Below are 55,941 nucleotides of genomic sequence, written 5' to 3' on the forward strand. Positions count from 1 at the left end.
CCGCGCATTCTACAGCAGCCTTGTTTCTCGTCAAGCTGTTTTTGAAGAAGTTTTTCTTTCTTCTCAACCGCTTGCGCCTCCGATCAACCTAGCGTCTCTCGTCAGCGGGAGGCGAAGCATACAGCGTTCAAACCCGCTGTCAACCACCTCTTTCAACCGCTTCCGATCAACCTGACCGAAGCCACTAACAGAGCCAACCCACCACCCTGTCAGCCCGGCGCATTCTACTCGAATTCGCCATCCGTGCAAGCCTTATTTTTCTCTAACTTCTTGATTTACAAGAGGTTTCGCCAAAGGCCTGCGCCGGAGAAGGTGCGCATTATAGGCACTCAGATTCTCACGTCAACGATTGTTTTAGCTTTGATTGAATTAAGGAACTGAGGCCGTCTACGCTGCCTATATATGTACCAACATCGGACCTACCTTGGATTCCTTCAAACTGAGTTCTACAGGCCTTACACTCATATCCTCATCCTCATCCTCATCCTCATCATCCGAAGATCGATATGCCGCGCATACCTGTAGAGCCGCTCGACCTGCTGTTACTTCCGACCTGGCTAGTCCCAGTCGAACCAGCTGGTGTTGTGCTGAAGAACCATGCGCTGGGAATCCGTGACGGGCGCATTGTGCTGATAGCTCCCCGTGAAGAGGCCGATCAGTACCTCGCTAATGAAACGCGTGACCTTTCCGGAATGCTTCTTGCGCCAGGGCTTGTAAATGCTCATGGCCATGCAGCGATGACCCTTTTCCGGGGACTGGCCGATGATCTGCCGCTGATGACCTGGCTACGCGAGCATGTTTGGCCAGCAGAAAGCCGGTGGGTCGATGAGGCGTTCATCAAAGCAGGCACCGAGCTGGCTATCGCGGAGCAGCTGCAAAGTGGCATCACCTGTTTCTCTGACATGTACTTCTTTCCAGAGGTTGTCAGCCAACTCGCTCACAAGCACGGGATTCGCGCGCAAATATCGATTCCGGTGCTGAACTTCCCCATACCGGGTGCCCGCGACGCCGATGAGGCTCTTCGTAAAGGCGTCGCGCTGTTCGACGACCTCAAACACCACCCGCGCTTGAGTATTGCCTTTGGCCCCCATGCTCCCTATTCGGTTAGCGACGATAAGCTGGAAAGCATCCGCACGCTGGTCGCGGAGATGGACATCGGGATTCATATGCACGTCCACGAAACTGCAAATGAAGTAGAAGAAGCGATTCGCGAGTATGGCGAGCGCCCGCTCGCTCGCTTGGCCCGCCTGCAGCTACTAGGGCCGCGCTTTCAAGCAGTGCACATGACCCAGGTAAACGACGACGACATCGCTCTGCTGGTGGAGCACAACTGCAGCGTAATCCATTGCCCTGAGTCCAACCTCAAGTTGGCCAGCGGCTTTTGTCCTGTGGAGCGTTTGTGGGAAGCGGGCGTCAATGTGGCCATCGGTACCGATGGGGCGGCCAGCAACAACGACCTTGATCTACTAGGAGAAACCCGCACCGCGGCGCTGCTTGCAAAAGCCGTATCGGGCTCAGCGACCGCGCTCAATGCCCATCGTGCATTGCGTATGGCGACGCTCAACGGTGCACGGGCGCTCGGGCTGGACGACCATACCGGCTCCATCGAAGTCGGCAAATTTGCAGACCTGGTAGCCTTCGATCTGTCGCGCCTAGCGCAGCAGCCTGTCTATGATCCCGTGTCTCAACTGATCTATTCCTGTAGCCGGGATTGCGTGCGACATGTGTGGGTCGCTGGCAAGCACCTGCTCGACGACGGTCAACTGACCCGTATGGACGAGGAACAGCTCATCGCCACAGCCCAGGAGTGGGGAAACAAGATCGGCTCTAAACACTGAGGCGAGGCTACCCTCAACCGAAACTCCGCGACAAACTGACTTACACGAAGCCTTCTATTAGATGTCCTGCATCCGACCAAAGCTGGCAACATGGGCATTTGCAGCTCAAGCTTCCCCTTCAAGCTTCTAAATGGAACAGACCATGAGCAACGTCGACCACGCCGAAATCGCCAAATTCGAAGCCCTCGCCCATCGGTGGTGGGATCGCGAAAGCGAGTTCAAACCGCTCCACGAAATCAATCCGCTCAGGGTCAACTGGATTGATGAGCACGTTTCGCTGGCCGGCAAAAAGGTCTTGGACGTCGGCTGCGGTGGCGGAATTCTCAGCGAAGCAATGGCTCAGCGTGGCGCTACCGTGACAGGGATCGACATGGGCGAGGCGCCTCTGTCCGTTGCCCGCTTGCATTTGCTTGAGTCAGAACTGGAGATAGATTACCGGCAAATCACTGCCGAGGCGCTGGCCGAGGAAATGCCTGCGCAGTTCGATGTGGTGACCTGCCTCGAGATGCTCGAACATGTGCCGGATCCCGCTTCGGTCATTCGGGCTTGCTACAAGATGGTGAAGCCCGGCGGACAGGTATTCTTTTCGACGATCAACCGCAACCCGAAGGCCTATGCATTCGCCATTGTCGGCGCTGAATATGTGCTGCAGCTGTTGCCGCGCGGTACGCATGATTATCGGAAATTCATTCGCCCCTCGGAGCTTGGGGCCTGGAGCCGCGAAGTCGGGCTACTGGTAAAGGACATCATCGGCCTGACCTACAACCCCCTGACAAAACACTACAAGCTGTCACCTGACGTGGACGTGAACTACATGATCCAGACACTGCGGGAGGCGTGATGCGTCTGCGTGCGGTTTTATTTGATATGGACGGTACGCTGCTCGACACCGCGCCGGACTTTATTGCCGTGGCGCAGGCCATGCGTCTGGCGCGCGGCCTCGAGCGCGTACCTGACCAGCATGTGCGTGACGTCGTTTCCGGTGGTGCCCGGGCAATGGTACTCAGCGCTTTTGATGTCGACCCGCTTTCCGACGAGTTCGAGTTATTACGATTGGAGTTTCTGGAGCGCTACCAACAGCATTGTGCAGTCGAGAGCCAGCTATACGAAGGAATGGCAGCGTTGCTCACCGAGATCGAACAAGCCGATCTGATCTGGGGCGTGGTTACCAACAAGCCAGTGCGTTTCGCCGAGCCGATCATGCAGCAACTGGGGCTTTCTTCTCGCTCCGCCGTTCTGGTCTGCCCTGATCACGTTAGCAAGAGCAAACCCGATCCTGAGCCGATGCTGTTGGCCTGCAGCCAGTTGGACCTCGATCCTGCAACAGTCTTGTTCGTTGGAGACGATCTTCGGGATATCGAGTCCGGGCGTGCTGCAGGAAGCCGCACGGCTGCTGTGCGTTACGGCTATATCCATCCCGATGACAATCCAGATACCTGGGGCGCGGATGTGGTGGTAAATCACCCGCTTGAGCTGCGCAGGTTTCTCGGGTCGCCAAGGCTCGACTGACCGACAACGGCCATCACCACTTTCACGATAATTACCAATGGGCGATCGCCCTACTCTGTTTTCTACGAGGCTTCAGATGTTCGAGTACTCAGCCCGCCCCGACCTGCTCAAGGATCGGATCATCATGGTCACCGGAGCAGGCCGCGGAATTGGCGAAGCCGCCGCAAAAGCCTACGCAGCACATGGGGCGACCGTGCTCCTGCTAGGCAAAAACGAGGACAACCTCAACCGGGTCTACGATGAGATTGAAGCAGCCGGGTGGCCGCAACCAGTGGTAATACCGCTCAACCTCGAAACCGCACTGCCACATCAATACGATGAACTGGCCGCGACCGTCGAGCGCGAGTTTGGGCGGCTGGACGGGCTTCTGCTCAACGCCAGTATCGTGGGCCCCCGCTCTCCGATCGAACAGTTGTCAGGCGATAACTTCATGCGCGTAATGCAGGTGAACGTGAACGCTACCTTCATGCTCGCCAGCACCTTACTGCCACTGCTGAAACTGGCGGATGGCGCTTCGGTGATTTTCACGTCGAGCAGCGTCGGCCGGAAAGGTCGAGCCTACTGGGGTGGATATGCCGTCTCCAAGTTCGCCACCGAAGGCTTGATGCAGGTACTGGCTGACGAGCTGGATGGCACCAGCTCCGTGCGCAGCAATAGCATCAATCCTGGCGCTACGCGGACAGACATGCGCGCCAAGGCGTATCCAGGCGAGAATCCTGCAGTCAACCCTTTGCCTGCTGAAATCATGCCTGCCTACTTGTATCTGATGGGTCCGGACAGTCGAGACGTCAACGGACAGTCACTCAACGCTCAGTAAGCACTCAGCAGGGCGCCTGTTTTCCGGCGCAACGGCAGCGGCATACATGTCAATTTGGCATCAGGCTGCCGTTTCGCTGGCAACCTCTTGCCACAAGAACTGAAGCGACGAGCTAAGTGCTTGTTCTTGTTTGAATTATTAAGTTGGCATCATATTCGCTATAGAACCTCTATCAACGCAGGCAGCGTTCTGAGGTTCACTCCCATGCTGGCAGACAAGCAGACCCCTTCAACAGTCGACATCGGCAGCGCCCGAATTCGACGCATGGACATCAGTTGCAGCAAGACGCTGTCGACAGGCCAATATGGCCTTTCCGAACGACTGAGACATCTGACGTTGCGCTTGCAAACCAGCCTTGAGCTCGACCGGCTACTGGAGTTCTTCTTCGAGGAGGTCCGCCATCTGGTTCCCCTGCGAGCCCTTTCGTACCGCCATTCGGGCACTGACTTCCAGCTTCAAATTGGCGAGACCAATGGCTTCGATGTCAGTTATTCGCTCTCCCATAGCGGGGATTGCCTCGGCGAGCTGCGCCTGTTCAGCCCGAAGTATGTGGCCGATCCGCTTCTGGATCAGCTCGAAAATGCCCTCGACTGCCTGCTGTTCCCGTTGCGCAACGCGTTGCTTTACCGGCAAGCCGTTCAAGCCTCGCTCAGGGATCCGTTGACCGGTGCTGGCAATCGCGCAGCCATGGTCCAGTCTTTGACGCGCGAAACCGAATTGTCGCGCCGCCATTGCCAAGCCGTGTCAATCATCATGCTGGACATGGACCATTTCAAACACCTCAACGATACCTACGGACACCAGGCGGGAGACGCCGCCCTGAAAGCTACCGCGCTGCTGCTTAGAGAACAGCTACGCAACGTCGACATGGTGTTCCGCTTTGGCGGCGAGGAGTTCGTTCTGGTGTTGTCAAACACGGGGCCGGAGGCTGCGGCTGTTGTGGCCGAACGGATCAGAGCCGCCATCCAGAACCTCTGCTTGCTGGTCGGGGACAAACAGGTCCGGCTATCAGCCAGCCTCGGCTGCGCTACCTACCAGCCCTGCGAGTCTCAGGATGATTTGCTGCGTCGCGCTGACCAGGCCCTGTACCAAGCCAAAAGAGATGGACGCAATCTGATCCGCGTGGCCTCGGCTTAGCAACAAAGCCTTTGTAGGCCAGCCAACAAAAAGGGCGAGACCGTAATGGCCTCGCCCTTTCTATTTAGCTTCTCGCTACACCGTCAAGGCCGCTTGGAGCGATCACCACGCCCGAACCCCGGACGTTGCCCTTCGGTTGCTGCCGGGCCATTACGCTTGGCAGGCGCCGGCTTGCCACGCTCGCGGCCAACAGCACTTGGCCGCTCCGCCACGGGTGTGCCGCGGCTGGGTTTGCTGCGCTCATCAGTATCGCGCGGCTTGCGTGCTGGTTTATCACCGCGTGCGCCTCGGCCGCGCCCCGCATCTCCAGGCACATCAGCTTCATGTGAAGAGCGCAGCACCCGGGGGCGACGGTCACCGCGACCGATAGGCTTGGCCACTTTACGCTGCATGCGATCAAGCTTGTCCTTGGCTTTGGCTTTCATGCCTGGCAACGCCACTGACTTGAGGCCAACCTCTTCACTGAGGATATCGACTTCGCTTTGCGACATTTCACGCCAGCGACCCATTGGAAGGTCTGAGGTCATGAACACAGGACCAAAACGCACGCGCTTCAGACGACTGACCACCAAACCCTGCGACTCCCAGAGGCGCCGGACTTCGCGGTTACGCCCTTCCATCACCACGCAGTGATACCAATGGTTGAAGCCCTCACCGCCAGGCGCTTCCTGAATGTCGGTGAAACGGGCCGGACCGTCTTCGAGCATGACGCCCGTCTTCAGGCGCTCGATCATTTCCTCGTCGACTTCGCCACGCACACGCACCGCGTACTCACGGTCCATTTCATACGAGGGATGCATCAGACGGTTCGCCAGTTCGCCATCGGTGGTGAACAGCAGCAAGCCTGTCGTGTTGATGTCGAGGCGACCAATGTTGATCCAGCGTCCCTCTTTTGGACGTGGCAGCCGGTCGAATACCGTCGGACGACCTTCTGGATCGTCACGGGTGCAAATCTCGCCATCGGGCTTGTTGTAGATGAGCACGCGACGGACCGTTTCGGCGGCTTCTTCACGCTTGAGCAAGCGGCCATCGACGGCAATCGCATCGTGCAGATCGACACGCTGGCCGAGCGTCGCTACGGATCCGTTGACCTTGACTCGGCCAGCCGCGATCCAGTTTTCCACGTCTCGCCGCGAGGCAAGGCCAAGACGGGCCAGCACCTTCTGCAGTTTTTCGCCGTGGGCAATGTGAGGGGTTGTTTCTTCGTGTTCGGTCATCTGGGCACCTCCCGGTGTGGCAATTCCGATTGAAAGGCCGCGCACTATACGCGCAACGGTTTACCGAAGCACGAGAAGGTTAGCAGCCAGAAAGGAGGCGCGCCTGGCGCGCCTCGATCTGCCGTCAGCGTTTCGCCAAGGAGGCCAGAGCTTCAGCCGTGGCTTGCTGTATCGCAGCCCAATCCCCGTTCTTCAACGCGGCGCCATCAATCATCCAGGTTCCGCCGACGCACATGACATTAGGAAGCGACAAATACTGAGCGGCATTGCCTGCATTGACGCCACCGGTGGGACAGAAACGAACGTCAGCGAACGGTCCTCCAAGTGCCTTGATCGCAGCGACCCCACCACACACTTCGGCCGGGAAGAGCTTGAAGCGCCGATACCCGAGCGCGTAGCCACGCATGATGTCGGAGGCATTGCTGATGCCGGCCAGCAGGGGCACGGAGCAATTGACGCCTGCTTGCAACAGTTCATCGGTGCAACCCGGCGAGACGATGAACTGAGCACCCGCAGCCTCGACCTCGTCCATCATGCGCTTGTCCAGCACCGTACCGGCACCGACGCACAGGTTGGGCCGTTCCTGGCGCAGGCGGCGAATAGCAGTCAGCCCATGTGCCGAACGCAGGGTTATCTCAAGCGCCGTCAACCCACCAGCGGCGAGAGCGTCAGCCAACGGCAGGATTTGCTCTTCGCTGCCAATGGTGATCACCGGCAGGATGCGAGCTTCGGTACAGATCTTCTCGATCAGCGCGTTTTTCTGGTCCATGGTCATGGAAAAGTCCTCGGGCCTCACGGGCACCAGTAGATCTCTAGAGGTGAATGCAGAAATGCGCGAATCGGCATCTGCGAAGGTTCGAGCCGCATCGCTTGGCGCAGCGTTTCCAGCTTGGCGGAGCCTTGAATCGCCAGGCATTGAACGCGTGCCGACGCCAGCAGCGGGAAGGTCATGCTGATGCGCTGCTCGGGACTGACGGGCGCCAGCATTGGCAGGCAAAGGTCACTACCGCTTTCATCCAACCCGTTTGCCAGCAGCGGGCTGTTCGGGAACAGTGATGCGGTGTGTCCATCGTTACCCATCCCAAGCACCAGCACATCGATCGGCTGAGCGAAGCCCACCAGCTTCTCGCTGGCGAGCGCTGCCGCTTGCTCCAGGGTCTCAGCGGCTTGATACAAACCCACAAGCTGTGCGTCAGCCGCTGCGTTTCGTAGAAGATGTCGACGGAGCAAGCCTTCATTACTGTCCGGGTCTTCTGGTTCAACCCAGCGCTCGTCAGCCAAGCTGACCTGCACCTTGGCCCACGGCAACTCGCGCACGGACAGCGCTTCGAGAAACGCTATTGGGCTCCGGCCGCCCGATACCACCAGGCTTGCTCGGCCATGATTGGCGACGGCGTACTGCAACGCCCCCGCAACCCGATCGGCCAGCGCCTGCGCCAGCTGTTCCGGCCCAGGCAGACTGTGTGCCACTACGTCGGAGGGTAGATCGAGTTCAGAGATCGCCATACCAAGACCTCCCGTCACGCGTAATCAATGCAATAGAAGCAACAGGCCCCCATGAACCCGCCGGATAGGGCTTGGGGGCATCACCTATGCGCGACCAACCGTCGATCAGCTGATCGCACCATTTCCAGGCATATTCAATTTCATCCTTGCGGACGAACAGGTTCTGGTTGCCCTGCATCACCTCGAGCAGCAAGCGCTCATAAGCATCCGGAATGCGCGAGCTTTTGTAGGTTTCGGAGAAATTCAGCTGGAGTGGGCCGCTACGCAAATGCATGCCCTTGTCCAGCCCCTGCTCTTTGGTCATCACCTGCAAGGAAATGCCTTCGTCCGGCTGCAGGCGGATGATCAGGCGATTGCTGATCAGCGACCGTTGCTCGGGCGCGAAGATATAGAAAGGCGGCTCTTTGAAATGGATGACGATCTGCGAGACCTTTTCACCCATCCGCTTGCCTGTACGCAGATAGAACGGCACTCCGGACCAGCGCCAGTTGCAGATATCGGCCCGTAGCGCAACGAAGGTCTCGGTGCTGCTTTCGGCGTTCGAGTTCTCTTCCTCAAGATAGCCCGGCACCTGCTTGCCGCCGACCGAACCCCCAACGTACTGGCCCCGCACAACGTGCCGAGACAAACGCTCGGGTGTGATCGGCGCCAGCGCCTTGAGTACCTTTACCTTTTCGTCACGGATGCTGTCGGCAGTCAGGTCGCTCGGCGGGTCCATGGCAATCAGACACAGCAACTGCAAAAGGTGATTCTGAATCATGTCGCGCAGCTGGCCGGCCTGATCGAAATAGCCCCAGCGTCCTTCAATACCAACCGTTTCGGCGACCGTGATCTCGACATGGGAGATGTGGTGCTGATTCCACTGGGTCTCGAACAGGCTGTTGGCAAAGCGCAGCGCGATCAGGTTCTGGACCGTTTCCTTGCCGAGGTAGTGGTCGATCCGATAGATGCGCGTCTCGGGGAAGTACTGCGCAACGGCATCGTTGACCAGTCGCGACGAGTCGAGATCGTGCCCGATCGGCTTCTCCAGAACGACTCGCGTCTGCTCGGCCAATCCGGCCGCTGCCAGGTTTTCGCAAATCGAGCCATACACAGCTGCAGGTGTGGCGAAATAAGCAATCAGCGGCATCTCGGGCGCGACCATTTCGGCCAGGGCCGCGTAGTCTTTCGCATTGCGAAAGTCCATGGTCAGATAGCCCAGCCGGCCTTGGAATCGGCTGAGAACGCTTTCGTCCAGCTGAGCAGCCGGCACATAGCGACGCAGCGCCTGGTCGATACGCTCGAGATGAGCCGCCGGCTCGCCCGGATCACGTGACAGGGCCAGGATGCGCGTGTCGTTGTTCAGCAGCCCCGCTCTATCGAGCTGATAAAGTGCCGGGAACAGCTTACGCAGCGCCAAATCCCCGAGGGCGCCAAACAAGGCGAAGGTAGTTGCGTCAACAGTTATAGCAGGCATGATTTTTATATTAACCAAATTAGTCTGCGCGAGAGGTTCAGATGCGCAGTTTAAGCACAATATGTTGTTATTAAAACAACATACACCGATTTTTTCGAACGCCGATTTCGCTACTATCCGTAGCCTTGGGCATGAGTCCCTGAAGGAAGAGACATGGATCGCATGAAAAATCTCTTGGAACAGATAAAGAATCGGCTCGATGAGCTGAACAAGGCAGAGCGCAAGGTGGCCGAGGTCATTCTTCGCGACCCACAAGAAGCAACGCGCTATAGCATCGCCGCGCTGGCGCAAGCAGCGAAGGTCAGCGAGCCAACGGTGAATCGCTTCTGCCGCTCATTTGGTGCGGCCGGCTATCCAGCCTTGAAAATCCAGCTGGCACAGAGCCTGGCCAGCGGCGCGGCCTATGTCAGCCGGGCCGTGGAAGCGAACGATGGACCGGAGGCGTACACGAGGAAGATATTTGGCAGCGCCATAGCGTCCCTGGACAGCGCCTGCCAGGCGATAGACCCTCAGGCGATCAGCCAAGCCGTCGATTTGATGATTCAGGCGCGGCAGATTCACTTCTTCGGGCTTGGGGCGTCAGCATCGGTGGCGCTGGACGCTCAGCACAAATTCTTCCGGTTCAACCTGCCGGTAACCGCACACAGTGACGTGCTGATGCAACGGATGCTGGCTTCGGTCGCGCATACCGGCGATCTATTCGTGATCATCTCCTACACCGGACGCACCCGTGAGCTGGTGGAAGCCGCGACCATCGCACGGGACAACGGTGCCTCTGTTCTAGGTTTAACGGCAGCAGACTCCCCGTTGGCAAAGGTCTCCACGTTGAGCCTGGATATTCCGCTGCCAGAAGATACTGATATCTACATGCCGATGACGTCTCGAATCATTCAGCTGACGGTACTCGACGCACTGGCTGCCGGCGTGACATTGAAGCGAGGTGTGGATTTCCAGCCACACCTGCGCAAGATCAAAGAAAGCCTGATGGCGACCCGCTATCCAAGCGAGGAGCACTGATCATTTCTTTTTCTTCTTTGCCTTGCCCAGCTGTTTGAGCCGCTGGACGGCCACCTCATTGACCGCCTTGCGCTCCTTGTTCTTCATGCCCTTCCAGGCCTTCATCTCCTCCCGGCTGCGACCGCAGCCGATGCAGATGTCGTCCTTGAGCTTGCAGATACTGATGCAAGGGTTCTTCGCCTTGTCGCCCAAAACCACCTCCTGATCAGCCATGACGCCTACGATCAGTAGAGGCCACGGCGGGCAGGAGGTTCTAAGCGAATTCGGCTATGGCGTCGATCAATCCCACCAGTACTCGACCTGCACGCCAAAGTTGGAACCGTGCTGCGCGGTGCCAAAGGCACCGGTCTCCGACAAGGCGCTACCAGCGGCCATCAGATTGGCGGCCTCCTGCGCAGCGTCGTTCCACTGGGCATAGGTGTAATACAGACGGAATTCGGGACGCGCCCAGAACCCAGGGCCTGCGGGTGACCAGGTCGGAGCGATGGTGAATTTGGTCAGCTTGCGGGTCCCGGCTTCTGCATCGATCTGATCGTGCCCCACCTCGGCCACCAGCTTGAACTCCTCGGTCAAGGCATAAACCGGGCGCACCCCTACCGAGATCCAATCCTGATCGCCGCCACCCTGGCGCTTGTCCTTCTGATAGACCACCTGGAACTGCCCACCGAAGCGCGGCGTAACCTGCCAATCAAAGAACTCCACCACCCGCCAGCTCTTGGCGCTTTCTTCCAGCGTCACGTCTCCGGTGTAGCCAAGCCCGGTACCCGGGCCTTCACCATATTGAACAGCGAAAGTATTGCTGCCCCCCAGAAACCCAATCTGCTCATGCTGAGCCGTCACCGACCAGCCACTGTTGGAGTCGCCACGGTCCGGATCGGCGATGTAGCTGACGCCGAACTGCAGCTCACCGTCAGGGTTAGTGTCAAACCCGCCAACGTTGAAATCGTGGCGATTGGTGTAGTTTTCCTGGAAGACGCTGTCCTTGCGCGAAAAGGCGTAGCTGTATTGCAGGCCGCCAATTTCAACGTTTTCAATACCGGCACCCGTAGCACTCTGGTTCCAGTAATAGAAGTCGGAAATGTGGATGTCATTCCGCTTGTAGAAGCGCCTACCGGCCCACAACGAGCCGTTGTTAAGCGCCGCGATGTTGCTCCATTCGGCGTACGCCTGCACCAAGCGCGCAAAGCCATGGTCGCCGGTGAACTTGGGTGTGTGATCGTATTCGTTGTACAGCGCAGCCATGCCCTCAACGCTCAGGACCGACCCGTCGTCCATGGTGAACAGGTTCTGACGCAACCCCAGCTCGGCGTACTGCTCGCACTCGTTCCCCAGTCGGAACTTGGACGCTGCGCCCGGCAGCTGGAAGCAGGCCTGCGATTCGCTTGCCGTCGATTCGCCAACACCACTGCGCACATAGCCGTTGAAGTCCAATGCCTGCGCAGTAAACGGCATAGCGAGACTGGCCAGCGAGACTGCGAGGCCTATGCGTGTCGTTTTCTTCATATCCACTCCAATTAGCTCTTATTGTTGTTACTGCTTTTGGATTGAGCCGGTATGGCTCTCCTTTCGATCCGCATCAGCGTCGCTGCCTGTCGCGGCTCGAGTTTTCGCCAGCAGCGACCATGGCACTGCCTGCTAAAAAAGACTGAAATATCAATAACATCTCAAAGCGCCGGGTGCCGGTACGCAAATACACGACGACCCCGCCTTTTTCCCACTTCGCTTGGGATCAGCGACTTACCGCGCGACCAGCCGGGTGATGGTGCTATTGCGACCGGAAGATCCGTTGCCAGGCGTAACGCCCAGCCGCTCTCCCGTCTGCGCATCGAACAGCAGCACCTTGTCCGGCTCGAATTGCAACGTCAGGCTCTCGCCGGGATTCGGCGCGGCGTCCGGGCTCAGCCGACAGCAAACCTTGGTCTGGTTGAGGCTGACGAAGATCATGGTGTCGGGCCCTGTCGGCTCGATGACCTGCACTTCGGCGCGCAGCGAAGGCAGATCTACCTCGGCACCTACGCTGATCTGCTCTGGACGTATGCCGAGGATCACCTCCCGGCCTTCCAGCGATTGCCCATCCGCCAGGTTCAACGGCAACTCGCAACGGTCCTGGCCGCTTTCCAGCAAAGCGCGCCAGCCACCGGCGTGCCGGCTCAGGCGCAGCGGGATGAAGTTCATCGGCGGTGATCCGATAAAGCTTGCGACGAAGAGATTGGCGGGATCGTTGTAGATCTCCTTGGGTGTCCCGAACTGCTGGACGATGCCATCCTTCATCACGGCAACTTTATCGCCCAGAGTCATGGCTTCGATCTGGTCATGGGTGACATAGACCGTCGTGGTCTTCAGGCGCTGATGCATCAGCTTGATTTCGGTGCGCATCTCCACCCGCAATTTGGCATCGAGGTTGGAAAGCGGCTCATCGAACAGATAGATCTTCGGCCGGCGCGCCAATGCCCGGCCCATGGCGACGCGTTGCTGCTGACCACCGGAAAGCTGAGCCGGCTTGCGACCGAGCAGATGTTCGATCTGCAGCAGCTTGGCGACACGAGAAACCTCTTCGTCGATCTTCGATGCCGGCACTTTGCGCATCTTCAGGCCGAAGGCGATGTTCTCCTGCACCGTCATGGTCGGGTACAGGGCGTAGGACTGAAACACCATGGCGATGTCGCGATCCTTTGGGCTGGCGCCGCTGATGTCTCCTCCGTCCAGGCGGATCTCTCCACCCGTGATCTCTTCCAGCCCAGCAATGCAGTTCATCAAGGTCGATTTGCCGCAACCGGAGGGCCCGACAAGGATCAGGAATTCGCCATCGTCGATTTTCAGATCGATGTCTTTCAGAGTGTCGTGGTTGCTTCCGGGATAGCTCTTGCGGACATTGCAAAGTTCGAGTGCGGCCATGATTGTTCTCCTATCCCTTGACTGCGCCGGCAGTGAGTCCGCGCAGGAAATACTTGCCGGCAAGGATGTACACCAGCAGCGTTGGCAGCCCGGCGATCATCGCCGCAGCCATATCGACGTTGTATTCCTTGACGCCCGTGCTGGTGTTCACCAGGTTGTTCAGCGCCACGGTGATCGGCTGCGTATCGCCACTGGCGAACACCACACCGAAGAGGAAGTCATTCCAGATCTGGGTGAACTGCCAGATCAGGCAGACCATGATCGTGGGGATCGACATCGGCAGCAGGATCCGCGCAAAGATGGTGAAGAATCCCGCACCGTCCAGGCGTGCTGCGCGAATCAACGCGTCCGGCACACTCACATAGAAATTGCGGAAGAACAGCGTGGTGAAGGCCAGGCCATAGACCAGATGCACCAGCACCAGGCCCGGCGTGGTATTGGCCAGCCCGAGTTGCCCGAGGGTGAAGGACGCTGGCAACAGAATCACTTGAAACGGCAGAAAGCAGCCGAACAACAACAGACCGAAGAACAGCTGCGAGCCGCGAAAACGCCACATGGCCAGCACGTAGCCGTTCAAGGCGCCGAGCAGTGTCGAGATGATGACGGCCGGAACGGTGATCTTGACCGAGTTCCAGAAGTAACCGCCGACGGCATCCCACGCCTTGACCCAGCCGATCACAGTCGTGACCTCCGGCCACGACAGCAGATTGCCGGTGCGGATGTCTGCGGGCGTCTTCAGGCTGGTCAGCAGCATGACCACCAGCGGTATGAGATAAACCGCAACGGCGACCAGCAGCGTTGTGTAGATCGCTACACGACTCAACGTCAGGCGCTTTTGCCCTGGATGGCTAGTCATGGCGCTTGTTCCTCAATTCCGAATACAGATAAGGCACGACGATCGCCATCACCGCGCCCAGCATGAGGATCGCGCTCGCTGCGCCAAGCCCCATCTGCCCACGGGTGAAGGTGTGCGTGTACATGAACATGGCCGGCAAGTCGGAGGCGTAGCCCGGGCCGCCTGCGGTCATGGCCGCCACCAGGTCGAAAGCCTTGATGGCGATATGCGCAAGGATCATCAGCGCGCTGAAAAACACCGGACGCAGGCTGGGCAGGATGATGCGCAGGTAGATGCTCGGCAGGCTGGCGCCATCAATCTGCGCGGCGCGCACGATGGACTGGTCGACGCCGCGCAAGCCGGCGAGGAACAGCGCCATGACAAAACCCGAGGCCTGCCATACGGCTGCAATCACCAGGCAATAGACCACGCGGTCCGGGTCCACCAGCCAGTCGAAACGAAAGCCTTCCCAGCCCCAGTCGCGCAGCATCTTGTCGATCCCCAGGCCGGGGTTCAGCAGCCACTTCCAGGCCGTGCCGGTGACAATCATCGACAGCGCCATCGGGTAGAGGTAGACGGTACGAATGAAGCCCTCGCGGCGGATGCGCTGGTCCAGCAGCACCGCCAGCAACACGCCAATCGCGAGACTGATCGTGATGAACAGCCCGCCGAATACCAGCAGGTTCTTGCTTGCCACCCACCAGCGATCGTTGTTCCAGAGTCGCTCGTACTGCAGCAGCCCGACCCACTTGTAGCTCGGCATGAAGCTTGAATTGGTGAACGAAAGCAGGAAGGTCCACAGGATGTAGCCGTAGAAGCCGACCAGAACGATCAGCATGCTGGGCGCCAGTACCAACTTGGGTAGCCAGTTCTGCAGCGCATCCAGCGGCGAAGCCTTGGTGAAAACGGCTGTTGAGCTCATGGTTGGCTCCGATTGTTTACAGGTTCCGTTACGGTCGTGATCAGAGCGCGCTGATATCGAGGCCCGTTACGAATTTCGAACAAGCCGTTCCCGTCGCGGCCGGCTGACAGCTCGGCCGCGGGGGAGTCAATGCTTGATCGGTGTTGAAATGGGGCGCGAGGGTCCGCGCCCCGTTGCGCTACTGGACCGCCTGAATCGCAGCTGCCAATTGCTGGGCAGCCTTTTTCGGGTCGGCGGACGAGTCGTTGAAGAAGTTCGTCACGACATCGAATACAGCACCCTGAACGTAGCTCGACGCCGCCATGCCATGCGCCAGGCTGGGCACCAAACCCGGCCCCTGAGCCGCTTGCTTGAAGTCCGTCATTGATCGCTGGGCGCAGGCATCGAACTCACTCATGTCCTGATCCAGACGAACCGGGATCGAGCCCTTGTTCTGGTTGAAGAACTGCTGGAACTCAGGTTCCAGGACGATCCGGGCCAGATCCTGCTGGGCCTTGCGATTGTCATCGTTGTTCAGCTTGAACATCGCCAGTGAGTCGATGTTGTAGGCGAAGCTGCCCTGAGTGCCCGGGAACGGCACGCACTTGTAGTCGTCGCCAGCGATTTTCTTGGCTGCGCTCCACTCGCTCTTGGCCCAGTCGCCCATGATCTGCATGCCAGCCTTGCCGTTCATGACCATGGCCGTCGCGCTGTTCCAGTCGCGGCCTGCAGCATTGTTGTCGACGTAGCCGCGCAGCTTCTTCAGGGCCTCGAAGGTCTTGACCATCTTGTCGCCAGTCAGCACGTCACGATCGAGCTCGACGAATGCCTTTCGGAAGTCCTCCGGGCCAAGGATGGCCAGGGCCAGATCCTCGAAGACGGTTCCGTCCTGCCAGGGCTGGCCACCGTGAGCCAGTGGCATGAAGCCTGCTTCTTTCAGCTTCTCAGCCACTGCGAAAAATTCGTCGAGTGTTTTCGGCGGTTCAACGCCGGCTTTCTCGAACACGTCCGGGTTGATCCACAGCCAGTTCACACGGTGTACGTTGACCGGCACGGCGACGTAGTCACCGTCGTACTTCATCGCAGCCGATACCTGTTTGGGCAGCAGTTCATCCCAATTGGCTTTTTCCGCCACCTCGTTGAGGTCAGTCAGCAGGCCCAACTCACCCCACTCCTGAATGTCAGGGCCTTTGATTTGAGCGGCTGCGGGTGCGTTGCCAGAAACGGCGCGGGTCTTGAGAACGGTCATGGCCGCTTCGCCACCGCCACCGGCAACGGCGAAATCCTTCCAGGTGTGGCCCTCTTCCTCGACCAGTCGCTGCAGGGTGTCAGCAGCGCGCTTTTCGCCTCCGGAGGTCCACCAATGCAGCACTTCAACTTCCCCGGCGTGGGCGAAAGGAACGAGGGAAACAAGGGAAACAGCAGTAACCAGACGATGAATCGCGTTCATTGGGGTTCCTTTTCTTGTTGTTATCGATGCAAGTCTTTGCTTGCGCTGCACCGATTCTAGGCGCGCGAATCATCGCGCCGGGTAACGAAGGGATAGTGATTGGTCACCGTTTCGTTACAAAGCTCGGGACTTTGTAACGCGTTGAGGTGCCACGCCTGCGGAGGGGCTCAATCGGTCGTCCGCGGAAGGCTCAAGGTCACCCGCAGCCCCCCGGCAGGCAGATTGCGCAGGCTGACCTCACCGCCATGGGCATGCGCGATGTTGCGCGCGATGCCGAGACCAAGTCCGTAACCGGGTTGCTTGGCGGCGAGGCGGAAGTTGGGTTCGAATACCTGCTTGAGCCAGGCTTCAGGCACCCCAGGCCCTTCATCATCAACATGCAGAACGAAGGTTCCGTTACCGTCTTCGATAAGCAGATGGGCACGTTCGCCATACTTCAACGCGTTGTCCAGCAGGTTGCCGATGCAGCGCTTGAGCGCCAGCGGCTTGCCGGCATAGGGTGCGCACGCCCTGCCCTGAACCGTGACGCGACCGTTGCCTCCAGTCGCCAGATACGGCTCGGTGACGCAATCGAGCAGCAGATTGAGATCCAGCGGTTCGATGTTTTCGTGGATATCGGTGTCCTTGACGCACTGCAGTGCGCCTTTGACCAACAGCTCCAGCTCATCCAGGTCAAGGCTGAATTTGCGCTGCAAGGCTTCATCTTCCAGCAGCTCCACTCGCAACCGCAACCGCGTGATGGGTGTACGCAGATCATGCGAGATCGCACTGAACAACTGGCTACGTTCGGTGAGATAACGCCCGATGCGCCCACGCATGCTGTTGAATGCGCGACTGACTTCTACCACCTCGCTCCCCCCTGCCTCGGGCAACAATTCCACTTCGCTGCCCAGCGACATCTCGCGCGCCGCCTGGGCCAGCTGCTTGAGCGGTCGGCTCTGCCAGTGCACCAGAATACCGATGAACAGCAGCAGAAAACTGCTGGTCAGAAAGATGAACCAGAGTTGCTGAGTGGGGACGCCTTCGTTCTCGAGGCTGACATAGGGTGCCGGCATCAGCGAGGCGAGATACAGCCACTCGTTCGGCGCAATCTGAATCTGAGTGACCAGCACCGGTGGATTCAGCGGCTCCAGGCTCAGTGCGTAATGCGCCCACGACCGCGGCAACTCGTCCAGCTTCAGGCCACCGTTGAAAATCCGCAGATCGTCAGGGCTGACGAAGCTGACCGACATGTCGACATTCCTGCCGAGACGTTCACGCAGCACCTCATCCACCTGCGCCAGCACCGCCTGCTTGCGCTCGGTTGGCGGCAGGATTCGCATCTCAAGCGGCTTGTCATTCAGCGATACGAAAAAGCGCGTACCACCCATGCTGCGCAACTGGTCGAGCACCAGGGGCCGATACCCCAACGGCAACGAACGGAAATAGCTGACGCTGGCAGCCATCGAATGCGCCAGGCTGCGTGCACTGGTCAGCAGCCCCTCCATCTGGCTTGCGCGAAGCTGCGAGACCCAGATAAAGCTGGACAGCGCCTGCGCCATCAGCACCACCAGCAGCGTCAGGAACAGCATGCGGCCGAGCAGTGAGCGTGGAACAGGCAACCAGCGGCGCTTAACCGAGCGCGTCATGATGCGGTGCGACCTGCGCGGCGAGCATGTATCCACTGCCCCGTACGGTTCGGATCAATCTTGGGCACTTTCCGGTGTCGCGCAGCCGCTGACGCAGGCGACTGACCGCCATGTCGACGATCCGCTCAAGCGGCATGACCTCGCGGCCGCGGGTGGCGTTGGCAATGGTGTCACGGTCGAGGATCTGTTGCGGATGGTCCAGAAACAGCTTGAGCAACGCAAAGTCGGCGCCGGACAGCAGCACCTCTTCACCGTCTTGGTGAAACAACCGGTGACTGACCATATCCAGCCGCCATTCATCGAAGGCCTGTACGTCACTGCCGCGCTCCTGGCCAAAGTTGACCCGACGCAACAGCGCTTTGATCCGCGCCAGCAGCTCGCGCGGACTGAAAGGCTTGCCGAGGTAATCGTCGGCACCCAGCTCCAGACCAATCACTCGGTCAGCCTCATCTGAACTGGCGGTCAGCATGATGATCGGCATCTGTGCCAGCCGCTGATGCCCTCTCACCCAACGGCAAAGGCTGAAACCGTCCTCGTCGGGCAACATCACATCGAGGATGACGAGGTCTGCAGGGTCGTGGCTCATGGCTTCACGAAACTGCGCACCGTCGGCAACGGTGCGCACCCGAAAGCCTGATCGGCTGAGGTAGGTGTCTAGCAGCTCGCGGATTTCCTGGTCATCGTCGACCAGCAGAATCGATCTTCCAACCTGGCTCACTGGCGTCCTTTCTCTTCTTATAGGGTGTTTCGAAACGGGTCAGTCCCCGCTGGGCAGGCCCTCCAGCAACTGCTGCAATGCCACGCCGGCGCCTTCCAGGCCAGGATACTTGGCAGTCACTACCCAGACCGGAATATTGTCAAAATACCGACTCATATTGCCCTTGTCGCGAAAACTCTGGCTGAAACCGCTGCGCCTGAAGAATTCGACGAAGCGCGGAACGATACCACCCGCGATATAAACGCCGCCTCGCGCACCCGTGGTCAACACGTTATCGCCGGCGATCCGACCCAGCCAGACGCAGAATTGTTCCAGCACCGCTGCCGCATAGGCATCACCGGTCAGCGCCGCCGCGGTCACCTCAGCTGGGCTGGCCAGTTTTACCGGCTCGTTATCCAGCGCGCAGCTGGTCCGATAGAGTTCCAGCAAACCGCCGCCACTCAGAATCGCTTCAGCATTCACGTGCCCTAACTTATCGTGCAACCGCGTCCACAGTGCAGCCTCTCGCGCGCTGCCGATTGGCAGGCAGACATGCCCCCCCTCCCCTGGCAGCGCCCGCCAACTGCCGTCCTTGAGCGGCAGCAGTGTAGCGACGCCGAGGCCGGTCCCGGGGCCGATCACCAGGCGTGCTGCGCCGGATTCAGACTGACCCGAACATACTTCGACCAGTTCACCTTCGCGCAGCCGGGTCATGCCCAGCGCCATGGCGGTGAAGTCATTGATCAGCAACAGGTTGCTCAATCCCAAGTCCTGGCTGAACGCCTTGCGGCTGAGGCGCCAATGGTTGTTGGTGAAAGTGAACTCATCGCCTGAAACCGGCCCGGCACAGGCCAGACACACGGCCTGCAGCGCGTCGACAGCCAGTCCGACGCCTTGCAGGTAGGCACGAATCGCATCTTCCGGGCGTGGATAATCAACCGTCGGCAATACCCGCACCGACTCGATCTGCTGGTCTCGCCACAGGGCAAAGCGCGCGTTGGTGCCGCCGATATCCCCTACGAGCGCCGTCACTTGAGCGCCTCCAACGCCTCGGTGAAGACGCTAGCGCCCTTTTCCGCCGGGCTGAACGAAGCGCGCAGAAAGCCGAACAGCTCGCGTCCGCAGCCAATCCCCAGATCGCTCGGAGCCGAGATGGCGTCGCGGCTATCGAACTCGGCTTGATCAACCAGTACTCGAAGCTCACCCGTTTCGCCATCGACACGAATGACATCGCCGTCGCGCACACGGCACAGCGGACCGCCGTCGAGCGCTTCCGGACAGACGTGGATAGCCGCCGGTACCTTTCCGGAAGCGCCGGACATGCGGCCGTCAGTGACCAGCGCCACCTTGTAGCCACGATCCTGCAGCACGCCGAGGAATGGGGTCAGCTTGTGCAGTTCAGGCATGCCATTGGCTTTCGGCCCCTGGAAACGCACCACGGCGACGAAATCCTTTTCCAGTTCACCGTTCTTGAATGCCAGTGCGAGCTCGCTCTGGTCACTGAACACGCGCGCCGGTGCCTCCACCACGCGGTGTTCCGGCGCTACCGCGGAGATCTTCGTGACGCCACGCCCAAGATTCCCTTCGAGGACACGCAGCCCGCCCTCAGGCGAGAATGCGCGCTCGACCGGGCGCAGGATCGCCTCGTCCAGACTGTTTTCCGGCCCTTCGCGCCAGACGAGCTTGCCGTCTTCGAGGAAGGGTTCCTTGGTGTATTGGCTGAGTCCCTTGCCCAGGACCGTGTATACGTCCTCGTGCAGCAAGCCGGCCTCGAGCAACGTACGCACCATGAACGGAACGCCACCGCAGGCGTGGAAATGGTTAACGTCCGCCTGGCCGTTTGGGTAGACCTTGGCGAGCGTCGGTGTGACGGCCGAAATATCGGCCATGTCCTGCCAGGTCAACTGGATGCCTGCCGCCTGGGCGAACGCCGGGATATGCAGGGTGTGGTTGGTCGAGCCGCCCGTGGCATTCAGCGCTACGACCGAGTTGATAATCGATTTTTCATCGACGATCTTGCACAGCGGCACGTAGTTACCCGACTGCGGCGTAAGGCGAGTGATCTGCCGCGCCGCCTCACGTGTGAGCTCGTCACGCAGTGGCGTATAGGGATTGACGAAGGACGAACCCGGCAGGTGCAGGCCCATGATCTCCATCACCACCTGGTTGGTGTTGGCGGTGCCATAGAACGTGCAGGTACCAGGGCTGTGATAAGACGCCATCTCCGATTCCAGCAACTCCTCACGGCTGGCCTTACCTTCTGCGTAGCGCTGTCGCACTTCCGCTTTCTGCTTGTTGGGAATGCCAGAGGTCATCGGGCCACCGGGCACGAACACTGACGGCAGGTGGCCGAAGCGCAGCGCGCCGATCATCAGGCCCGGAATGATCTTGTCGCAGATACCGAGGTAAAGGGCCCCGTCGAACATGTTGTGAGACAGCGCGACGGCCGTGGCCATGGCGATTACTTCGCGACTGGCCAGGCTCAGTTCCATACCCGCCTCGCCCTGGGTCACGCCGTCACACATTGCCGGCACACCACCAGCGAATTGCCCGATCGACCCCACTTCGCGCAGAGCTTCCTTTATCAGGTCGGGAAAGTACTGATACGGCTGATGCGCCGAGAGCATGTCGTTGTAGGCCGAGACGATGGCTACATTCGCCTCGTCCATCAGTCGCAAACGCTGCTTGTCATCGGCCGATCCACAACCGGCAACGCCGTGAGCGAAGTTGGCGCACTGCAGCTTGCCGCGCTGAGGCCCATCACTCGCCGCGCCGGCCATCTGCGCCAGATAGCGCTGTCGGGTCGGCCGGCTGCGTTCGATCAATCGCTCAGTCACTTCTTGAATCCGCGGGTGCATGCCATCACTCCTGCTCATGAATCTTTGGTTTTATCAACAAAACAACATGTATTTGGGCTTGATTTCTATTTTGACAGGAATAATCTTGTAATTCCTACAACAAATTCCGCCCAGGACCTCTTATGACTATTCGGATCGCCATTAACGGCTTCGGTCGTATCGGACGCAACGTCCTTCGTGCCCTGTACAGCCAGAGCTATCGCGAGCATTTGCAGGTCGTGGCCATCAACGACCTCGGCAGCCCGGCGATGAACGCCCACCTGTTGCAATTCGACAGCGTCCACGGCCATTTCGACGCAAAAGTCGAAGTGTCAGACGACCAGCTGTGGGTCAACGGTGACCCGATTGCCGTGACAGCTATTCGTAATCCTGCAGAGCTGCCGTGGCGCCAGCACAACGTCGATGTGCTCTTCGAGTGTACCGGCCTGTTCACCTCCCGTGAAAAAGCCAGCGCACACCTGCAGGCCGGTGCCGGCAAAGTCATCATTTCAGCCCCGGCCTCCGGCGTTGACGCCACCATCGTCTATGGCGTCAATCACGATACATTGCGTCAGTCGCACCAGATCATTTCCAACGCATCCTGCACGACCAACTGCCTGGCGCCCGTAGCGCAGGTCCTGTCACGCGAATACGGCATCGAACACGGCCTGATGACCACCATCCATGCCTACACCAATGACCAGAATCTGTCGGATGTCTATCACAGCGACCCGTTCCGAGCGCGCTCGGCCACCCAGTCGATGATCCCGACCAAGACCGGCGCCGCCGAAGCGGTGGGCCTGGTACTGCCAGAGCTGGCCGGCAAGCTGACCGGCATGGCCGTACGCGTTCCGGTGATCAACGTCTCGCTGGTCGACCTGACCCTCGAACTGGGTCGCGAGACAACCGCCGAGGAGGTCAACGCTTTGATGCTCGACGCCAGTCAGCACTCGCCGATTCTGGCGTGCAACTCGCTGCCGCTGGTTTCCTGCGACTTCAACCACAACCCGATGTCGTCGATTTTCGACACCAACCACACCAAGGTTAGCGGACGCTTGCTGAAAGTGATGGCCTGGTATGACAACGAGTGGGGTTTTTCCAACCGGATGCTAGACACTTGCCGCGCTCTTCACGAAGCGTCATAAGATCAGCAGCCCATTCCTGGCCTCAAGGAAGAACATGAACCGCATCGATTTTGTGAGCGCAACACTCCCCGCCCGCAAACGTATCGCACTGGTCGCGCACGACCACTGCAAGGAGCGCCTGTTGGACTGGGCTGAGCGGCAGAAATCAAAACTGGAGCCACATGAGTTGCTGGCCACCGGGACCACGGGGTTGCTACTCGAGCGGCGCTTGAAGTTGCCGGTGGAGTGCATGATCAGCGGCCCCCTCGGAGGAGATCAGCAGATCGGCGCACGCATTGCCGAGCGCAGGATCGACATGCTGGTGTTCTTCTGGGACCCCTTCGAGCCACAGCCCCATGACCCTGACGTGAAGGCGCTGCTAAGAGTCGCCGCAGTGTGGAACATCCCACTGGCGGCCAACGAAAGCAGTGCCGATTACCTGCTTTCCAGCCCGCTGCTGGACCAGGAACATTCACTGAGCATCCCGAACTATGCACACTACCTGGCCGGCCGCCAGGTAACCGATCAATAGTCGCGACGGTCCTCTTCTGGGGTGGACTGACTTTCCTCGGGGTCAGTCTCGCCGCGCAGGTCATCAAAATCGGTCTTCAATCCGGTTTCCATACTGTCCAGCTCGGCCAGAAGACTGCGGAAGCTGGTTTGTTCACGCGGCGTCTCCGGCTCCCCTTCGAGATCGGCGCGCGCCTGCAGCGCCGCCGGCACCGGAGCCTCTTCGACGTCGACCAGCTGGGGTTCGGGCTCCATCTCGCGCAACACGGCCAGCGGGGGCAGCTCGTCGAGGTTCTTCAGGTTGAAATGATCGAGGAATTGCTTGGTAGTGGCGAACATGGCCGGTCGCCCTGGCACATCGCGATGACCGACCACCCGCACCCACTCACGCTCCAGTAGCGTCTTCACGATCTGGCTGTTGACCGCCACTCCGCGGATATCCTCGATCTCGCCACGGGTGATTGGCTGCCGGTACGCGATCAGTACCAGCGTCTCCAACAGGGCCCGCGAATAACGCTGTGGCCGCTCCTCCCATAGCCGGCCAACCCAGGGAGAAAAACGCTCGCGCACCTGCAGGCGGTAACCACTGGCCACTTCTTTCAGCTCGAACGCTCGTCCCTTGCATGACTTGTCCAGCACCTCTAGCGCCTTGCGCAACAAGCTGGGGGTTGGCCGCTCGATTTCGTCGAACAGCTCGGCCATTCGCTCAACCGACATCGACTTGCCTGAGGCCAGCAAAAAGGCTTCAAGCAGCGAGGCAAGATCCTTGGGATCGGACAGATTCACAGGCTCGGCTCCATTGACTCTTCCAGTGGCAATGAGGACTCATCGCTGCGGGCCCTGACATGAATTGGTGCGAAGGGCTCGTTCTGCACCAGCTCGACCAGCGATTCCTTTATCAGCTCAAGCACTGCCATGAAGGTCACCACCACACCGAGCCGCCCTTCCTCGGCGGTAAACAGCGCAACAAAAGGTACAAAGCCGCCGCCCTTGAGCCGTTCGAGTACGTCGCTCATGCGCTCGCGGGTCGACAGCGTCTCACGCGTGACCTGATGGCTTTCGAACATGTCAGCACGACGCAACACCTCAGCCATGGAGATCAACAGCTCCTCCAGACTGACCTGAGGCAGCAGCTTGCGTGCGCGAGCGTCAGGTGCGTCGAGTTTCGGCACGTGAAGGTCGCGACCTACCCGCGGCAGCTGGTCGATATCTTCCGACGCCGCCTTGAACCGCTCGTACTCCTGAAGCCTACGGATCAACTCGGCACGCGGGTCGAGTTCGTCCTCCTCCACCTCGGCCGAGCGAGGCAGCAGCATGCGCGACTTGATCTCAGCCAACATGGCCGCCATTACCAGGTACTCGGCCGCAAGCTCCAGGCGCACGGCCTTCATCAACTCGACATAGCCCATGTACTGACGAGTGATTTCCGCGACAGGGATATCGAGAATATCGATGTTCTGCTTGCGGATCAGATAGAGCAGCAAATCCAGCGGTCCCTCGAATGCCTCAAGGAAGACCTCGAGCGCATCTGGGGGGATATAGAGATCCTGCGGCAGGTTATTGAAAGCCTCGCCGTAGACAAGCGCCAACCGCAGCTGCTCGCCGGGCGCCTTGAGGGTCGCCTCGGCCTGGGTGTCCTGCATTATCTCTCCGGAACGAACGAGTACTGGAAGCGGCGACAGCTTATGCCGGCGCCCGAATAGGCTCTAGCGATAATTCAGACCCATGGCCTGACGCACGACCACCAGGGTCTCGCGTGCTTCGTCGCGGGCCTGCTCAGCGCCTTCAGCGAGAATGCTGCGCACCAGATCCGCATTCGCCTCGTAGTCCTGAGCCCGCTCTTGCAGCGGTGCCAGCTCGAGCTTGATCGCATCGATAAGTGGCGCTTTGCATTCCAGGCAGCCGATGCCCGCGGTGCGGCAGCCCTGCTCCGCCCAACTGCAAACCTCTTCTACCGAATGGGCCTGGTGCATTTGCCACACCGGACAACGTGTCGGCTCACCCGGGTCGTGGCGATGAACGCGTGCCGGATCGGTTGGCATGCGCTTGATCTTTTCCTCGATCTCAGACGGCGTGTCGCGCAGAAAGATGGAATTACTGGCCGACTTGGCCATTTTTCCGCCGTCCAGCCCAGACACCTTGGGGATATCGCTGAGCAACGCCTGCGGTTCGGGCAACAACAACCTGCCGCTCCCCTCGAGATACCCAAACAGGCGTTCCTGGTCGCCAATGGTAATGGTCTGCTGATCCTTGAGCAGCGCACGGGCGGTATTCAGCGCTTCGAGATCGCCTTGCTCCTGATAGCTCTTGCGAAGACTGGCGTATAGCTTGGAGCTTTTCTTGCCGAGCTTGCGCACCGCCGCTTCGGCCTTGACCTCGAAATCCTCTTCGCTGCCGTACAGATGGTTGAAGCGTCTGGCGACATCGCGAGCAAACTCGATATGCGGCAACTGATCGGCGCCAACAGGCACGACACCTGCGCGATAGGCGAGGATGTCCGCGGCTTGCAACAAGGGATAACCGAGAAAACCGTAGGTGCCGAGATCTTTGTTCTGCGAATCGAGCTGCAGCTCCTTGTAGGACGGCACGCGCTCAAGCCACGCCAACGGGCAAATCATCGAAAGCAGCAGGTGTAGCTCGGCGTGTTCTGGCACCTGGGACTGAATGAACAACGTGGCAGAGCTCGGGCTGACACCGGCTGCCAGCCAATCGACTGCCATCTCCTGCACATTGCGTGCGACATCTGCGCCTGCAGCGTAGTCGGTGGTCAGTGCATGCCAGTCAACGATGCAGAAAAAGCATTGGTACTCATGCTGCATTCTGACCCAACTCTTCAGCACGCCGTGATAGTGGCCGAGGTGGAGACGGCCATTAGGCCGCATTCCTGAGACTACACGTCGCTGCGAATCCATGGCGCTCAAAAGGGTTTCCTTCGTAGATTTGAAAAAAGCGAACGGTTCAGCCGGCGAACGGCGCGGGATCGCCGCAGCCGACCCGTACCACTTCCGGATCGCCATCAACCAGGCTGATGACGGTCGACGCTTCGACGCCACCGTAACCGCCGTCGATGATCAGGTCTACCTGATGCTCCAGCGCATCCCGCATTTCGTAAGGGTCGCTCATCGGTTCGGTTTGACCAGGCAGGATCAGGCTGACGCTCATCAATGGCTCACCCAGCTCGGCGAGCAACGCCTGCGCAATCGGTTGAGCAGGCACGCGCAGGCCAATGGTACGACGCTTCGGATGCAACAGCATTCGCGGCACCTCCCGAGTGGCGCTGAGAATGATGGTGTAAGGCCCTGGCAGATGCGTCTTGAGCAGGCGGAAAGCGGCGGTATCCACTTTCGCGAACAATCCCAGCTGGGACAAGTCGCGACAGACCAGGGTGAAATTATGTTTATCGTCCAACTGGCGCAGGCGGCGAATGCGCTCGATGCCGGTTTTGTTTCCCATCGAGCAACCCACAGCATAGGAAGAGTCGGTGGGGTAAACCACCACGCCGCCGCTGCGAATGATCTCTACGGCCTGCTTGATCAACCTGGCCTGAGGGTTGTCTGGGTGTATCTGAAAGAACTGGCTCATGGGAACTCCCTGTTCAGCGGCCAACAGACTCGCCGGGTTCATGATCAAAAGACTTCCACAGCGGTCGCAAGTCGTCAGGGAGGGTTCTATACATACCCAGCTCCGACCAGTCGCCTGGCGCATGGAAATCACTGCCGATGCTGGCCATCAGCCCGAACTCCCGCGCCAGTATCGACAAGCCACCCACCTGTTCCAGTGGTTGCATACCATTGACCACTTCCAGCGCATGACCGCCAGCCTGGGCGAATTCGCTCACCAGTCGGCGTCGTTTGCTGCGGGTGAAATCGTACTGCCAGGGATGCGCCAAACTGATCCAGGCGCCGGCGTCGCGCAAGGTACTCACGGTTCGCTCAAGCGTCGGCCAATGCTGCTTGACGTCCCCCAGCTTGCCGGAACCGAGCCACTTGCGGAATGCCTCGGCGCGGTCGCGCACATGCCCTGCACGCACAAGGTAATCCGCGAAATGAGGGCGAGCCGGCGCGTTGCCGCTATCCCCCAGCTCCTGCTGAATTGCCCGCGCACCCTCCAGGGCACCAGGCATTCCCTTGGCCTCCAGGCGCTGAGCAATCGTCTCGGCACGCTGCCAGCGGCCGGCGTGCAACTCGCCAATAGCCTGTTGCAGCGCAATGGCATCACGACGAAACGCGTAACCCAGCACATGGATGGTGGCGCCATTCCAGACACAGGACAGCTCGATGCCATTGACCAGCCGGACACCCAGCAAATCAGCAGCGGCGCGAGCATCATCGAGCCCTTCGAGGGTGTCGTGATCAGTCAGCGCAAGCAGTTCGATTCCACGCGCATGTGCTCGCTGCACCAGCACGTCCGGCGCAAGCACGCCGTCAGAGGCGGTGCTATGGCAATGCAGATCAACAATCATTCGGGACAGATTCTCCAGGGGGCTTGGCAGCTCACAGCGTGTGACCGCCAGCGCCAGCGCTCGTGCCGTCGTCCAGTTTGCCAAAGCTTGCGCAATGTCTTGGAAACGGCAAGCGGACAGCGTTCCGCTAAAAGCGCGGTTTGTTATTATGCCGGGCACATCTGCCCTCTGGCTTGCCTCGTGAAACAAATCATCGACTTCGTTCCGCTGCTGCTGTTCTTCATCGCCTACAAAATCGAGCCTACAACCGTCGACATCGGAGGTTTCAGCCTGGGCATCGGCGGCATATTCAGCGCAACAGCGGTGCTGGTCGTCAGCTCCGTTATCATCTACGGCGTTATATTCATCCATCAGCGGCGACTCGAAAAAAGCCAGTGGCTGACATTGGCGGCTTGCTTGTTATTCGGCGGACTGACCTTGGCGCTGCACAGCGAAGCGATCCTCAAGTGGAAAGCGCCCGTACTGAACTGGCTGTTCGCGCTGGCCTTCACCGGTAGCCACTTCATCGGCGACAAACCGCTTATTCAGCGGATGATGGGTCATGCCGTCAGCTTGCCGGCAGCCCAATGGGCCCAGCTCAATGTCGCCTGGATTCTGTTCTTTCTCGTCTGCGGCTTCGCCAATCTCTTCGTTGCCTTCGTATATCCCACGATCTGGGTAGACTTCAAAGTCTTTGGCAGCCTCGGCCTGACGCTGCTGTTCATGGCTGGCCAGGCCCTATATCTGGTGCGCCACATGCAACCCGAACCTGAACAATCATAGGAATCCATCATGCTCTACGCCATCATCGCCAGCGATGTACCCAACTCCCTGCAGGACCGTCTGGCCTCGCGCCCCGCTCACCTGGCGCGTCTCGACCAACTCAAAAGCGAGGGGCGGCTCGTGTTGGCTGGCCCACATCCGGCAGTGGACAGCAATGACCCAGGCGCAGCCGGCTTTACTGGCAGCCTGGTTGTCGCCGAATTCGACTCGCTGCAGGCAGCCGAACAGTGGGCTGCGGCCGACCCCTACAAAGCCGCAGGCGTTTATGGCGATGTCATCGTCAAACCTTTCAAGCAGGTTTACCCCTAAGTCGATCGGCTGACGCCGCCACCCTGCTGCAGAGCCGTCGCTTCGCCACGGCCCTGCAGAGAAACAACCGTTGAGGAAAAAGGAGTTCCGATGCGCCAAGGTCCGCTGTTTCTGCTGATTGCCCTAGGTCTCGCTACACCCTTGCTGCAGGCCGAAGAAGCCACCATCGAGCCGCCCGCCGAACAGCATGTCGAGCTGGAGCACCGCCTAAGCGACAATCAACAGCAACGGGAGGCGATCAAGGAAAACCTCGACGTCGCCGTCAGTGCAGTGAGCCAGGCCCAGCTTTTAAGACTGCGCCAGGAAAACCAGCGATTGCGCCTGCAGCTTGAACAAGAACAAGCGCAGACGCAGGTGCAGCCGCCACTGCTCAACGACCAGCAACTGTGGTTCGCCGTTGGGGGCGGCGTCGGCGTGCTGGGCTTTCTGCTTGGTGTCCTGACAACCCGCGGCCGCCGCCGCCGTCAATGGCTGAACTGACTCGACGCGAGCGAACCATGAGCGAATTGCTGCTGATAGACGATGACCAGGAGCTCTGCGAGCTATTGGTCAGCTGGCTGGCCCAGGAAGGCTTCGTCGCCCGTGCCTGCCATGACGGTCAGAGCGCCCGTGCTGCGCTGGCCGAACACCAACCCTCGGCAGTCGTGCTCGACGTGATGCTGCCTGACGGCAGTGGGTTGGAATTGCTCAAGCAGCTGCGTAGCGAATATCCCGACCTGCCAGTATTGATGCTTTCCGGGCGAGGCGAGCCACTTGACCGCATCCTGGGCCTGGAGCTGGGTGCCGACGACTACCTCGCCAAACCCTGTGATCCACGCGAACTCACCGCCCGCCTGAAGGCCGTCTTGCGCCGTAGCCAACCGGCCAGCACGCCGACCCAACTCGAGCTGGGTGATCTCTGGTACAGCCCCGCACGCGGCGTCGCCAGCGTTGGCGATCATGAGGTCACGCTCACCCTTTCCGAAGGGCGCATCCTCGAAGCACTCCTGGGCCAGCCCGGCGAACCTATGGAAAAGCAGGCGTTGGCGCAGCTGGCCCTAGGTCGCAAGCTCACCCTGTACGACCGCAGCCTGGACATGCACGTCAGCAATCTGCGCCGCAAACTGGGCCCCCATCCAGACGGCCGCCAGCGGATCGTCGCCTTGCGCAGCCGCGGTTACCTTTACGCATCCTGACCGGCCTTTACCCAGCCTTTACCCTGCACTGACTGCCGTTGACCTTGCGCGTCCTAGACTGAGCTCATCCGGTCGAAGCCTGCTGAGGCGCCCTCGAAAGGCGCCCACTCGGTGACCGGTTTCCATATCAAGGAGAAACTCATGATGCGCAAGACTCTGATTGCGGTACTTTTCGCCTCCACCCTGCCCACCATTGCCATGGCAATGCCAGACGATGGCCAGCGCCATCATGGTGGCAACCACTCGCCTTTCGAGCAGCTCGACCTGACCAAAGAGCAGCGGAAAGAGATGCGCCAGCTGATGGGGCAGCAGATGAAAAGTCATCGCGAAATCACTCAACGGTACCTGAACAAGCTGCCCGAAGCCGATCGCAAAGCCATGCAGGAAGAATTAAAGGCCAACCAGGAAAAAACCCAAAAACAGGTGCGTGACCTGCTCAAGCCTGAACAGCAGAAGAAGTTCGACGAGCTGCACGAAAAGATGGCAGCCAAGCGCGCCGACCGCGATGAATTCGAACAGTGGAAAGCCGAACGCGATCAAAAGAACTGATCCACAAATTCGCAAAACGCCCGGCGCGCCCCCACCTTGAGCCAAGCGCGCCGGGCTTTTCTCTGGAGTACATGACCGGTGCGATCACTGTTCTGGCGCATCCTTGCGACGTTCTGGCTAGCCATTGCGCTGGTAGCAGGCTTGGCCATGCTCCTCGGTCATGCGCTCAACCAGGACACCTGGATTCTCAACCGTCACCCCGGCGTGAATGGCCTGGCCGAAGTGTGGACCAAGGTCTACGAGCGCCAGGGGCCCATCACTGCACAGTTTCTTCTCGAACGGCATCGCAACCGCTACGGCGTCGATGTGCAGGTTCTCGCTGAGAACGGCCAGCCAATCATCCGCGGTACCTTTCCGGCTCGCGCGGCCGCTTTCGAGGCGCGTCAGGAGCACCGCGACGGTCGTCTGCCCTGGCGGCGGCTGACTGCTGATTACACCAGTCCCGAAACCGGCAATACCTACCTGTTTATCTACCGTATTCCGAATCAGGAGCTGCAAGCCTGGCACCGAGGCAGCCTGTTCTGGCCCCTGAGTGCGCTCGCCATCGCTTTGGTCGTTCTGACCGGGTTCAGTCTGCTGCTGACCCTTTCAATCACGCGTCCGCTCGACCGGCTTCGCGGCGCCGTGCACGACCTGGGGCAGACCACCTATCAGCAGAATTCGCTGGCGCGCCTGGCCAATCGACGCGACGAGCTGGGCGTGCTTGCCAAGGACTTCAACCGCATGGGAGCCCGACTGCAAAGCTTGATCGGCAGCCAGCGGCAATTGCTGCGTGACGTTTCCCACGAACTGCGTTCGCCGCTGGCCCGCCTGCGCATCGCACTGGCACTGGCAGAACGCGCCACGCCGGTCGAACGCGAAGTCATCTGGCCACGGCTGGCCAAGGAATGTGATCGCCTGGAGGCGCTGATCAGCGAGATCCTGGAGCTCGCCCGACTCGACGCCGACCCTGGCGCGCCGAACCCCATCAACTTGCAATCGATGTTCGACCAGCTTGAGGAAAACGCCCGCATTGTCTCGCCGAATCAACGCATTGACTGTCAGGTTGAAACCGAAGCCCAGTTGCAAGGCTGGCCGGACATGCTCGAGCGCGCCCTCGACAATCTGTTACGCAATGCCTTGCGTTTCAATCCCGAAGGCAAGCCCATCGAACTGCGAGCCAGCAGCGACACTCAACACCTGCTGCTGAGTGTCCGTGACCATGGACCTGGCGTAGACGGAGCCCACCTCGAGCAACTGAGCGAACCCTTCTTTCGAGCACCCGGGCAGACCACAGCGGGACACGGATTGGGGTTGGCAATCGCTCGCCGAGCCGCCGAACGCCATAACGGCGAGCTACTGCTGAGCAATCACCCGGACGGTGGCTTCATAGCTACGCTGAAGCTGCCGCTGAAACTGGCTATCGACGCTCCGCAGCACGCGTAGTGAGCTAGCGTGCACCGGACCACTCAGTGACGAACTGCTGCGGCTCCAGTTCCGGCGGGGTTCGCAGCGTGCCCTCCGGGGTGCCGACGTAGATGAACCCCAGGATTTGCTCGTCACCGGTCAACCCCAGCGCCTTCGCCAGGTACGGATCGTAAGCAAAGTCGCCAGTCCGCCATACGGCGCCAAGGCCCTGAGCGTGCGCAGCCAGTAACAAACCGTGCGCAGCGCAGGACACCGCAAGCACCTGCTCGGAACCAGGCACCTTCGGGTGCGGCTGCACGCGTGCAATGACCACCACCAGCAGCGGCGCGCGCAACGGCATCTTGCGGGCTTTCAGTACGGCATCATCGCTCGCCTCAGGCGAGCGCACACGCAGCGATTCAGCCATCAACTTGCCCAGCTGCTCGCGGGCTTCGCCTTGGACGGTCAGGAAACGCCACGGACGCAGCTGGCCATGATCCGGCGCGCGCAGGGCAGCACGAAACATCACGTCCAGCTGAGCCGGTGTTGGCGCAGGATCGGTAAGCCGCGTGACAGACACGCGGTTGAGCAACAGGTCGAGAGCTTCCATCCGACTACCTCCGAAAACGAATCGGACATTCTAGAGCCCAGAGCCGTTCGTTTGGCAGCACAGGTTGTAGCAAGCGTCGTATCGGCTGACCAATTTGACGATCAGCGCCCCGAATGCCAACGCTGTCAGGCGACCCGATCAGGCGCAAGCTGCGGTTCCAGCGGGGGCATCAGCGGTGGAAGACCGTGGGCCGCGCGAGCCGTGTCGCAATGCGCGTTATGCTGACCGTCTACCCAAGACGCCTCGAACTCGCGACAGGTACTGGAACGTTGCTCGTACATGGTGCAACGGACGCCGCAGCCGACATCGCCCATCAATCCGACGCAACGCGCAGGCTTGCTTTCCGTCCCGAGCATAGCGACGTGAAATGGGCTGACCTGCACGGTTGCGCTGTCAGGAACTGCACCGCCGGACGAGGCACACTCGCCCCAAAAGAAAGACACACGAAAATACGCGCAGCAGGCGCCGCACGTGAGGCAGGGATTGTCGATGGACATGGAAGGTGAACACTCAGAAACCGGCAAAGGGCCGGCACCGGGCGGCTATTCTATTCATCGCAACGAACTTGGGAAGAGGCCCGCCAGGGGGGTTACAAAAGATTTTTCAACAGGCCGATAGCCGGTTTACTGCCACAGCGACAGGCGTAGAATGGCGGCCTCATTTTTCGAGCCGAGCAGCAATCACACATGGCCTTGCCGACCCTGCGCATCATCGGTTTCATTCTCGGCATTTTCCTGATCACACTCGCAGTCAGCATGGTCATTCCGATGGTCACGCTGTTCGCGTTTGACCGAACTGACGATCTTCAAGCGTTTCTGTGGTCCAGCCTGATTACTTTCGGCTGCGGTTTTGCGCTTGTTGCACCAGGTCGACCGGCCAATACCAACCTACGCCCGCGCGACATGTACTTCCTGACCACGGTCAGCTGGGTGATCGTGTGCTGCTTCGCCGCCCTGCCGCTCATGCTCATCCAACACATCAGCTATACCGATGCGTTCTTTGAAACCATGTCCGGTATCACCACCACCGGTGCGACGATACTCTCAGGACTCGATAGCGCATCACCAGGCCTGCTTATGTGGCGATCACTGCTGCATTGGCTCGGCGGTATCGGCTTCATCGGCATGGCAGTCGCCATTCTGCCGCTGCTACGCGTTGGTGGTATGCGACTGTTCCAGACCGAATCATCTGACTGGTCAGAAAAAGTCATGCCGCGTTCACACATGGCCGGCAAATACCTGATCGTTATCTATCTGGTCTTTACTCTGGCAGCGTTCATCGCGTTCTGGCTGGCAGGAATGAGCGGATTCGATGCGATCAACCATGCGATGTCCACCGTGGCGACTGGCGGCTATTCGACCTCCGACGCATCGCTCGGCAAGTTCGGTCCAGCCACGCATTGGGTTGCGATCTTCTTCATGATTTTAGGCAGCTTGCCGTTCACCCTGTACGTAGCCACCGCTCGCGGCGACCGTCGGGCACTTTTTGGGGATCAGCAGGTTCGCGGGTTTCTGGTGATGCTCACCGCAACAAGCCTGTTATTCAGCTTGTGGTATTGGTTCAACCATGAAGACAGCCTTCTCGACTCGCTGCGCATCGTGACATTCAGCGTTGTATCGGTCATCACGACCACAGGCTATGCCGTCAGCGATTACACCCAATGGGGTGGTTTCGCGGTCATGGTGTTCTTCTATCTCACCTTCCTCGGTGGTTGTTCCGGGTCTACGTCCGGCGGCTTGAAGATGTTTCGTTTTCAGGTCGCTTACACCCTGCTGCGCTCGAACCTCAAGCAACTGGTTCACCCAAGGGCAGTCATCCGCCAACAGTACAACGGGCATAATCTGGACGAAGAAATTGTCCGTTCGATCCTGACATTTTCATTCTTCTTCACCATGACCATTGGTGTGCTGGCCCTGTGTCTGGCACTGCTTGGGCTGGACCCGATCACAGCGCTCACAGGTGCCGCGTCAGCGGTGTGTAACGTAGGCCCGGGGCTCGGGCCGATCATCGGCCCGGCGGGCAATTTCTCAACGCTACCCGATGCCGCGAAGTGGTTGTTATCCGTCGGTATGCTGCTTGGCCGATTGGAAATCATCACCGTGCTGGTGATGTTGACCCCTTCTTTCTGGCGCCACTGACGGGCTCATGTCTCGCCGATATCCTCGTTCCACAGTTCGGGGCTGTCGGCGATGAAGCGACGCATCATCTCGACACAGCCCGGCTCCTGCAGCACCTCAACCTCAACGCCCCGACCGCGCAGCAGCAGTTCCTCGCCCATGAAGGTCTGGTTCTCGCCGATCACCACCTTCGGTATGCCATAGAGCAGAATCGCCCCGCTGCACATGGAACAGGGCGACAGCGTCGTATAGAGGATCGAATCGGCGTAGACGCTGGCCGGTTGCCGACCGGCGTTTTCGAATGCGTCCATCTCTCCGTGCAGCACCGCGCTGCTTTGCTGAACCCGCCGGTTGTGGCCACGACCAATGATCCGACCCCGATGGACGATCACCGAACCAATCGGAATTCCACCCTCGGACAGCCCCTTCTGCGCTTCGTCGATTGCGGCCTGCATGAATTCATCCATTCACGGTGCTCCTTCGCTCTTGCTGGATAGTGGGGTTCGCCATCAGGCGGTTTCGGATCGACGCTTGAACAGCCGCTTGCCTAATTCGACAACTGCAAATACCAGGCCGCCGGCCAGTATCCCGAAGGCAGCGTCCAGCAGCGTCGGCAACAGCCCGGCCAGAACAGTCCCGATGTAGGGCAGCGCCAAGGTGTGCTCCGCGCTGTTCTCGATGAGGTGGTGAATGGCCTTGAAGCCGTGGGTCAGAATGCCGCCGCCGACCATGAACATGGCGGCCGTACCAATCACTGACAGCGACTTCATCAACCAGGGCGCGACCGAGAGGATGGCACGGCCGAGCGACTGCGCTGCGGAGCTGGTGCGTTTGGTCAGCGCCAGGCCCGCGTCGTCGAGTTTGACGATGCCGGCAACCAAACCGTAGACGCCGATGGTCATGATGATTGCTATGCCCGCCAGCACGGCGATCTGCTCGACAAAGGTGGCGGCAGCGACCGTACCCAGTGTGATGGCGATGATTTCGGCGGACAAAATGAAATCGGTGCGCACCGCCCCGCTGATTTTGTCGCGCTCGAACGCCACCATGTCGACGTTCTCGTCGGCCAACGCCTTGATCTGCTCTGCATGATGATCCTGATCGCGGTGCAAGAACCGGTGTGCCAGCTTCTCGAATCCTTCGAAGCAGAGAAACGCACCGCCCAGCATCAGCAACGGCGTAATGGCCCAGGGGATAAACGCACTGATCAGCAACGCTGCCGGCACCAGAATCAGCTTGTTGCGCATGGAGCCCTTGGCTACGGCCCAGACCACCGGTAGCTCGCGGTCCGCATTGACGCCGGTGACCTGCTGCGCATTGAGTGCCAGATCGTCGCCGAGCACGCCGGCGGTTTTCTTTGCTGCCACCTTGGTCATCAGGGATACGTCGTCCAGGACCGAAGCGATATCGTCGATCAAGGCAAGAAGGCTACTGGCCAATGCGGGTCATCCTTTAGGTATCGGCAAAAAGCGGCACAGGTGCGCCGCGGTCATGTATACGCAAGCTAAGGCTATGGCAGCAAAGCACAAGTTCCGGCATGGGCGCTTCAACGCTGTGCGCGGTATTCGCCAGGTGTCATCGCGAACCAGCGCTTGAAGGCGCGGAAGAAATTGCTCGGATCGGCAAAGCCCAGCAGATAAGCCACTTCCAGCAAGGCGAGATCTGCACGCGCCAGATATTGCTCGGCAAGCGTGCGCCGGGTGTCGTCGAGCAACTGCTGGAAGCTCGTGCCCTCCTCGTCCAGTCGCCGCTGCAATGTACGCTCGGACAGTTGCAGCGACTGCGCTACCGTTTCGCGCCGCGGTTCGCCCTGAGGCAACAGACGGCAGATCACCTGCCGGGCCTGGTGCGTCACCCGGTTGTCCGAGAAGCGCGCCAGGTAGTCGCCAGCAAACCGGTCGTGCAACCGAGCCAGTTCGGCGTTCGCGGTAGGTAATGGAATATCCATATCAACGTGGCGCATCAGCAAGCCGTGGCTGTCGGCATTGAAGCGCAGCGGTGCTTGAAACATGGCCTGGTACGGTTCGACATCCGCAGGTCGCGGGCCTTGGAAATAGACTTCTAGCGGAACCAGTGACTTGCCGGTCAGCCAGCGACAGAACGCAAGCGTACTGGCCAGGGAACCGTCTGCGCTCTGGCGGGCGGGTGGCAACTGATCACCATGAATCGCCAAGGTCAACAAAGCGCCGCCATCAGTTGGCCTGAACTGCAGGTCCGCACCTTCGGCAATGATGCGCTGGTACCGCACCAGACGCTGGAAGCTGTCCCTGAGCGTGCTACTGGACATCAGTGCATAGCCGACCACATGCATCGCGCCGGGGCGCATCACCTTTGCCAGATTCAAGCCGATCGCAGGGTTCCCGGTCATCTCCACTGCGCGTTGCCAGAGCCGCGTCATGCCATCCTGGGCAAACCGGGCGTCGGGATCGCTCAGTGCGCAATAGTCGAGCCCAAGCTCGCTGAACAGCGCCTGGCAGTCGAGGCCCTCGAGTTCAAGCGCCTGGACAATGCTCAAGGCCCAGCTCGAGGACGTGGTGCGTTCTGTCATTAATCGATTCGCTCATGGTCAGCTATTACTCAGCGCGCCGTCATAACAACGGCCAACGCAGTTTCAACCGCCGAGGGATGGCACACAAGGCTACTAAACTGGCACCTGGAGTCAGTGGCCTATATTGCCGGAGGTTCTAGACTCCAACGACCACAATGACAGGAGGTGCGGCATGAGCACGCAAACCGCCGAACGCTTTACCCGCTTTGCAGATTTCTACCCGTTCTACCTGGCCGAGCACAGCAACCTCACCTGCAGACGGTTGCACTACATTGGCAGCTTGCTGGTACTGGCAATCCTGGCGTACGCAGTGATCACCCAGCAGTGGCTATGGCTATTGGCGATGCCATTGGCCGGCTATGGGTTTGCCTGGGTCGGTCATTTCATTTTCGAGAAGAACCGTCCGGCGACATTTCAGTACCCGCTGTACAGCTTTCTCGGCGACTGGGTAATGCTCAAGGACATGCTGACTGGAAAGATTCGATTCTGATCCATGGATCGTGTGCCGGTGCTGCGCTGCACCGGCGCTCGGTCACGGAATGGACCGGCGGTTTGGCGCAGTGCTGGCGACTTGGTTATGATCTGCGAGCCAGCGCCGGTCGATGCGCTGCAGCCTCTCACGGGGCATTCCAGAGCGCCGGCATCTTTCAGGGATAGCAACCATCATGTCAACCGTGACCGGTGAACGACGTAACGGCCTCGCGACTCGTCCATTGCGCGAGTACTACGCACGAGTCTTCGCCTATCTGATCTGTGCCGCCACGCTCGCTGCCGGTGTTTATACCCAGCAGTTCGGGCTCGAGCTCTTGTGGATGGTGCCGTACACACTCCTGTATCCGCACTTCGCCTATCACCTCAGCTACCGCTTCAAACGCGACCATCCGGAAACCACCTCACAGACCCTGTTGTGCCTCGATGCCCTCAATGCAGGCGCCGGAATCGTGCTGCTCGGAGGCAGCCTCGTACCGAGCCTGATGTTCATGCTGACGCTGAGTTTCAGCGCGCTGGTGGTCGGTAGCCTGCGTCATCTGTTGATGACGCTGTTGATGGTCTGCATCGGCGCCGGACTGACCAGCCTACTGGTGCCTTTGCGCTTCGAAGGCCTCAGCTCGGTCTTGGTATCCACAGTCAGCATCCTGCTCACCACGCTCTACGTGTGCGTAACGGCTTACTACGTCCACCAGCAGGGCATCCGTCTGGCGCAGGCACGCAGCGAAGTGGAGGCCCAACAGGCTAAAGCGGCGCGACTGGCCCGAAGCCTGGCCAAATACCTGTCACCGCAGGTATGGGAATCGATCTTCTCCGGCAAGCGCACCGTGCGTCTTGAAACACAACGCAAGAAGCTCACCGTCTTCTTCTCGGACATCAAAGGCTTCACTGAGCTCTCGGAAGAACTGGAAGCCGAAGCCCTCACCGACCTGCTCAACACCTACCTCAACGAGATGTCGAAAATCACGCTCAAGTACGGCGGCACCATCGACAAGTTCGTTGGCGACTGCGTGATGGTGTTTTTTGGCGACCCCACCAGCCAGGGCGCGAAAAAGGACGCCGTGGCAGCGGTTTCGATGGCTATTGCCATGCGCAAGCACATGAAGGTCCTTCGCCAGCAGTGGCGCAGCCAAGGCATTACAAAGCCGATGGAAATTCGCATGGGCATCAACACCGGCTACTGCACAGTCGGCAACTTCGGCGCCGACACTCGAATGGACTACACCATCATCGGTCGCGAAGTGAATCTGGCGAGCCGCCTGGAAAGCTCCGCCGAAGCTGGCGAGATCCTCATTTCCCACGAAACCTATTCGCTGGTCAAAGACGTCATCATGTGCCGCGACAAAGGCCAGATCACGGTTAAGGGCTTTACCCGCCCGGTACAGATCTACCAAGTGGTGGACTTCCGTCGCGACCTCGGCGCCACCAACAGCTTCGTCGAGCACGAGTTGCCCGGCTTCTCGATGTACCTGGACACCAATGGCGTGCAGAATTTCGACAAGGAGCGTGTCATCCAGGCGCTCAACCAGGCCGCTGAAAAGTTGCGCGATAAGGTCATCATGTAGCGACCACCAAGTCCGGCACGGGCCCGATCGCCATCACTCACCAATACCGGCCGGCGCTCCGCATGCAGTCGAGGTCTACCATGCCGCCCATCCTTTCCTTACGTCATTACAACCGTGACCAGATCACCCATAGCCATGAGCACACGCAGCTGGTCTTCGGCCTGCGAGGACGGTTGGATTTCGAGGTTGATGGCCATGGCAGCCGCATCCAACAACAGCTTCTGGCCGTCGTGCCCAGTGACACACGGCATGCCTGCGACAGCGCCGAGGGCAGTCTGTGCCTGGTCCTCGACATCCCGGATGGTGACTGGCTACGGCGACAGCTCGGCCACCACGCCGATTCGGCGCAGCGGCTGCTCGAACGCCCTGCTGCCCTGCACCTGAGCCAGACGCAAAGCCAACTGGTGGGCTGGCTCGCTGCCAGCCCCATCAACGACCCGATCATCAGCGAGCAAGGCGCTGCCCTCTTGCTGGCGAGCCTCGCCGCCGGCTGCGAACCCATTGCTCGGCAACACCCGCTGCCGATCGCGGCGTTGCAGGACTTCGTCGATCGGCATCTGTCACATCCACTCGAGGTAAAGGATCTTGCACGGTTGGCGGGCCTTTCGGTGCAGCGATTCCACGTACGCTTTGTTAGCGAAACGGGGCTCACGCCGCAGGCATTCGTTCGACGTCGACGCCTGCATCAGGGCCGTGAGTTGCTGCTCAGCACCCCGCTCGCGGTAGGCGAGATTGCAGCGCGGGTAGGTTATGCCTCGCAAAGCGCCTTTACCGCAGCGCTTAGCCGCCAGTTCGGCGTCACCCCACGTGAGGTCCGACGCGAGACGCTCGACAAACCGCAAGCGTGACGCGACAGACCATTCGCCTCGCACGGCCTACCATGAATCTTCACTGATGCAGATGCGTAAACGCATGCTATCGCGAGGCTTCATGGATCATTTCAGCTCATCCGCCCCCCACCTTCGGTCTGCTCCGCTGGACCACCGACCATGACCCATCGCAACGCCCTGCTGGCGATTCACCTCGGCGCACTGATGTTCGGGTTGTCCGGTGTATTCGGCAAGCTGGCGGCGAGTACGCCTTTGATCATCACCCTCGGCCGAGCCGGCTTCGCTGTCGTGGCGTTGCTACTGGCCGCACAGATGCTCCCCAACAAAGGCACGCAGCCAACCGCACGCCAGCGGTTCGGACTGCTGCTCGGCGGGCTGCTGCTCGGTGGACACTGGCTGACCTTTTTCCTGGCCGTAAAGGTGGCTGGAGTCGGCATCGCTACGCTGGGCTTCGCCAGTTTTCCCGCGTTTGCCATCCTGCTCGAGGGCATGCTATTTCGCGAGCGTACACGCCCCGTCGAGTTCGGCTTGGTCGCGCTGGTCTGCTTCGGTCTGCTGCTGGTGACCCCGCAGTTCGATCTAGGTAGTCAGAGCACGCTGGGTCTGCTGTATGGGATCGTCTCCGGGTTGACGTTCGCCTTGCTTTCCCTGCTCAACCGGGCAGTCACCCGCGACGTAGACCCAGTCCAGGCCGCGCTCTGGCAGAACGGCACCATCCTCCTGTGCCTTCTGCCCTTCACGTGGTCGTCCCTGCCGGCCGTCCCAGCCATGGACTGGCTGTGGCTGAGCTTGCTCGGTGTGTTTTGTACGGGCCTCGCACACAGCCTGTTCGTGGCGAGCCTGAAGGTATTGAAGGCCCGGACCACTGCGGTGATCTTCGCGCTGGAACCGGTATATGGCATCACCATCGCCTGGTGGTTGTTCAATGAACAACCCACGGCGAGGATGCTCGTCGGCGGCGCCTTGATCATCCTCGCCTCGGTCATCGCCAGTCGATTGAAAACACCGGTAGTCACCAACGCCGCCACGCCCTTGGCAAAAGCAGCACAAGTACAAGAGCCGCGCTAAAACAATGTAGATGTCGCTGCAAGCGCTACGGCAGGCTCAGGGGCGGTCGTTATGCCCCAGATTTCGCTCTGGATCGATCTGGTCCCGCACCCGCTGTTTCAAGCTCTTGGCTTCCGGAAACCCGCCGTCCAGCTTGCGCTCCCAGATCTGCACTCCGTCGCAGGTGATGTGAAAGGTCCCGCCTGCTGCAGGCACCAGCGACACCTTGCCGAGGTCATCCGAAAAGGTTGAGAGCAGCTCCTGGGCCAGCCAGGTAGCGCGCAACATCCACTGGCACTGGGTGCAATAGGTGATGACAATTTCAGGCTTGGTAGCGGCCATATCGAGGCGCTCGGGTAGCTGACGGGGCGCCTATAATAGCCGCCATTTCACGTCAGTTTGTCCGGTGTGCCTTCATGTCTCGTCTCCTCTTTCTGCTGATCCTGCTCTTCCCCCTGGCAGGCTATGCCGAACCCCAGCCACGCACGGGCCTGGTCCTTTCCGGCGGAGCCGCGAGGGGGCTTGCGCACATCGGCGTGCTGAAGGCGCTGGAAGAACAAGGCGTGCAGGTCGATGCGATTGCTGGCACCAGCATGGGTGCCGTGATCGGTGGCCTGTATGCCGCCGGCTACAGTGTCGACGAACTGGAAAAGCTGGCGCTCGAACTGGACTGGCAACAGGTACTCTCCGACGACCCTCCGCGCGAGGACATCCCTTTCCGACGCAAGCAGGACGACCGAGATTTCCTGGTCAAACGCAAGCTGAGTTTTCGCGACGATGGCAGCCTCGGCCTGCCCCTCGGCGTTATTCAGGGGCAGAACCTGTCGCTGCTGCTCGAGCGCCTGTTGGTTCACGCCAGTGACACCCGTGACTTCGACCGGCTACCCATCCCATTTCGCGCAGTCGCAACGGATATCGCCAATGACAAGAAGGTGATCTTTCGCAGCGGCCACCTCCCTCAGGCCATTCGCGCCAGCATGTCGATCCCGGCAGTTTTCGCCCCGGTCGAACTCGACGGCCGGCTACTGGTCGACGGCGGCATGGTCGACAACATCCCCATGGACGTTGCGCGGGACATGGGCGTAGACCGGCTGATCGTAGTGGACATCGGCACCCCGCTACTGCCCCGCGAGCAGCTGCTGACTGTCGTCGATGTGCTCAACCAATCGACCACCATGATGACGCGACGCAACTCAGAAGCGCAGTTGGCCACCCTGCGTCCAGAAGACCTGCTGGTGCAACCGATGCTGGCAGGGTTTGGGGCGACCGATTTCGCGAGAGCCGAGCAGCTGATTGATGCCGGTTATCGGGCCGCCGATGCCTTGGGTGCGCGCCTGGCTACCATGCGCAGCGAAAGCGGCGGCAACCTTTCGCTGAGCCTTGCCCGTTCGGCTGAGCCGCGCAACCCGCTGATCAGCGCCGTGCGCATCGAGAACGATTCCAAGGTCAGCGATGCGGTGATACGCCGACACATCCGTCAGCAGACCGGTAAGCGCCTGGACTTGCAGGGACTGCAGAAGGACATGGGCACGCTGTACGGACTCGATTACTTCGAGCAGGTCGAGTACCGAGTGGTCCACGACAAGCTTGGCAATACGCTGGTCATCACGACCCGAGAGAAGCGCTCCGGCACCGATTACCTGCGCCTTGGAATCAATCTCTCTGATGATTTCCGTGGCGACAGCGCCTTCAACATTGGCGCAAGCTTCCGTAAGAACGGCATCAATCAACTCGGTGCCGAGTGGCTGACGCGCCTGCAACTGGGCGACCACCAGGAGTTCTTCAGCGAGTTCTACCAGCCGCTGGACGCCGGCTCGCGCTGGTTCGTGGCGCCCAACCTGTTTGCCGAAGCACAAAACGTCGAAGCAATTCTGGATAACGACCCGATCGCCGAGTACCGCCTGCAACGTTATGGCTACGGGCTGAATCTGGGCCGGCAGATCGCCAATAACGGTGAAATCCGCTTCGGTGTAGGCCAGGCCTGGGGTGAGGCCGATGTCCGAGTCGGCGATCAGCAGCTGCCGGACTTCTCGTTCGAGGAAGGTTACTACCAGCTGAAATATTCATTCGACACGGTGGACGACGTCGACTTCCCTCGCGAGGGCGAGGACATTGGGCTCACCCTTCGCCAGTACGATCCAAGCCTGGGCTCCGATGGGCGCTATCGTCAGTGGGAATTCCGCCTGGACAAGGCCGTCAGCTTCGGCCTGGACACATTGGTATTTGGCGGCCGCTACGGGCGCACGCTGGATGATGCTGAGATCGTCACATCAAGCTTTCTGCTCGGTGGGGCGCGGCAGTTGTCGGGCTTCCGGCAAGACGCCCTGTCCGGGCAGAACATCAGCCTGGCGCGGATGATCTATTTCCGCCGAATGACGCCGCGCTCGTTCCTGCCGCTGGACTTTCCTTTGTACCTGGGCGCATCGCTCGAGCGAGGGCGCGCCTGGAACAACGACAATGCGTTCGATAGCGGCTACATCAACGCCGGCAGTGTGTTCGTTGGCTACGAAACACCTTTGGGCCCGCTGAACTTCAGCTACGGTCTGAATGACGAGGCCGAGCGGGCCATGTATCTGAATCTAGGACGCAGTTTCTAATTGCTGCGCCCGCTCAATACTTCAACGCCATCAGCCGATCATTGCCAGCAACTCGTTGACCTGCCGCCGCTGCGCTTCATCGCCCTCAGTCGCAAGGGTTTCGAGAATGCTGCACGCACTCTCCATATCACCCTGTTTGATATACGCAACGGCCTGGTTAAGACGAACCAGATGTTCAGGGTTTGGCTCCAGCTGGCGCAGCTCCTCGGCCGTGGGCTTCGACTCGACCGGCTCCACATTGCCGAGCAACGATGTCAGCTCGCCAAGCGTCAGCGCTTCATCGAAACCATCGATCAATGGTTGTGCGGGATAAGACTGCCTGACCTCTGCCGCTGAGCCTTGCAGGGCGGGAGCGGATGCAGCATCCAAAAAGTCCGCTGCCAATGATTCGTCCAAAACAAACGTGATGTCCGGATCCAGCAAAGCCTCAGAGTCCGGTTTAGCTACAGCAACTGCCGAAGCCAGCGCGGGATGCAACGCGAGCAGCTGATCGAGCGGTGCATGCGCACCGCCGGCCTGCAGATAAGCTTCAGCTGCGGCGCTATAGCCCTCGGTGTCACCGGCCTCAGCAAGAAGCCCGAGATGACGAAGTCGAATATCGAGTTGTGCCGGCGCTCGCTCGATGCCACGTGACAGCACGTCGATCGCTTCATCGCGGCGGCCATAGGTGATGTATATATTTGCCGCTTCGAGCACGTCGGTCTCGCTGACCGAGGCATGTGCGGGCTGGCGAGGCATTTCCGGCGCAGCCGCGACAGCCACCGGTGGTACGCGCTTCGACTGGGCTGCAGCCAGGGGCGCCGCATCCGGGTATTTGGGTTCAGGTTTTTTACGGCGACTGAACCACAAGCCGCCCAGCAGCATGGAAATCAACACGCCCCCGCCCGGCAACGTCCAGTCCTGCCAGCGGAATGACGAAACAGGCTCGGTTGGGGTCGATACAGCGGCTGGCTGGTCCATCGGCTCGCTCTGCGGCATGACCGCCGGCGCCGACGGTTGGCCAGCTAGCGAAGCTTTTGTCTGCGGAGTTCTTTGCTCGGCCAGTTGAGCAGTAACGGCTTCGAGCTGCAGTCGCATGTCGATGAGCAGTTGCTTGAGCTGCTGATTCTCTTCACGGCTCGCGGCCAGTTCTTCGAACAACTGCCGGCGCAACATCGCTACCTGATCATCGACAAGCGCCGGATCGGCAGGCACGGGCGCAGTGGGCTCGGCATCAGCTGCCAGCGTGCTCTGCACGATGGTCTCCGTCATTGGCGCAGGCGTAGCGGGCTCGACGAGCTCTGCTGTGGTTTGTATGGCTGCATCGGGCAGCAGCAGATCAGCGCCCGCCTTGAGACGCGCCGCATCACCACCGGCGAACGCATCAGGGTTCAGCGCCAGAATGTCGCGCATCAACTGCGCCTGTGATGTCTGTGAGCCATCTGTGTAGGCGCCGGCGATGGTCCACAGGCTCTCGCCGCTCGCCACCCTGTGGCGCTGGCCCTGAGACGCTTGCGGCAACTCTGCAGACGGCACGAAACGCGATGGCTCGACGGGCGCCGGCGAAGCTACGGCTTGCGGATTATTCACGACTAAGCTGGTCGAGGTCTCGGGCGAGCTCGGCATCGGGTCGAGCAGAACCGTGTACTCACGGAGCATCCGGCTTTTTGCTCGAGTGATCTCGACCAGAAAATTCAGATATGGCTCGCGGACGGGCTTGTTGGACGCAACGCGGATACGACTGCGGTTACCGTCGATCACTGGCGTGAAGCGCAGATCCTGCAGAAACGCCGGACGCTCGACACCAACCCGCGCAAAGTCAGCACTGGACGCCAACACGACACGAATGTCATCAGCGCTCAGATCGCCCACGTCCAGCAGATCAATTTCGGCGCTCAGCGGCTGATTAAGTGCCGAATTGAGCGTGATGTCGCCCATGCCTAGGGCGGAAACCATCCCCGAATAGATCAGTGAGCCAGAGGCCACTGTGAACAAGACTCGACGACCGAGTGCCATGAAACCTCCACTGGTGGCGCTCGGCGTGCTTCGTCGCCGGTCCACGGTTCGATTACTGAACTGTGACGCGGTTATCGACTGATGCAGCAGAAAGTAGAGGCAGTTCGTCGGCTTGCGCGTGAAAGCATTGTGCCATCATTTGCAAACCATAGCCTAACGTCAAAAGACAAACGGCAGCGAGAGGCAGTGCCTGGAATCGGTCGCCCAAGTACTCGCTTCAAAACCGTCGCGTTTTGCTTGCCAGCCTCACGCACGAGGCAATCTGGCCAGCGGCGCTATTAACGTTTGGCTTTCACCAGGTTAGCCAGGATGCGTTCATGCACTTGCTGGCATTTGCGCAGATCCTCTTCGTCAATGCCATCGAAGAGCTCCTGGCGAACCTGCGTGGAAATTGCCTCGATTCTCTGAATAAGAGGACGCGCCGGAGCACCAAGCGTAATCAGTTTGGCGCGACGATCACCGGGCGCCGGCTGGCGGTGGACGAGCCCTTGGGCTTCGAGACTGTCCAGCAACCGCGCCAATGTCGGACCCTCAACCGCAACGCTTTGCGCAAGCTCACGTTGTGTCGGGTCGTGATCGAACCGGGCCAGATGCAGCAGCACCAACCATCGAGCCTGAGAAAGATCGAGATCTGCCAGACGACGGTCCAGCTCGGCGCGCCAGCCACGCGAAAGTTGAGCCAACTGCATGGCGAAGCGGTGTTGGTCGGGATACATGGAGCGGTCTTTCCGGAAAAACTAATTATTAGTGAGCTAACCACAGCACCGGAAGACTGGCAAGGCTACCATTGACTCGGGTACGTAACCCAGTGTTGCGGTGCCCCGCGCTAGCCGACACGCCAAACAAGCGCAGCGGCAATACGCCGCACTGCACCCGTCGGGCGCTAGAGCTCGAACTCCGCTTGCAACGAGGCACGCACGCAGAACAGCACCGCTTCCGGGACACGACCGGCGAACTGCTCGGAGACTGCCGCAACCGGAGGCAATTCTCCTTCGCCGTCGAGGAACGCCTCCTGAATCTCACCGAGCAGATCCTCTGGCAGGTCCAGCGCCTGCTCGAGGCTCAGCTGCTGTTGGCCTATGGCTTCTGCAAGCATGGCGTAGACGTTTTTTTCGCTGCAGTCGAGTTGCCGCGCAATCTGAGCCGGCGTCATTCCGGCACGTGCCAGCGTGATCAGCTCATGACGGACATCCGCGGGCGACTTGGCCACCGGCGCCGTACCCTGCAGGGCTTCGAGAAACGCTTCGCCATAGCGCTCCAGTTTGCGTGCACCCACGCCGCTGATACGCGCCATATCGCTGAGCGTGCCGGGCTGGCTGCGCAGCATCTCAAGCAGGGTCGCATCCGGGAAGATGACGTAAGGTGGCACGCCATGCTCCTCGGCCAGCTTGCGCCGCAATGCCCGCAACGCTTCCCAGGTCTCGCGTTCCTCGCTGCGCACCAACTGACTCGCCGCGCTGGCAGCCGACTTTGGCGCCTTGGTCGTCAGCTCTCGACGCAACTCCAGGGTAACCTCTCCCCTGAGCAAGCTACGGCAATTGTCGCTGAGTCGAAGGCCACCGAAACCTTCAAGATCGACGTCAGCCAACCCGCGAGCGACCAACTGGCGAAACAGCGACCGCCACTCCCCTTCGGAAAGCGCCTTGCCTACGCCGAAAACCGACAGATGCTGATGACCGAGACTGCGGATCTTCTCGTTGTCCCGTCCGAGGAGGACGTCGACCAGATGGCCCACACCGTAGCGCTGGCCGCTGCGGTAGATCGCCGACAAGGCTTGTCGTGCGGGCTCGGTGGCATCCCAGGTCTGCACGCCGTCGACACAATTGTCGCAATGGCCGCAAGGCTCCGGCATCTGCTCATCGAAATAGGCCAGTAACACCTGGCGACGACAGCGAGTTTCTTCACACAGCGAGAGCATCGCGTCGAGCTTGTGCTGCTCGATACGCTTATGCCGCTCGTCACCGTCGGAGTTGTTGAGCATCTGCTTGAGGAAAATTACGTCTTGCAGCCCGTATGCCATCCAGGCGTCTGCAGGCAGACCATCTCGACCTGCGCGGCCGGTTTCCTGATAGTAGGCTTCCAGCGACTTCGGCAGGTCCAGGTGCGCAACGAAACGCACGTTGGGTTTGTCGATGCCCATGCCGAACGCTATGGTTGCCACCATGATCAGGCCTTCCTCATTGAGAAAGCGCTTCTGGTGAAAGGCCCGTAAATCGTTCGGCAAGCCGGCATGGTAAGGCAATGCCGGAAAGCCCTGCTCGGTGAGGAAGGCGGCAATGTCATCGACCTTCTTGCGCGACATGCAATAGATGATGCCGGCATCACCGCGCCGCTCAGCCAGGAATGCCATCAGCTGCTTGCGCGGCTGCTCCTTTGGCACGATGCGATAAAAGATGTTTGGCCGATCGAAACTCGACAGGAATCGCTCGGCGTTCCCCAGATGCAAGCGCTGGACGATTTCCTCCCGCGTGCGCTTGTCAGCCGTGGCCGTCAGCGCAAGGCGTGGGACATTGGGGAAAAACTCAGCCAGCTGACCGAGCTGCAGGTACTCGGGTCGAAAATCGTGCCCCCACTGCGACACGCAGTGTGCCTCGTCAATGGCGAACAGGCCGATCTGCAAGCGCTGCAGGAACGCCAGCATGCGAGGCTGAACGAGCCGCTCAGGCGCCAGATAGAGCAACTTGATTTCGTTTCGGCGCAACCGGTCTGCGATATCGCGCTGCTGTTCGGCCGTCAGGGTAGAGTTGAGAGCCGCTGCCGCAACACCCAGCTCTTCAAGCGTGGCCACCTGATCGTCCATCAACGCAATCAGCGGCGACACCACCACAGCCAGGCCGTCGCGAAGCAACGCCGGCACCTGATAACAAAGCGATTTACCGCCGCCTGTCGGCATCAGCACCAACGCATCGCCGCCGTCGGCCACGCGCTGGATGATCGCACCCTGGTTGCCACGAAACGCGTCGTAGCCGAATACATCTTTGAGAATGCGCTGTGCCTGATCGAGCATGCCGGTCTCCGAAACAAGACGCGCGAGTATACGCGACACAGCCGCCCGGTTCAGGCCGAACACTGCCCCGACGCGATAGTCGGATGCCCCATGCTTTGCACAGTGGAACTCCGCACGTTTTTTTCAATCAGTCGAAGCAGTAGAGGCTGGAAACGACCTCCGCCACCGCAGGGCCAAAGCGTGCGGTAGCCGGAGGCCTGCAGCTCGTCTAGAATCAGCGCTGTTTTCTCTCCAAGGTAGCCATCGATGTCCTTCGCCGAGCAACTCGCCCGCCTGCAAGTGTTTCTGGATGCAGATGATCTGCATGAAGAAGCGCTCGATTACATCGCCGCCCATGGCTATCTGACTGCCCTGTGCATCTGTTCCGAGCAAGTGTCCGAGCGCGAGTGGATTGATGCGCTATTTGCCGAACCGCCAAAATACGCGGACGACACCGAGCGCGAAGCCATCGAGGCGACGCTGATCCAGCTCAAGGCACACATCGCGCGGCAGCTGGCCAGTGATGAAGACATGGACCTTCCCTGCGAGCTCGACATGGGCGACGAGCCTGACGAATCCGATCTGCGCGGCTGGTGCATCGGCTTCATGGAAGGCGTCTTCATGCGCGAGTCGGTGTGGTTCGAAGATTCCGAAGAGGAAGTCAGCGAGTTGCTTCTACCGATCATGGTCGGCTCAGGGCTGTTCGACGAGCAACCCGAGTTCAGTGATATCGCCACAGACAAGGACCTGGTAGCCGAGATGGTCGAGCAGATACCAGAGATCCTCACGGCGCTGTATCTGATCTGCCATGCACCTGAAGAGAAGCCCGCGCTTCTCAAACCGCGCAAGCACTGACGTCGGACAGCCCACTTGGCTCACCGCGATATTCCGACGTATCGCAACCCAGTAGCGCGTTACGTGCTACTGGTGATCGGCTGGCTTAGCGTCACGCTCGGCATCATCGGGATCTTTCTGCCGGTCCTGCCTACAACTCCCTTTCTTCTTCTCGCTGCCGCTTGCTTCGTTCGTAGTTCTCGTCGCTTCTATGACTGGCTTGTGACACATCCGCGGCTCGGCCCCTGGTTCCGCGATTACCTAGAAGGCAACGGCATCCCCCTGAAGGGCAAGGTCTACGCCATCGCGACCATGTGGCTAAGCATTGGTGTTTCCTGCTGGCTGGTTCCGATGTTCTGGGCGCGAATCGGCATGCTGACCAGCGCGACACTGGTCAGCATCTATATCCTTCGCATGAAAACCCTCGCGGCCCGCTGATTTGCTCTCAGCCATCATGGCCATGGTTGCGCTGGTAGGTTTCAACACCCATTGCGGCTATCTGAGCCTCGATCAAGGCTTCAAATGGCCGAAGCAACTGATCAAACCGTCCCCCGCCCTCAAGCATGTTCAGCGCTGTGACGATCGCCTCGATCGTTGAAAGCGCACCAGGCACTGGTGCTTTTCGTAGCCGATAGCGCGAGACGAGCCCCGCTGGCAGCGAGACGCGAGGCAACGCCGCCAGCTCTGGATTGAGATGCAACAGCCTGCGCGCCTTCCGCCAGGTGCCGTCCGGAACGATCAATCGCAACGGTCGCTCGCCGCTCGCCCAACTTTCCAGCGGAGTGGCATCGACCCCAGGGAACAAGAGACAGTTGTCACGCTCATCGACCGGAAGCTTCACAACTTCCCCCACCCGCAACTGCGCATTGCGCAACCCCAAGGCCGCCAATCGAGCCGTATTGAGCGCATGTGCGGTTTCACTGGGGTGTTGCAGGATCAGCACCTGGGTGGAGCTGTCGAGTGAGGGAATCAGCGAACACAGGCAGTGACTGGACGGACGCTGACAACGGGGACATTGCGGACGGAACATGACTTCTCCTGTGATTGGCGAAGTCTGCCATATCGCGCGCAACGGCAGGCTATGCTGGTCTCACCCACCGAGACCAAGAAGGCAAGCGCCAATGATCACGCTCCACCATTTGGAACACTCCCGCTCGCAACGTGTGCTGTGGCTACTGGAGGAGTTGCAGCTACCCTACGAAATCAAGCGCTACACCCGGGACCCGCAGACTATGCTGGCGCCGCCCGAACTGAAACAAGTGCACCCGCTGGGCAAATCCCCAGTCATTACCGACGGCGACCTGACGCTCGCGGAGTCCGCAGCCATTCTGGAATATCTGGTGGAGCGCTACGGCGAAGGTCGGCTGGCGCCGGCTGCCGGAACTCCGGAATACCTCCGCTATCGGTACTGGATGCACTACGCGGAAGGGTCAGCGATGCCGCCATTGCTGCTACGGCTAGTCTTTGATCGTGTCGCCAATGGGCCAATGCCATTCTTCATCCGGCCCGTAGCGCGGGCGATTGCCAAAGGCGCTAACCAGGCGTTCATCGGCCCGCAGCTAAAATTGCATCTGGACTATATGGAGAACGAGCTATCCAAAACCGAGTGGTTCGCAGGGGAGAACTTCAGCTTGGCGGATATTCAGATGAGCTTCCCCTTGGAAGCCGCCCAATCTCGGGCAGGCCTGGACTCCAGTCGCCCGAACTTGACTGCATTTTTGCAGCGAATACGAGAACGGCGCGCCTATCAGCGCGCGGTCGAGAAAGGCGGTCCTGCAATGCCCGGGCGCTAACAACCGCGCCCGGCTCGCCGGAGCTAGCGACGTGTAGCCGCTACCCTATCTCGTTGCGCACGTATCGGGATAGGCTGCAAACGAGGCGGTTCGATAAACCCAAGCGCCACTGCCAGATTCCAGCACACACTATTGAGCCATGCTTTCATGGTCTAACCCCTCCTGCTTGATACGGGTCTTGGTGGAGCCGTGGGACTTCGAGATCAGCATAACCCAACAATCGCAACATCGCCCGTGGGCAGGTGTTGCAGAGTGTGCAGTAGCCGCGCCGTTCGTCCAGACTTATAGATAGCGACCCATACCTGCTAGAAGTGTTCGCTTCGCGCGACTAGCGGGCAGTCTGCTCCTTGCGACGATATGGAAAAACGTCGATCACCTTGCCGGCGCTGATCGCCTGCTGCAAGCCCTTCCAGTAATTGGCGTCGTAGAGCTCTCCGTGCAGCTTGGCGAAGAGCCGGCGCTGCTGGATATCTGCAAACAGAAAACGAGGAAATTCTTCGGGGAATACATCGTTGGGCCCAACGGAATACCACGGCTCGGAGGCCATTTCGTCCTCAGGGTATCGGGGCTCGGGGATGTAGCGGAAATTGACTTCGGTGAGAAAGCAGATCTCGTCGTAATCGTAGAACACAACGCGGCCATGGCGGGTCACTCCAAAGTTCTTCAACAACATGTCCCCAGGGAAGATGTTGGCGGCAGCCAGTTGCTTGATGGCCAGTCCGTAATCTTCCAGCGCCTCATGGACCTGCTGCTCGCTGGCGCTTTCCACGTACAGGTTCAATGGCGTCATCCGCCGCTCGGTCCAGCAGTGCCGTACCAGAACCGTATCGCCCTGAACCTCGACCGTAGAGGGCGCAACTTCCAGCAATTCAGCCAGGCACTCCGGCTCGAATTTGTCCTTGGGAAAGCGGAAGTCGGCGAATTCCTGGGTATCGGCCATGCGCCCTACCCGGTCGACGCTTTTGACCAACCGGTACTTCTCTACGACCGTCGCGCGGTTGACGTTCTTGGTATGGGAAAAACGATCTTTGATGATCTTGAACACGGTGTTGAAGCCCGGCAACGTGAACACGCTCATGACCATCCCGCGTACGCCCGGCGCCATGATGAAACGGTCGTCCGTGGTCGCCAGATGGTTGATCAACGCGCGGTAGAACTCAGACTTGCCGTGCTTGTAGAAGCCTATCGAGGTGTACAGCTCGGCGATGTGCTTGCCTGGCATGATCCGCTTGAGGAAGCCGATGAACTCCGCCGGGATCGGGACTTCAACCATGAAGTACGAACGGGTGAACGAGAAAATGATCGACACTTCCGCTTCATCCGTAATCAGGGTATCGGCGACCAATCCGTCGCCTTCCCGGTGCAGCAGCGGGATAACCAGCGGCCATTGCTCGTCGCAAGTAAAGATGCGCCCGACCAGATAGGCGCCCTTGTTGCGATACAGCACCGAGGTGAACAGCTCGACGACGAGCTCCGGATCCTTGCACACCCAATCCGGCAAGGACACCTGCAGCTGCGCCTCGAGTCGCTGCAGATCCCCCTCCCGATCGCCATACGGTACATCGAATGCGAAATCGCTGAGGATCTGCTCGAGCACGCCATGCAGGTCACCGCTGGGTTGGTAGCGCCGCGTCTGAGCCATCCGCTGGGCGCGGTTAGCTGGCCGCGTGGTGTGGATGAACATGGTGCTGTCATTGATACAGTCATGGCTGAACAAGGTACAAAAGATCGAGTTGTACCAAGTTTCCGAAAGCTCATCGTCAAAGCGCGGATTGATCAGGCCGATGTACTCGCCCTTGATCTGCGGCCAACGGTTCACGTCGAGCAGAACCTGCGGATCAACAGCCGAGCGCAAAGCCGCCGCGGTTTCGCTGACCTTTTCTTCGTACAGGTTGATGCGCGCTGCCGATGCACGCTGCGCATCCTGCCACTGGGCTTGCTCGAAGCGCGCCCTGGCACCCTCGGTAATGAGCCTGAAATGTTCGCGGTAGTCATCGAACCCCAGAAGGATCTGTCGGGCGATCTCGTGGTCCGGCGAATGCTGCGCCATATCATTTTCTCGCTGCATCAAAACGTCGAGCTTATCCACGGACCCCGTTCAATGAAAGCCAGTCAGCTCAACGGGTGTTTGAAAGCGCGAGCCGAGCGCCAGGCACGCCCGCCTCACCAACACTGACGACTGTCCGCCGGAGCGCTACTAAGACTCTTCGACAGGCTGCGCCTCCTCAGCCTTGCACTGGCTATAGCGCCAACTTTCTCTTTCTGCGCATTATCGCGCCGGTGCTTGGCACCTGCCCTGTACGCCTTGGCGGCGCCAGGGACCCGCCGCGGCTAGGCGAAATCGGCACTCGTTATCGTTGAACACATCGACTGCTGCGGGACTGCAGCTATAGCCCCGCACAGCATCGATTACTGCTGCAGCTCCTGCTCGCCGAACATGTCGGAAAACAACATGGACGACAGGTAACGCTCACCCGAGTCAGGCAGGATCACCACGATATTCTTGCCCTGCATTTCCGGCTTCTCGGCCAGGCGCACCGCCGCAGCCATCGCCGCACCGCAGGAAATACCGCACAGGATGCCTTCCTCACGCATCAGGCGCAGCGCCATCGCTTTCGCCTCATCATCATCGACACGCTCGACCTGATCGACGATCGACAAGTCCAGATTCTTCGGCACGAAGCCTGCGCCGATGCCCTGAATCTTGTGCGGACTGGGTTTGACTTCTTCACCCGCCAGCGTCTGGCTGATCACAGGCGAGCTGACCGGTTCCACCGCGACGCTCAGAATCTGCTTGCCCTTGGTGTTCTTGATATAGCGCGATACGCCCGTGATGGTCCCGCCCGTTCCCACACCAGCCACCAGCACGTCGATGTTGCCTTCGGTGTCGTTCCAGATCTCCGGCCCGGTGGTTTTTTCGTGAATGGCGGGATTCGACGGGTTCTCGAACTGTTGCGGCATGAAATAGGTATCTGGCGCTGAAGCAGCAATCTCAGCAGCCTTCTCGATGGCGCCCTTCATACCTTTTGCGGGCTCGGTGAGAACCAGCTCAGCGCCGAGCGCTTTCAATACCTTGCGCCGCTCCAGGCTCATCGACGCAGGCATGGTCAACATCAGCTTGTAGCCACGCGCCGCAGCGACGAAAGCCAGGCCAATGCCCGTGTTGCCCGAGGTCGGCTCGACCAGCGTCATGCCCGGTTTCAATTGCCCGCTATCTTCGGCGTCCCAGATCATTGCGGCGCCGATACGGCACTTGACTGAATAGGCGGGATTACGACCTTCGATCTTGGCCATGATGCTGACGCCCTTGGGCCCCAGCCGGTTGATCATTACCAGTGGCGTGTTGCCGATGGTTTGCGCGTTGTCAGCGAAGATGCGGCTCATGACGGTGTCCCTGCGATAAAAAAACCAGACTGATGAGCCTAAGCGCAGTCAACGGAGTCGTCCAGCCGAACTCAGGGTCTTTGGGCACGGTCAATCCAGAAGCAGAGCCGCCCATGCTTCCACCCGACCAGGCCTCCGATGAAGACACGTTACCGACCCCTGCTATGGACCTTGCTGGCGATTGCACTGTTGTTGCTGGCTGTCCATCTAACGCTGCCCTACCTTGTCCTCAACTACCTGAACGGCAAGCTCGCCGACATGGGCGACTATCGCGGCCACATCGAAGACGTCGACCTGGCCTGGTGGCGTGGTGCCTATCGCCTGAACGATCTGTTGATAGAGAAAAAGAACGAACAGGTCCAGGCGCCCTTGTTCACCACCCACGCCGTCGATATCGGCCTTAGCTGGACGGCGCTCTGGAGGGATCAAGCGCTGGTCGGGGAAATCATTCTTGAACAGCCGCACCTGAACTTCGTCGACGGTGAGGAAAAGGAAAGCTCGCAAACGGGCGATGGGGTCGATTGGCGTGATCGCCTCAATGAGCTGATGCCGTTCACGCTTAATGAACTGAAGGTTGTGAACGGGCAGGTCTCGTTTCGCAACTTTCAGGCAGACCCGCCCGTTCACGTCTATGCCAGTGCCATCAATGCCAGCCTCTTCAACCTAACCAATACTGCCAACCAGCAGCAGGGCCGCGTCGCACGCTTCGAAGGCACTGCTCAATTCTTCAACCAGGCCCCGATGGAAGCCAGCGCAAGGTTCGATCCCTACACGGACTGGGAAGACTTCCAGTTCAGTTTGCGTGTGACAGGCGTCGAACTGACCAAACTGAATGATTTCAGCAACGCCTATGGAAGCTTTGACTTCGCCAGCGGTACCGGCGATCTGGTAATAGAAGCCGAGGCCAAGGACGCTCAGCTGGACGGCTATATCAAGCCGCTGCTGAGAAATGTCGAGGTGTTCAATTTCAAGCAAGACGTTAAAAACGAAGACAAGGGATTCTTACGTGGCATCTGGGAAGCGGTTGTCGGCGCCGGTGAGGAAGTGCTGCAGAACCAGCGCAAGGAGCAATTCGCTACGCGCGTTGAGCTCAATGGAAGTACTAAAGATACCGATGTCAGCCCGTTCC

Annotated in this window: 56 protein-coding genes (1 of these 56 only partly in view); 24 read left to right on the top strand and 32 right to left on the bottom strand. The window is 59.8% G+C overall.

Annotated features, from left to right (window positions below; genetic code table 11):
* Positions 1–515: 515 nt before the first annotated feature.
* The 5 genes from ACSSNI_RS11605 (at position 516) to ACSSNI_RS11625 (ending at position 5,301) form a co-directional block, all read left to right on the top strand.
* Positions 516–1,838 carry a TRZ/ATZ family hydrolase gene (locus ACSSNI_RS11605; RefSeq protein WP_418952667.1) on the top strand — a complete coding sequence of 441 codons (1,323 nt, stop codon included), beginning with the start codon at positions 516–518 and terminating at the stop codon, positions 1,836–1,838.
* A gap of 142 nt (positions 1,839–1,980) precedes the next feature.
* Entirely contained in the window at positions 1,981–2,679 is a 699-nt protein-coding gene (gene ubiG, locus ACSSNI_RS11610; RefSeq protein ID WP_102834477.1) for a bifunctional 2-polyprenyl-6-hydroxyphenol methylase/3-demethylubiquinol 3-O-methyltransferase UbiG, read from the top strand.
* The gene (mupP, locus tag ACSSNI_RS11615) at positions 2,679–3,347 is read left to right on the top strand and encodes an N-acetylmuramic acid 6-phosphate phosphatase MupP (protein WP_200638143.1); all 669 of its coding nucleotides are present in this window, start codon (positions 2,679–2,681) and stop codon (positions 3,345–3,347) included. Before ubiG ends, mupP begins: the two co-directional genes overlap by 1 nt.
* 76 nt (positions 3,348–3,423) lie before the next feature.
* A complete protein-coding gene (locus ACSSNI_RS11620; protein WP_102834479.1) occupies positions 3,424–4,164 on the top strand; it encodes a YciK family oxidoreductase in 741 nt (246 codons plus the stop codon).
* A gap of 204 nt (positions 4,165–4,368) precedes the next feature.
* Positions 4,369–5,301, top strand: coding sequence for a GGDEF domain-containing protein (locus ACSSNI_RS11625; protein WP_200638141.1), 933 nt, complete (start codon positions 4,369–4,371; stop codon positions 5,299–5,301).
* 83 nt (positions 5,302–5,384) lie between these two features.
* On the opposite strand, the gene rluB is transcribed toward ACSSNI_RS11625, so the two are convergent.
* The 4 genes from rluB to zwf form a co-directional block, all read right to left on the bottom strand.
* Positions 5,385–6,518, bottom strand: coding sequence for a 23S rRNA pseudouridine(2605) synthase RluB (gene rluB / locus ACSSNI_RS11630; protein ID WP_200638139.1), 1,134 nt, complete (start codon positions 6,516–6,518; stop codon positions 5,385–5,387).
* A gap of 124 nt (positions 6,519–6,642) precedes the next feature.
* A complete protein-coding gene (locus tag ACSSNI_RS11635) occupies positions 6,643–7,293 on the bottom strand; it encodes a bifunctional 4-hydroxy-2-oxoglutarate aldolase/2-dehydro-3-deoxy-phosphogluconate aldolase (protein WP_200638137.1) in 651 nt (216 codons plus the stop codon).
* Between the two features lie 17 nt (positions 7,294–7,310).
* Positions 7,311–8,024: a 6-phosphogluconolactonase gene (gene pgl, locus ACSSNI_RS11640; protein ID WP_200638135.1), complete on the bottom strand. Its 714-nt coding sequence runs from the start codon at positions 8,022–8,024 to the stop codon at positions 7,311–7,313.
* Positions 8,011–9,480 carry a glucose-6-phosphate dehydrogenase gene (zwf, locus tag ACSSNI_RS11645; RefSeq protein ID WP_200638133.1) on the bottom strand — a complete coding sequence of 490 codons (1,470 nt, stop codon included), beginning with the start codon at positions 9,478–9,480 and terminating at the stop codon, positions 8,011–8,013. The genes pgl and zwf overlap by 14 nt, the downstream gene beginning before the upstream one ends.
* A gap of 153 nt (positions 9,481–9,633) precedes the next feature.
* On the opposite strand from zwf, the gene ACSSNI_RS11650 reads away from it, so the two are divergent.
* Entirely contained in the window at positions 9,634–10,497 is an 864-nt protein-coding gene (locus tag ACSSNI_RS11650; protein ID WP_102834485.1) for a MurR/RpiR family transcriptional regulator, read from the top strand.
* Here the strand turns inward: ACSSNI_RS11650 and ACSSNI_RS11655 are convergent, their stop codons facing one another.
* The 10 genes from ACSSNI_RS11655 to edd form a co-directional block, all read right to left on the bottom strand.
* On the bottom strand, positions 10,498–10,710 hold the full coding sequence (locus ACSSNI_RS11655) for a DUF1289 domain-containing protein (protein ID WP_200638131.1): 213 nt from the start codon (positions 10,708–10,710) through the stop codon (positions 10,498–10,500).
* Positions 10,711–10,776: 66 nt separating this feature from the next.
* Positions 10,777–12,000, bottom strand: coding sequence for a maltoporin (locus tag ACSSNI_RS11660; protein ID WP_200638129.1), 1,224 nt, complete (start codon positions 11,998–12,000; stop codon positions 10,777–10,779).
* Between the two features lie 234 nt (positions 12,001–12,234).
* A complete protein-coding gene (locus ACSSNI_RS11665; protein ID WP_200638127.1) occupies positions 12,235–13,392 on the bottom strand; it encodes an ABC transporter ATP-binding protein in 1,158 nt (385 codons plus the stop codon).
* Positions 13,393–13,402: 10 nt separating this feature from the next.
* Positions 13,403–14,248, bottom strand: coding sequence for a carbohydrate ABC transporter permease (locus ACSSNI_RS11670; protein ID WP_102834489.1), 846 nt, complete (start codon positions 14,246–14,248; stop codon positions 13,403–13,405).
* Positions 14,241–15,149 (bottom strand): carbohydrate ABC transporter permease, encoded by a 909-nt coding sequence (locus tag ACSSNI_RS11675; RefSeq protein ID WP_045427975.1) that lies wholly within the window; start codon positions 15,147–15,149, stop codon positions 14,241–14,243. The genes ACSSNI_RS11670 and ACSSNI_RS11675 overlap by 8 nt, the downstream gene beginning before the upstream one ends.
* Before the next feature lie 178 nt (positions 15,150–15,327).
* Positions 15,328–16,578, bottom strand: a complete 1,251-nt coding sequence (locus ACSSNI_RS11680) for an ABC transporter substrate-binding protein (protein ID WP_200638125.1) — start codon at positions 16,576–16,578, stop codon at positions 15,328–15,330.
* Between the two features lie 167 nt (positions 16,579–16,745).
* On the bottom strand, positions 16,746–18,206 hold the full coding sequence (locus ACSSNI_RS11685) for an ATP-binding protein (RefSeq protein WP_200638122.1): 1,461 nt from the start codon (positions 18,204–18,206) through the stop codon (positions 16,746–16,748).
* Positions 18,190–18,924, bottom strand: coding sequence for a response regulator (locus ACSSNI_RS11690; protein WP_102834493.1), 735 nt, complete (start codon positions 18,922–18,924; stop codon positions 18,190–18,192). The genes ACSSNI_RS11685 and ACSSNI_RS11690 overlap by 17 nt, the downstream gene beginning before the upstream one ends.
* Positions 18,925–18,963: 39 nt before the next feature.
* On the bottom strand, positions 18,964–19,935 hold the full coding sequence (locus ACSSNI_RS11695; RefSeq protein ID WP_200638120.1) for a glucokinase: 972 nt from the start codon (positions 19,933–19,935) through the stop codon (positions 18,964–18,966).
* Entirely contained in the window at positions 19,932–21,761 is a 1,830-nt protein-coding gene (edd, locus tag ACSSNI_RS11700) for a phosphogluconate dehydratase (RefSeq protein ID WP_200638118.1), read from the bottom strand. The genes ACSSNI_RS11695 and edd overlap by 4 nt, the downstream gene beginning before the upstream one ends.
* 122 nt (positions 21,762–21,883) lie before the next feature.
* On the opposite strand from edd, the gene gap reads away from it, so the two are divergent.
* Complete coding sequence (gene gap / locus ACSSNI_RS11705; RefSeq protein WP_200638116.1) at positions 21,884–22,885, top strand: type I glyceraldehyde-3-phosphate dehydrogenase; 1,002 nt, start codon at positions 21,884–21,886, stop codon at positions 22,883–22,885.
* A 34-nt stretch (positions 22,886–22,919) separates the two neighbouring features.
* Positions 22,920–23,396, top strand: a complete 477-nt coding sequence (locus ACSSNI_RS11710; RefSeq protein WP_200638114.1) for a methylglyoxal synthase — start codon at positions 22,920–22,922, stop codon at positions 23,394–23,396.
* Here the strand turns inward: ACSSNI_RS11710 and scpB are convergent.
* The 5 genes from scpB to ACSSNI_RS11735 form a co-directional block, all read right to left on the bottom strand.
* Complete coding sequence (scpB, locus tag ACSSNI_RS11715) at positions 23,390–24,160, bottom strand: SMC-Scp complex subunit ScpB (protein WP_200638112.1); 771 nt, start codon at positions 24,158–24,160, stop codon at positions 23,390–23,392. The genes ACSSNI_RS11710 and scpB overlap by 7 nt on opposite strands.
* Positions 24,157–25,017, bottom strand: coding sequence for a segregation and condensation protein A (locus tag ACSSNI_RS11720; RefSeq protein WP_102834499.1), 861 nt, complete (start codon positions 25,015–25,017; stop codon positions 24,157–24,159). The genes scpB and ACSSNI_RS11720 overlap by 4 nt, the downstream gene beginning before the upstream one ends.
* Positions 25,018–25,080: 63 nt before the next feature.
* A complete protein-coding gene (locus ACSSNI_RS11725) occupies positions 25,081–26,286 on the bottom strand; it encodes a tryptophan--tRNA ligase (protein ID WP_200638207.1) in 1,206 nt (401 codons plus the stop codon).
* 46 nt (positions 26,287–26,332) lie between these two features.
* Positions 26,333–26,956 carry an L-threonylcarbamoyladenylate synthase gene (locus ACSSNI_RS11730; protein ID WP_019341671.1) on the bottom strand — a complete coding sequence of 208 codons (624 nt, stop codon included), beginning with the start codon at positions 26,954–26,956 and terminating at the stop codon, positions 26,333–26,335.
* A gap of 13 nt (positions 26,957–26,969) precedes the next feature.
* Positions 26,970–27,836, bottom strand: a complete 867-nt coding sequence (locus tag ACSSNI_RS11735) for a PHP domain-containing protein (protein WP_148924980.1) — start codon at positions 27,834–27,836, stop codon at positions 26,970–26,972.
* Positions 27,837–28,016: 180 nt separating this feature from the next.
* Here ACSSNI_RS11735 and ACSSNI_RS11740 point away from each other — a divergent pair, with 180 nt between their 5' ends.
* The 6 genes from ACSSNI_RS11740 (at position 28,017) to ACSSNI_RS11765 (ending at position 32,056) form a co-directional block, all read left to right on the top strand.
* Positions 28,017–28,598, top strand: a complete 582-nt coding sequence (locus ACSSNI_RS11740; protein ID WP_200638110.1) for a septation protein A — start codon at positions 28,017–28,019, stop codon at positions 28,596–28,598.
* Positions 28,599–28,607: 9 nt separating this feature from the next.
* The gene (locus ACSSNI_RS11745) at positions 28,608–28,907 is read left to right on the top strand and encodes a YciI family protein (RefSeq protein ID WP_102834504.1); all 300 of its coding nucleotides are present in this window, start codon (positions 28,608–28,610) and stop codon (positions 28,905–28,907) included.
* A 90-nt stretch (positions 28,908–28,997) separates the two neighbouring features.
* The gene (locus ACSSNI_RS11750) at positions 28,998–29,387 is read left to right on the top strand and encodes a hypothetical protein (protein WP_200638108.1); all 390 of its coding nucleotides are present in this window, start codon (positions 28,998–29,000) and stop codon (positions 29,385–29,387) included.
* A gap of 17 nt (positions 29,388–29,404) precedes the next feature.
* On the top strand, positions 29,405–30,082 hold the full coding sequence (locus ACSSNI_RS11755; protein ID WP_102834506.1) for a response regulator transcription factor: 678 nt from the start codon (positions 29,405–29,407) through the stop codon (positions 30,080–30,082).
* 144 nt (positions 30,083–30,226) lie between these two features.
* Positions 30,227–30,631: a Spy/CpxP family protein refolding chaperone gene (locus ACSSNI_RS11760; RefSeq protein ID WP_200638206.1), complete on the top strand. Its 405-nt coding sequence runs from the start codon at positions 30,227–30,229 to the stop codon at positions 30,629–30,631.
* Positions 30,632–30,709: 78 nt separating this feature from the next.
* Complete coding sequence (locus ACSSNI_RS11765) at positions 30,710–32,056, top strand: sensor histidine kinase (protein ID WP_200638106.1); 1,347 nt, start codon at positions 30,710–30,712, stop codon at positions 32,054–32,056.
* Between the two features lie 4 nt (positions 32,057–32,060).
* On the opposite strand, the gene ACSSNI_RS11770 is transcribed toward ACSSNI_RS11765, so the two are convergent.
* Both ACSSNI_RS11770 and ACSSNI_RS11775 read right to left on the bottom strand, forming a co-directional pair.
* A complete protein-coding gene (locus ACSSNI_RS11770) occupies positions 32,061–32,627 on the bottom strand; it encodes a nitroreductase family protein (protein WP_200638105.1) in 567 nt (188 codons plus the stop codon).
* Between the two features lie 125 nt (positions 32,628–32,752).
* Positions 32,753–33,124 (bottom strand): YkgJ family cysteine cluster protein, encoded by a 372-nt coding sequence (locus ACSSNI_RS11775; protein WP_200638104.1) that lies wholly within the window; start codon positions 33,122–33,124, stop codon positions 32,753–32,755.
* A 189-nt stretch (positions 33,125–33,313) separates the two neighbouring features.
* Here ACSSNI_RS11775 and ACSSNI_RS11780 point away from each other — a divergent pair, with 189 nt between their 5' ends.
* Positions 33,314–34,765: a TrkH family potassium uptake protein gene (locus ACSSNI_RS11780; protein ID WP_102834510.1), complete on the top strand. Its 1,452-nt coding sequence runs from the start codon at positions 33,314–33,316 to the stop codon at positions 34,763–34,765.
* Positions 34,766–34,770: 5 nt separating this feature from the next.
* On the opposite strand, the gene ACSSNI_RS11785 is transcribed toward ACSSNI_RS11780, so the two are convergent.
* The 3 genes from ACSSNI_RS11785 to ACSSNI_RS11795 all read right to left on the bottom strand — a co-directional run bounded on the left by ACSSNI_RS11785 (position 34,771) and on the right by ACSSNI_RS11795 (position 37,292).
* On the bottom strand, positions 34,771–35,211 hold the full coding sequence (locus ACSSNI_RS11785; protein ID WP_200638103.1) for a nucleoside deaminase: 441 nt from the start codon (positions 35,209–35,211) through the stop codon (positions 34,771–34,773).
* A 42-nt stretch (positions 35,212–35,253) separates the two neighbouring features.
* A complete protein-coding gene (locus ACSSNI_RS11790) occupies positions 35,254–36,183 on the bottom strand; it encodes a DUF808 domain-containing protein (RefSeq protein ID WP_200638102.1) in 930 nt (309 codons plus the stop codon).
* A 107-nt stretch (positions 36,184–36,290) separates the two neighbouring features.
* The gene (locus tag ACSSNI_RS11795; protein WP_200638101.1) at positions 36,291–37,292 is read right to left on the bottom strand and encodes an AraC family transcriptional regulator; all 1,002 of its coding nucleotides are present in this window, start codon (positions 37,290–37,292) and stop codon (positions 36,291–36,293) included.
* A 172-nt stretch (positions 37,293–37,464) separates the two neighbouring features.
* On the opposite strand from ACSSNI_RS11795, the gene ACSSNI_RS11800 reads away from it, so the two are divergent.
* From ACSSNI_RS11800 to ACSSNI_RS11815, 4 genes are all read left to right on the top strand, one after another.
* Positions 37,465–37,782: an Mpo1-like protein gene (locus ACSSNI_RS11800; RefSeq protein ID WP_102834514.1), complete on the top strand. Its 318-nt coding sequence runs from the start codon at positions 37,465–37,467 to the stop codon at positions 37,780–37,782.
* A gap of 175 nt (positions 37,783–37,957) precedes the next feature.
* Positions 37,958–39,346, top strand: a complete 1,389-nt coding sequence (locus ACSSNI_RS11805) for an adenylate/guanylate cyclase domain-containing protein (RefSeq protein WP_200638099.1) — start codon at positions 37,958–37,960, stop codon at positions 39,344–39,346.
* 80 nt (positions 39,347–39,426) lie between these two features.
* Positions 39,427–40,194 carry an AraC family transcriptional regulator gene (locus ACSSNI_RS11810; protein WP_200638098.1) on the top strand — a complete coding sequence of 256 codons (768 nt, stop codon included), beginning with the start codon at positions 39,427–39,429 and terminating at the stop codon, positions 40,192–40,194.
* Between the two features lie 141 nt (positions 40,195–40,335).
* Positions 40,336–41,244 carry a DMT family transporter gene (locus tag ACSSNI_RS11815; protein WP_200638097.1) on the top strand — a complete coding sequence of 303 codons (909 nt, stop codon included), beginning with the start codon at positions 40,336–40,338 and terminating at the stop codon, positions 41,242–41,244.
* A 36-nt stretch (positions 41,245–41,280) separates the two neighbouring features.
* On the opposite strand, the gene ACSSNI_RS11820 is transcribed toward ACSSNI_RS11815, so the two are convergent.
* The gene (locus ACSSNI_RS11820; RefSeq protein ID WP_148924968.1) at positions 41,281–41,565 is read right to left on the bottom strand and encodes an Rdx family protein; all 285 of its coding nucleotides are present in this window, start codon (positions 41,563–41,565) and stop codon (positions 41,281–41,283) included.
* Between the two features lie 74 nt (positions 41,566–41,639).
* Here ACSSNI_RS11820 and ACSSNI_RS11825 point away from each other — a divergent pair, with 74 nt between their 5' ends.
* Complete coding sequence (locus ACSSNI_RS11825) at positions 41,640–43,820, top strand: patatin-like phospholipase family protein (RefSeq protein WP_148924967.1); 2,181 nt, start codon at positions 41,640–41,642, stop codon at positions 43,818–43,820.
* A 30-nt stretch (positions 43,821–43,850) separates the two neighbouring features.
* On the opposite strand, the gene ACSSNI_RS11830 is transcribed toward ACSSNI_RS11825, so the two are convergent.
* The 3 genes from ACSSNI_RS11830 to recQ all read right to left on the bottom strand — a co-directional run bounded on the left by ACSSNI_RS11830 (position 43,851) and on the right by recQ (position 48,822).
* The gene (locus ACSSNI_RS11830) at positions 43,851–45,815 is read right to left on the bottom strand and encodes a FimV/HubP family polar landmark protein (RefSeq protein WP_200638096.1); all 1,965 of its coding nucleotides are present in this window, start codon (positions 45,813–45,815) and stop codon (positions 43,851–43,853) included.
* Between the two features lie 278 nt (positions 45,816–46,093).
* Positions 46,094–46,531 carry a MarR family transcriptional regulator gene (locus ACSSNI_RS11835; protein WP_102834521.1) on the bottom strand — a complete coding sequence of 146 codons (438 nt, stop codon included), beginning with the start codon at positions 46,529–46,531 and terminating at the stop codon, positions 46,094–46,096.
* A 167-nt stretch (positions 46,532–46,698) separates the two neighbouring features.
* A complete protein-coding gene (recQ, locus tag ACSSNI_RS11840) occupies positions 46,699–48,822 on the bottom strand; it encodes a DNA helicase RecQ (protein WP_200638095.1) in 2,124 nt (707 codons plus the stop codon).
* A gap of 246 nt (positions 48,823–49,068) precedes the next feature.
* Here recQ and ACSSNI_RS11845 point away from each other — a divergent pair, with 246 nt between their 5' ends.
* Entirely contained in the window at positions 49,069–49,656 is a 588-nt protein-coding gene (locus ACSSNI_RS11845) for a UPF0149 family protein (protein ID WP_148924964.1), read from the top strand.
* A gap of 15 nt (positions 49,657–49,671) precedes the next feature.
* Positions 49,672–50,073: a YbaN family protein gene (locus tag ACSSNI_RS11850; RefSeq protein ID WP_148924963.1), complete on the top strand. Its 402-nt coding sequence runs from the start codon at positions 49,672–49,674 to the stop codon at positions 50,071–50,073.
* Between the two features lie 7 nt (positions 50,074–50,080).
* Here the strand turns inward: ACSSNI_RS11850 and ACSSNI_RS11855 are convergent, their stop codons facing one another.
* Positions 50,081–50,665, bottom strand: coding sequence for a tRNA-uridine aminocarboxypropyltransferase (locus tag ACSSNI_RS11855; RefSeq protein ID WP_200638094.1), 585 nt, complete (start codon positions 50,663–50,665; stop codon positions 50,081–50,083).
* 91 nt (positions 50,666–50,756) lie between these two features.
* Here ACSSNI_RS11855 and ACSSNI_RS11860 point away from each other — a divergent pair, with 91 nt between their 5' ends.
* Positions 50,757–51,428, top strand: a complete 672-nt coding sequence (locus tag ACSSNI_RS11860; RefSeq protein ID WP_200638093.1) for a glutathione S-transferase family protein — start codon at positions 50,757–50,759, stop codon at positions 51,426–51,428.
* Positions 51,429–51,451: 23 nt separating this feature from the next.
* On the opposite strand, the gene ACSSNI_RS11865 is transcribed toward ACSSNI_RS11860, so the two are convergent.
* From ACSSNI_RS11865 to cysK, 3 genes are all read right to left on the bottom strand, one after another.
* Entirely contained in the window at positions 51,452–51,577 is a 126-nt protein-coding gene (locus tag ACSSNI_RS11865; RefSeq protein WP_448259361.1) for a PA1414 family protein, read from the bottom strand.
* Positions 51,578–51,756: 179 nt separating this feature from the next.
* Positions 51,757–53,478, bottom strand: coding sequence for a bifunctional isocitrate dehydrogenase kinase/phosphatase (gene aceK, locus ACSSNI_RS11870; protein ID WP_159969696.1), 1,722 nt, complete (start codon positions 53,476–53,478; stop codon positions 51,757–51,759).
* Between the two features lie 359 nt (positions 53,479–53,837).
* Positions 53,838–54,812 carry a cysteine synthase A gene (gene cysK / locus ACSSNI_RS11875; protein WP_102834528.1) on the bottom strand — a complete coding sequence of 325 codons (975 nt, stop codon included), beginning with the start codon at positions 54,810–54,812 and terminating at the stop codon, positions 53,838–53,840.
* A gap of 138 nt (positions 54,813–54,950) precedes the next feature.
* Between cysK and ACSSNI_RS11880 the strand changes: the two genes are divergently transcribed.
* Positions 54,951–55,941, top strand: partial view of a DUF748 domain-containing protein gene (locus tag ACSSNI_RS11880; RefSeq protein ID WP_200638092.1) — the 5' portion only. It continues 86 nt past the right edge of the window; the window shows 991 of its 1,077 coding nt (coding positions 1–991); it begins with the start codon at positions 54,951–54,953; its stop codon lies beyond the right edge, outside the window.

This window comes from Stutzerimonas tianxiuensis (assembly GCF_053470365.1).

Bases quoted from the DNA above. Each gene is read 5' to 3' on its own strand.
- ACSSNI_RS11660 (WP_200638129.1), bottom strand. From the start codon at position 12,000: ATGAAGAAAACGACACGCATAGGCCTCGCAGTCTCGCTGGCCAGTCTC.
- ACSSNI_RS11770 (WP_200638105.1), bottom strand. From the start codon at position 32,627: ATGGAAGCTCTCGACCTGTTGCTCAACCGCGTGTCTGTCACGCGGCTT.
- ACSSNI_RS11785 (WP_200638103.1), bottom strand. From the start codon at position 35,211: ATGGATGAATTCATGCAGGCCGCAATCGACGAAGCGCAGAAGGGGCTG.
- ACSSNI_RS11815 (WP_200638097.1), top strand. From the start codon at position 40,336: ATGACCCATCGCAACGCCCTGCTGGCGATTCACCTCGGCGCACTGATG.
- ACSSNI_RS11830 (WP_200638096.1), bottom strand. From the start codon at position 45,815: ATGGCACTCGGTCGTCGAGTCTTGTTCACAGTGGCCTCTGGCTCACTG.
- cysK (WP_102834528.1), bottom strand. From the start codon at position 54,812: ATGAGCCGCATCTTCGCTGACAACGCGCAAACCATCGGCAACACGCCA.
- ACSSNI_RS11820 (WP_148924968.1), bottom strand. From the start codon at position 41,565: ATGGCCGCTACCAAGCCTGAAATTGTCATCACCTATTGCACCCAGTGC.
- ACSSNI_RS11655 (WP_200638131.1), bottom strand. From the start codon at position 10,710: ATGGCTGATCAGGAGGTGGTTTTGGGCGACAAGGCGAAGAACCCTTGC.
- mupP (WP_200638143.1), top strand. From the start codon at position 2,679: ATGCGTCTGCGTGCGGTTTTATTTGATATGGACGGTACGCTGCTCGAC.
- ACSSNI_RS11800 (WP_102834514.1), top strand. From the start codon at position 37,465: ATGAGCACGCAAACCGCCGAACGCTTTACCCGCTTTGCAGATTTCTAC.
- ACSSNI_RS11620 (WP_102834479.1), top strand. From the start codon at position 3,424: ATGTTCGAGTACTCAGCCCGCCCCGACCTGCTCAAGGATCGGATCATC.
- ACSSNI_RS11825 (WP_148924967.1), top strand. From the start codon at position 41,640: ATGTCTCGTCTCCTCTTTCTGCTGATCCTGCTCTTCCCCCTGGCAGGC.
- ACSSNI_RS11750 (WP_200638108.1), top strand. From the start codon at position 28,998: ATGCGCCAAGGTCCGCTGTTTCTGCTGATTGCCCTAGGTCTCGCTACA.
- ACSSNI_RS11810 (WP_200638098.1), top strand. From the start codon at position 39,427: ATGCCGCCCATCCTTTCCTTACGTCATTACAACCGTGACCAGATCACC.
- ACSSNI_RS11795 (WP_200638101.1), bottom strand. From the start codon at position 37,292: ATGACAGAACGCACCACGTCCTCGAGCTGGGCCTTGAGCATTGTCCAG.
- ACSSNI_RS11755 (WP_102834506.1), top strand. From the start codon at position 29,405: ATGAGCGAATTGCTGCTGATAGACGATGACCAGGAGCTCTGCGAGCTA.
- ACSSNI_RS11625 (WP_200638141.1), top strand. From the start codon at position 4,369: ATGCTGGCAGACAAGCAGACCCCTTCAACAGTCGACATCGGCAGCGCC.
- ACSSNI_RS11865 (WP_448259361.1), bottom strand. From the start codon at position 51,577: ATGAAAGCATGGCTCAATAGTGTGTGCTGGAATCTGGCAGTGGCGCTT.
- ACSSNI_RS11780 (WP_102834510.1), top strand. From the start codon at position 33,314: ATGGCCTTGCCGACCCTGCGCATCATCGGTTTCATTCTCGGCATTTTC.
- edd (WP_200638118.1), bottom strand. From the start codon at position 21,761: ATGCACCCGCGGATTCAAGAAGTGACTGAGCGATTGATCGAACGCAGC.
- recQ (WP_200638095.1), bottom strand. From the start codon at position 48,822: ATGCTCGATCAGGCACAGCGCATTCTCAAAGATGTATTCGGCTACGAC.
- ubiG (WP_102834477.1), top strand. From the start codon at position 1,981: ATGAGCAACGTCGACCACGCCGAAATCGCCAAATTCGAAGCCCTCGCC.
- ACSSNI_RS11710 (WP_200638114.1), top strand. From the start codon at position 22,920: ATGAACCGCATCGATTTTGTGAGCGCAACACTCCCCGCCCGCAAACGT.
- ACSSNI_RS11760 (WP_200638206.1), top strand. From the start codon at position 30,227: ATGCGCAAGACTCTGATTGCGGTACTTTTCGCCTCCACCCTGCCCACC.
- gap (WP_200638116.1), top strand. From the start codon at position 21,884: ATGACTATTCGGATCGCCATTAACGGCTTCGGTCGTATCGGACGCAAC.
- ACSSNI_RS11855 (WP_200638094.1), bottom strand. From the start codon at position 50,665: ATGTTCCGTCCGCAATGTCCCCGTTGTCAGCGTCCGTCCAGTCACTGC.
- ACSSNI_RS11670 (WP_102834489.1), bottom strand. From the start codon at position 14,248: ATGACTAGCCATCCAGGGCAAAAGCGCCTGACGTTGAGTCGTGTAGCG.
- ACSSNI_RS11650 (WP_102834485.1), top strand. From the start codon at position 9,634: ATGGATCGCATGAAAAATCTCTTGGAACAGATAAAGAATCGGCTCGAT.
- ACSSNI_RS11860 (WP_200638093.1), top strand. From the start codon at position 50,757: ATGATCACGCTCCACCATTTGGAACACTCCCGCTCGCAACGTGTGCTG.
- ACSSNI_RS11675 (WP_045427975.1), bottom strand. From the start codon at position 15,149: ATGAGCTCAACAGCCGTTTTCACCAAGGCTTCGCCGCTGGATGCGCTG.
- ACSSNI_RS11775 (WP_200638104.1), bottom strand. From the start codon at position 33,124: ATGTCCATCGACAATCCCTGCCTCACGTGCGGCGCCTGCTGCGCGTAT.
- aceK (WP_159969696.1), bottom strand. From the start codon at position 53,478: ATGGCGCAGCATTCGCCGGACCACGAGATCGCCCGACAGATCCTTCTG.
- ACSSNI_RS11685 (WP_200638122.1), bottom strand. From the start codon at position 18,206: ATGACGCGCTCGGTTAAGCGCCGCTGGTTGCCTGTTCCACGCTCACTG.
- ACSSNI_RS11745 (WP_102834504.1), top strand. From the start codon at position 28,608: ATGCTCTACGCCATCATCGCCAGCGATGTACCCAACTCCCTGCAGGAC.
- ACSSNI_RS11730 (WP_019341671.1), bottom strand. From the start codon at position 26,956: ATGAGCCAGTTCTTTCAGATACACCCAGACAACCCTCAGGCCAGGTTG.
- ACSSNI_RS11835 (WP_102834521.1), bottom strand. From the start codon at position 46,531: ATGTATCCCGACCAACACCGCTTCGCCATGCAGTTGGCTCAACTTTCG.
- ACSSNI_RS11805 (WP_200638099.1), top strand. From the start codon at position 37,958: ATGTCAACCGTGACCGGTGAACGACGTAACGGCCTCGCGACTCGTCCA.
- ACSSNI_RS11725 (WP_200638207.1), bottom strand. From the start codon at position 26,286: ATGGATTCGCAGCGACGTGTAGTCTCAGGAATGCGGCCTAATGGCCGT.
- rluB (WP_200638139.1), bottom strand. From the start codon at position 6,518: ATGACCGAACACGAAGAAACAACCCCTCACATTGCCCACGGCGAAAAA.
- pgl (WP_200638135.1), bottom strand. From the start codon at position 8,024: ATGGCGATCTCTGAACTCGATCTACCCTCCGACGTAGTGGCACACAGT.
- ACSSNI_RS11680 (WP_200638125.1), bottom strand. From the start codon at position 16,578: ATGAACGCGATTCATCGTCTGGTTACTGCTGTTTCCCTTGTTTCCCTC.
- ACSSNI_RS11635 (WP_200638137.1), bottom strand. From the start codon at position 7,293: ATGACCATGGACCAGAAAAACGCGCTGATCGAGAAGATCTGTACCGAA.
- ACSSNI_RS11665 (WP_200638127.1), bottom strand. From the start codon at position 13,392: ATGGCCGCACTCGAACTTTGCAATGTCCGCAAGAGCTATCCCGGAAGC.
- zwf (WP_200638133.1), bottom strand. From the start codon at position 9,480: ATGCCTGCTATAACTGTTGACGCAACTACCTTCGCCTTGTTTGGCGCC.
- ACSSNI_RS11720 (WP_102834499.1), bottom strand. From the start codon at position 25,017: ATGCAGGACACCCAGGCCGAGGCGACCCTCAAGGCGCCCGGCGAGCAG.
- ACSSNI_RS11735 (WP_148924980.1), bottom strand. From the start codon at position 27,836: ATGATTGTTGATCTGCATTGCCATAGCACCGCCTCTGACGGCGTGCTT.
- ACSSNI_RS11845 (WP_148924964.1), top strand. From the start codon at position 49,069: ATGTCCTTCGCCGAGCAACTCGCCCGCCTGCAAGTGTTTCTGGATGCA.